At 35.1% G+C, this 57671-nt stretch carries 47 protein-coding genes, 7 pseudogenes, 1 riboswitch and 2 other annotated features (1 of these 57 running past the window's edge); of the genes and pseudogenes, 9 read left to right on the forward strand and 45 right to left on the reverse strand.

Annotated features, from left to right (window positions below; translation table 11 throughout):
• Positions 1 to 110: 110 nt before the first annotated feature.
• The 8 genes and pseudogenes from ACQKMD_RS13660 to ACQKMD_RS13695 all read right to left on the reverse strand — a co-directional run bounded on the left by ACQKMD_RS13660 (position 111) and on the right by ACQKMD_RS13695 (position 8539).
• Positions 111 to 1247, reverse strand: coding sequence for a DHHW family protein (locus ACQKMD_RS13660; protein WP_427752686.1), 1137 nt, complete (start codon positions 1245 to 1247; stop codon positions 111 to 113).
• 49 nt (positions 1248 to 1296) lie between these two features.
• Complete coding sequence (locus tag ACQKMD_RS13665; RefSeq protein WP_427752687.1) at positions 1297 to 2703, reverse strand: MBOAT family O-acyltransferase; 1407 nt, start codon at positions 2701 to 2703, stop codon at positions 1297 to 1299.
• A gap of 91 nt (positions 2704 to 2794) precedes the next feature.
• The gene (locus ACQKMD_RS13670) at positions 2795 to 3484 is read right to left on the reverse strand and encodes a GDSL-type esterase/lipase family protein (RefSeq protein ID WP_427752688.1); all 690 of its coding nucleotides are present in this window, start codon (positions 3482 to 3484) and stop codon (positions 2795 to 2797) included.
• A gap of 429 nt (positions 3485 to 3913) precedes the next feature.
• Positions 3914 to 4603, reverse strand: a complete 690-nt coding sequence (locus tag ACQKMD_RS13675) for a GDSL-type esterase/lipase family protein (protein WP_427752689.1) — start codon at positions 4601 to 4603, stop codon at positions 3914 to 3916.
• 71 nt (positions 4604 to 4674) lie between these two features.
• Positions 4675 to 4878, reverse strand: a pseudogene (locus ACQKMD_RS13680) (polysaccharide deacetylase family protein); the annotation flags it as partial.
• A gap of 380 nt (positions 4879 to 5258) precedes the next feature.
• Entirely contained in the window at positions 5259 to 5936 is a 678-nt protein-coding gene (locus ACQKMD_RS13685; RefSeq protein ID WP_427752690.1) for an N-acetylmuramoyl-L-alanine amidase family protein, read from the reverse strand.
• Positions 5937 to 6062: 126 nt separating this feature from the next.
• Positions 6063 to 7856 (reverse strand): ATP-binding protein, encoded by a 1794-nt coding sequence (locus ACQKMD_RS13690; RefSeq protein ID WP_427752691.1) that lies wholly within the window; start codon positions 7854 to 7856, stop codon positions 6063 to 6065.
• Positions 7853 to 8539, reverse strand: coding sequence for a response regulator transcription factor (locus ACQKMD_RS13695; RefSeq protein ID WP_427752693.1), 687 nt, complete (start codon positions 8537 to 8539; stop codon positions 7853 to 7855). The genes ACQKMD_RS13690 and ACQKMD_RS13695 overlap by 4 nt, the downstream gene beginning before the upstream one ends.
• Before the next feature lie 420 nt (positions 8540 to 8959).
• On the opposite strand from ACQKMD_RS13695, the gene ACQKMD_RS13700 reads away from it, so the two are divergent.
• Together ACQKMD_RS13700 and ACQKMD_RS13705 are read left to right on the forward strand one after the other, a co-directional pair.
• Positions 8960 to 9154: an AbrB family transcriptional regulator gene (locus ACQKMD_RS13700; RefSeq protein WP_427752694.1), complete on the forward strand. Its 195-nt coding sequence runs from the start codon at positions 8960 to 8962 to the stop codon at positions 9152 to 9154.
• A 161-nt stretch (positions 9155 to 9315) separates the two neighbouring features.
• Positions 9316 to 10131, forward strand: a complete 816-nt coding sequence (locus tag ACQKMD_RS13705; protein ID WP_427752695.1) for a carbonic anhydrase — start codon at positions 9316 to 9318, stop codon at positions 10129 to 10131.
• A gap of 89 nt (positions 10132 to 10220) precedes the next feature.
• Here the strand turns inward: ACQKMD_RS13705 and trpA are convergent, their stop codons facing one another.
• The 14 genes and pseudogenes from trpA to ACQKMD_RS13775 all read right to left on the reverse strand — a co-directional run bounded on the left by trpA (position 10221) and on the right by ACQKMD_RS13775 (position 32270).
• Positions 10221 to 10991, reverse strand: coding sequence for a tryptophan synthase subunit alpha (gene trpA, locus ACQKMD_RS13710; RefSeq protein ID WP_427752738.1), 771 nt, complete (start codon positions 10989 to 10991; stop codon positions 10221 to 10223).
• The gene (gene trpB, locus ACQKMD_RS13715) at positions 10987 to 12195 is read right to left on the reverse strand and encodes a tryptophan synthase subunit beta (protein ID WP_427752696.1); all 1209 of its coding nucleotides are present in this window, start codon (positions 12193 to 12195) and stop codon (positions 10987 to 10989) included. The genes trpA and trpB overlap by 5 nt, the downstream gene beginning before the upstream one ends.
• A complete protein-coding gene (locus ACQKMD_RS13720; protein WP_427752697.1) occupies positions 12195 to 12812 on the reverse strand; it encodes a phosphoribosylanthranilate isomerase in 618 nt (205 codons plus the stop codon). Before ACQKMD_RS13720 ends, trpB begins: the two co-directional genes overlap by 1 nt.
• Positions 12809 to 13597, reverse strand: coding sequence for an indole-3-glycerol phosphate synthase TrpC (gene trpC / locus ACQKMD_RS13725; RefSeq protein ID WP_427752698.1), 789 nt, complete (start codon positions 13595 to 13597; stop codon positions 12809 to 12811). Before trpC ends, ACQKMD_RS13720 begins: the two co-directional genes overlap by 4 nt.
• The gene (gene trpD / locus ACQKMD_RS13730) at positions 13594 to 14625 is read right to left on the reverse strand and encodes an anthranilate phosphoribosyltransferase (protein ID WP_427752699.1); all 1032 of its coding nucleotides are present in this window, start codon (positions 14623 to 14625) and stop codon (positions 13594 to 13596) included. Before trpD ends, trpC begins: the two co-directional genes overlap by 4 nt.
• 92 nt (positions 14626 to 14717) lie before the next feature.
• A complete protein-coding gene (locus tag ACQKMD_RS13735; protein ID WP_427752700.1) occupies positions 14718 to 16022 on the reverse strand; it encodes a chorismate-binding protein in 1305 nt (434 codons plus the stop codon).
• 74 nt (positions 16023 to 16096) lie between these two features.
• Positions 16097 to 16341, reverse strand: a binding site (T-box leader).
• Positions 16342 to 16868: 527 nt separating this feature from the next.
• Complete coding sequence (locus ACQKMD_RS13740; protein WP_427752701.1) at positions 16869 to 24473, reverse strand: amino acid adenylation domain-containing protein; 7605 nt, start codon at positions 24471 to 24473, stop codon at positions 16869 to 16871.
• A gap of 707 nt (positions 24474 to 25180) precedes the next feature.
• Positions 25181 to 25447: pseudogene (locus ACQKMD_RS13745) on the reverse strand (MATE family efflux transporter); the annotation flags it as partial.
• A gap of 36 nt (positions 25448 to 25483) precedes the next feature.
• Positions 25484 to 25894, reverse strand: coding sequence for an S-layer homology domain-containing protein (locus ACQKMD_RS13750; protein WP_427752702.1), 411 nt, complete (start codon positions 25892 to 25894; stop codon positions 25484 to 25486).
• 12 nt (positions 25895 to 25906) lie between these two features.
• Positions 25907 to 27991: a serine hydrolase domain-containing protein gene (locus tag ACQKMD_RS13755; protein ID WP_427752703.1), complete on the reverse strand. Its 2085-nt coding sequence runs from the start codon at positions 27989 to 27991 to the stop codon at positions 25907 to 25909.
• A 93-nt stretch (positions 27992 to 28084) separates the two neighbouring features.
• Positions 28085 to 29254: a serine hydrolase domain-containing protein gene (locus ACQKMD_RS13760; protein WP_427752704.1), complete on the reverse strand. Its 1170-nt coding sequence runs from the start codon at positions 29252 to 29254 to the stop codon at positions 28085 to 28087.
• Between the two features lie 706 nt (positions 29255 to 29960).
• Complete coding sequence (locus ACQKMD_RS13765; protein WP_427752705.1) at positions 29961 to 30593, reverse strand: type 1 glutamine amidotransferase family protein; 633 nt, start codon at positions 30591 to 30593, stop codon at positions 29961 to 29963.
• Between the two features lie 72 nt (positions 30594 to 30665).
• Complete coding sequence (locus ACQKMD_RS13770) at positions 30666 to 31631, reverse strand: helix-turn-helix transcriptional regulator (protein ID WP_427752706.1); 966 nt, start codon at positions 31629 to 31631, stop codon at positions 30666 to 30668.
• A gap of 63 nt (positions 31632 to 31694) precedes the next feature.
• Positions 31695 to 32270 carry a recombinase family protein gene (locus tag ACQKMD_RS13775; RefSeq protein ID WP_427752707.1) on the reverse strand — a complete coding sequence of 192 codons (576 nt, stop codon included), beginning with the start codon at positions 32268 to 32270 and terminating at the stop codon, positions 31695 to 31697.
• 201 nt (positions 32271 to 32471) lie between these two features.
• On the opposite strand from ACQKMD_RS13775, the pseudogene ACQKMD_RS13780 reads away from it, so the two are divergent.
• Together ACQKMD_RS13780 and ACQKMD_RS13785 are read left to right on the forward strand one after the other, a co-directional pair.
• Positions 32472 to 32779: pseudogene (locus ACQKMD_RS13780) on the forward strand (DUF4158 domain-containing protein).
• A pseudogene (locus ACQKMD_RS13785) lies at positions 32701 to 34332 on the forward strand (Tn3 family transposase); the annotation flags it as partial. The pseudogenes ACQKMD_RS13780 and ACQKMD_RS13785, both read left to right, overlap by 79 nt.
• 258 nt (positions 34333 to 34590) lie before the next feature.
• On the opposite strand, the gene mgtE reads toward ACQKMD_RS13785, so the two are convergent.
• Entirely contained in the window at positions 34591 to 35919 is a 1329-nt protein-coding gene (gene mgtE / locus ACQKMD_RS13790) for a magnesium transporter (protein WP_427752708.1), read from the reverse strand.
• Between the two features lie 216 nt (positions 35920 to 36135).
• Positions 36136 to 36311: riboswitch (M-box (ykoK) riboswitch) on the reverse strand.
• Positions 36312 to 36461: 150 nt separating this feature from the next.
• Between mgtE and ACQKMD_RS13795 the strand changes: the two genes are divergently transcribed.
• On the forward strand, positions 36462 to 36704 hold the full coding sequence (locus ACQKMD_RS13795; protein ID WP_427752739.1) for an MOSC domain-containing protein: 243 nt from the start codon (positions 36462 to 36464) through the stop codon (positions 36702 to 36704).
• A gap of 55 nt (positions 36705 to 36759) precedes the next feature.
• Here ACQKMD_RS13795 and ACQKMD_RS13800 read toward each other — a convergent pair.
• From ACQKMD_RS13800 to ACQKMD_RS13810, 3 genes and pseudogenes are all read right to left on the reverse strand, one after another.
• Positions 36760 to 36852: pseudogene (locus tag ACQKMD_RS13800) on the reverse strand (bacitracin ABC transporter ATP-binding protein); the annotation flags it as partial.
• Between the two features lie 337 nt (positions 36853 to 37189).
• Complete coding sequence (locus ACQKMD_RS13805) at positions 37190 to 38053, reverse strand: hypothetical protein (protein ID WP_427752709.1); 864 nt, start codon at positions 38051 to 38053, stop codon at positions 37190 to 37192.
• Positions 38054 to 38302: 249 nt separating this feature from the next.
• A pseudogene (locus ACQKMD_RS13810) lies at positions 38303 to 38501 on the reverse strand (IS3 family transposase); the annotation flags it as partial.
• Between the two features lie 124 nt (positions 38502 to 38625).
• Between ACQKMD_RS13810 and ACQKMD_RS13815 the strand changes: the two are divergent.
• Complete coding sequence (locus ACQKMD_RS13815; protein WP_427752740.1) at positions 38626 to 38706, forward strand: aureocin A53 family class IId bacteriocin; 81 nt, start codon at positions 38626 to 38628, stop codon at positions 38704 to 38706.
• Positions 38707 to 39003: 297 nt separating this feature from the next.
• Positions 39004 to 39256 (forward strand) — a binding site (T-box leader).
• Positions 39257 to 39327: 71 nt separating this feature from the next.
• Positions 39328 to 40152: a hypothetical protein gene (locus ACQKMD_RS13820; protein WP_427752711.1), complete on the forward strand. Its 825-nt coding sequence runs from the start codon at positions 39328 to 39330 to the stop codon at positions 40150 to 40152.
• Positions 40153 to 40229: 77 nt separating this feature from the next.
• Here the strand turns inward: ACQKMD_RS13820 and ACQKMD_RS13825 are convergent, their stop codons facing one another.
• From ACQKMD_RS13825 to ACQKMD_RS13840, 4 genes are all read right to left on the reverse strand, one after another.
• Positions 40230 to 40526 carry an MATE family efflux transporter gene (locus ACQKMD_RS13825; protein WP_427752713.1) on the reverse strand — a complete coding sequence of 99 codons (297 nt, stop codon included), beginning with the start codon at positions 40524 to 40526 and terminating at the stop codon, positions 40230 to 40232.
• On the reverse strand, positions 40523 to 40972 hold the full coding sequence (locus tag ACQKMD_RS13830) for an MATE family efflux transporter (RefSeq protein ID WP_427752714.1): 450 nt from the start codon (positions 40970 to 40972) through the stop codon (positions 40523 to 40525). The genes ACQKMD_RS13825 and ACQKMD_RS13830 overlap by 4 nt, the downstream gene beginning before the upstream one ends.
• A 529-nt stretch (positions 40973 to 41501) precedes the next feature.
• On the reverse strand, positions 41502 to 41711 hold the full coding sequence (locus ACQKMD_RS13835) for a DUF6366 family protein (protein ID WP_427752715.1): 210 nt from the start codon (positions 41709 to 41711) through the stop codon (positions 41502 to 41504).
• Between the two features lie 397 nt (positions 41712 to 42108).
• A complete protein-coding gene (locus ACQKMD_RS13840; protein WP_427752716.1) occupies positions 42109 to 42771 on the reverse strand; it encodes a lytic polysaccharide monooxygenase in 663 nt (220 codons plus the stop codon).
• Positions 42772 to 42993: 222 nt separating this feature from the next.
• On the opposite strand from ACQKMD_RS13840, the gene tnpB reads away from it, so the two are divergent.
• Together tnpB and ACQKMD_RS13850 are read left to right on the forward strand one after the other, a co-directional pair.
• Positions 42994 to 43197, forward strand: a complete 204-nt coding sequence (tnpB, locus tag ACQKMD_RS13845; RefSeq protein WP_427752741.1) for an IS66 family insertion sequence element accessory protein TnpB — start codon at positions 42994 to 42996, stop codon at positions 43195 to 43197.
• Between the two features lie 83 nt (positions 43198 to 43280).
• Positions 43281 to 43544: pseudogene (locus tag ACQKMD_RS13850) on the forward strand (transposase domain-containing protein); the annotation flags it as partial.
• A 373-nt stretch (positions 43545 to 43917) separates the two neighbouring features.
• Here the strand turns inward: ACQKMD_RS13850 and ACQKMD_RS13855 are convergent.
• The 15 genes from ACQKMD_RS13855 to cobJ form a co-directional block, all read right to left on the reverse strand.
• Positions 43918 to 45429: a cobyric acid synthase gene (locus ACQKMD_RS13855; RefSeq protein ID WP_427752717.1), complete on the reverse strand. Its 1512-nt coding sequence runs from the start codon at positions 45427 to 45429 to the stop codon at positions 43918 to 43920.
• A 17-nt stretch (positions 45430 to 45446) separates the two neighbouring features.
• A complete protein-coding gene (locus ACQKMD_RS13860; protein ID WP_427752718.1) occupies positions 45447 to 45983 on the reverse strand; it encodes a cob(I)yrinic acid a,c-diamide adenosyltransferase in 537 nt (178 codons plus the stop codon).
• Between the two features lie 21 nt (positions 45984 to 46004).
• The gene (locus ACQKMD_RS13865) at positions 46005 to 46568 is read right to left on the reverse strand and encodes a nitroreductase family protein (protein WP_427752719.1); all 564 of its coding nucleotides are present in this window, start codon (positions 46566 to 46568) and stop codon (positions 46005 to 46007) included.
• A gap of 38 nt (positions 46569 to 46606) precedes the next feature.
• Positions 46607 to 47377 (reverse strand): uroporphyrinogen-III C-methyltransferase, encoded by a 771-nt coding sequence (gene cobA / locus ACQKMD_RS13870; protein WP_427752720.1) that lies wholly within the window; start codon positions 47375 to 47377, stop codon positions 46607 to 46609.
• The gene (locus ACQKMD_RS13875; protein WP_427752721.1) at positions 47368 to 48036 is read right to left on the reverse strand and encodes a precorrin-2 dehydrogenase/sirohydrochlorin ferrochelatase family protein; all 669 of its coding nucleotides are present in this window, start codon (positions 48034 to 48036) and stop codon (positions 47368 to 47370) included. The genes cobA and ACQKMD_RS13875 overlap by 10 nt, the downstream gene beginning before the upstream one ends.
• A complete protein-coding gene (locus tag ACQKMD_RS13880; protein WP_427752722.1) occupies positions 48012 to 49382 on the reverse strand; it encodes a cobyrinate a,c-diamide synthase in 1371 nt (456 codons plus the stop codon). Before ACQKMD_RS13880 ends, ACQKMD_RS13875 begins: the two co-directional genes overlap by 25 nt.
• A gap of 62 nt (positions 49383 to 49444) precedes the next feature.
• Positions 49445 to 50572 carry a cobalt-precorrin 5A hydrolase gene (locus ACQKMD_RS13885; RefSeq protein WP_427752723.1) on the reverse strand — a complete coding sequence of 376 codons (1128 nt, stop codon included), beginning with the start codon at positions 50570 to 50572 and terminating at the stop codon, positions 49445 to 49447.
• On the reverse strand, positions 50569 to 51351 hold the full coding sequence (cobM, locus tag ACQKMD_RS13890; RefSeq protein ID WP_427752724.1) for a precorrin-4 C(11)-methyltransferase: 783 nt from the start codon (positions 51349 to 51351) through the stop codon (positions 50569 to 50571). The genes ACQKMD_RS13885 and cobM overlap by 4 nt, the downstream gene beginning before the upstream one ends.
• Positions 51351 to 52058 (reverse strand): precorrin-2 C(20)-methyltransferase, encoded by a 708-nt coding sequence (gene cobI, locus ACQKMD_RS13895; RefSeq protein ID WP_427752725.1) that lies wholly within the window; start codon positions 52056 to 52058, stop codon positions 51351 to 51353. Before cobI ends, cobM begins: the two co-directional genes overlap by 1 nt.
• Positions 52051 to 53271, reverse strand: coding sequence for a precorrin-6y C5,15-methyltransferase (decarboxylating) subunit CbiE (cbiE, locus tag ACQKMD_RS13900; protein ID WP_427752727.1), 1221 nt, complete (start codon positions 53269 to 53271; stop codon positions 52051 to 52053). Before cbiE ends, cobI begins: the two co-directional genes overlap by 8 nt.
• On the reverse strand, positions 53249 to 54361 hold the full coding sequence (locus ACQKMD_RS13905; RefSeq protein ID WP_427752742.1) for a cobalt-precorrin-5B (C(1))-methyltransferase: 1113 nt from the start codon (positions 54359 to 54361) through the stop codon (positions 53249 to 53251). Before ACQKMD_RS13905 ends, cbiE begins: the two co-directional genes overlap by 23 nt.
• 2 nt (positions 54362 to 54363) lie before the next feature.
• Positions 54364 to 55014, reverse strand: a complete 651-nt coding sequence (locus ACQKMD_RS13910) for a precorrin-8X methylmutase (RefSeq protein ID WP_427752728.1) — start codon at positions 55012 to 55014, stop codon at positions 54364 to 54366.
• A 12-nt stretch (positions 55015 to 55026) separates the two neighbouring features.
• On the reverse strand, positions 55027 to 55803 hold the full coding sequence (gene cobK, locus ACQKMD_RS13915) for a precorrin-6A reductase (RefSeq protein ID WP_427752729.1): 777 nt from the start codon (positions 55801 to 55803) through the stop codon (positions 55027 to 55029).
• On the reverse strand, positions 55800 to 56690 hold the full coding sequence (locus ACQKMD_RS13920; RefSeq protein ID WP_427752730.1) for a sirohydrochlorin chelatase: 891 nt from the start codon (positions 56688 to 56690) through the stop codon (positions 55800 to 55802). Before ACQKMD_RS13920 ends, cobK begins: the two co-directional genes overlap by 4 nt.
• 21 nt (positions 56691 to 56711) lie before the next feature.
• Positions 56712 to 57671, reverse strand: partial view of a precorrin-3B C(17)-methyltransferase gene (cobJ, locus tag ACQKMD_RS13925; RefSeq protein ID WP_427752731.1) — the 3' portion only. It continues 714 nt past the right edge of the window; 960 of the gene's 1674 nt are visible here — the last part of the coding sequence; its start codon lies beyond the right edge, outside the window — the gene reads right to left on this strand; it ends in the stop codon at positions 56712 to 56714.

Consider the following 57671-nt stretch of genomic DNA (forward strand, 5'->3'; position numbering starts at 1 on the left):
CGACGTTGACGTGACATAGTAGCACGCTCCTTTAAGTTGGTAGTCTAAGTGTACAAGCCCTTATTTTTTATGTCCAACTTAGTGTAGCCGATTCAATATATAAATTTCTCTTATTCGGATAAAGCATTTATAGATGAGTCTTCAAAGAAAGTATTTGTGTTGTAAAGTAGTAGCATGTCATTTATCTTATTTTTTTGCATTAACATATTTAGGCTCTCATTATAGTATCTAAGATCAACTACATGAATTTCACTAAAATGTGATAGTAAAAAAGGAAGAAAGGAATTTGCATAAGAATCTTTTACTATTAATAATTTTTTTTCATTTTTATTATCAGTTGTTATCTTCATTAACGGATGATTTCCATTAAGGAATACAGTATATTTATCCTTTTTCTTAATGTTGTTCATCTCATAAAGAGAGGTAGACGTTTTATTTTCATCAATATACTCTACTTTATATTTGTCTTTCTTAGATTGGTACAATTCAATGCTATCAGGATCTATATTCCTAAAACCTGCTTTTGAATATAGTGATCCATAAAAGCTATTTGTAATTTTTTTAATATTAAATGACTCATTTTTAGTAGAAGTAAATTTCATATTTTTACTTAACTCTTGGTAAGCATAATATGCGCCTTTAGTGGTCCAATGATGATCGGTTTTATAATATATATATTCATCTTTTTTGGAACTCAATACAGGATATATATTAATAAAGTTTATATCCTTATCTAAAGATTTCTTTACTTTATTAATATACGTAAGCTCATCACCACGAGAAACATAATTAGGTAGCTTATTTTCTAAAATACTAATTGCCGTAGGTACTAACATTACGTGCTTTTTCACATTTGGATTTGCAAGATGAAAATTATTTATTGCTTCTATTTTGCTTTTTACATCTTGTTCTTCAGGTTTACTAAATTTTTGAAGTAAAAAACCATCTTTACCTATATACACACCATTATTCTCTTTCTTTCCTATTGTTCGTTCCATATCAGACTTCACGCTTATCCAAAAGTCCCTGAATGCGAACTGATCAGAAATATATTTTTCGTAGTTAGAAGTAAACTTTTTTTCTGTAAGATTTCGGAAAGAGAATTCTGGAAACTGTTCTAGTTTTCTATTCTCTGCATATGAAAATGTTTTATTGGGAGTTAGTATATTTACGCTGAACATTCCCCCTATAAATAGTGACAATAATCCTACCATTGTGCATTTGTATATTTTTTCATACTGACTCAAGTAACTCACCTCTTTCAAACTAAATACAACATCATTCTATAGGCTATCATTAAAACCTAAAATATAAGAATGGATTATATGTGTCATTCACTAAATAAGCAGTTGAAAGAACCACTAGTACTACATAAAAGACTGGAATGCCAATAGCACCCGGTAACTTCAACTTTTCTTTAAAATATACAAACGCTCTTTTTGGGAATGGTGTTGAACAAATTGCTAGGACAATAAACAGCATAAAATTAGTTGTTAGATAATATAGAGTTTTATTATCCAAGAAAACGGATTGATTAAAGCCAAACATTGTTCCTATGAAATTCATTGCTACTGATAAGTTTTCAAATTCAAAAAATACCCATCCAATTAAAACGATAATAAGTGTATACATATGTCCGATAAAGCTCATTCTATTTTTAAGCCACTTTAAAAGAAATAGCTTTTCTAGTGTTACAAATAATCCAAAATATAGTCCCCAAATAATAAAATTCCAGTTCGCTCCATGCCATAATCCTGTAAAGAACCAAACTACAAACAAATTTCTAAGTTGTTTAAGTAATCCGGTTCGATTTCCGCCAAGAGGGATGTATACATACTCCCTAAACCATGAACCTAGTGATATGTGCCATCTACGCCAAAACTCAGTTACACTTTTTGATATATAGGGATAGTTAAAGTTTTCCGGAAAATCAAACCCAAACATCTTTCCCAGCCCTTGAGCCATAGCTGAATATCCTCTAAAATCAAAATAAATTTGGAAAGCAAAAGCAATAATCCCGATCCATGCTGTAAGGATTGTAAGTTCTGATATAGAAGTTGTTTTTACACTTGTCCAAAGAAGTCCTATATTATTAGCTAAAAGGACCTTTAACGCGAGTCCTCTAATAAATAATTCCATTCCTTCACCAAAACGATCTAATGTTACTTTTCTTTCTTGTAATTGTTTATCAATATCACTGTATTTTATAATAGGCCCTGCAACAAGCTGAGGAAACATAGTAACATAAGTACCAAAAGAAATAATATTTTTTTGCGCTTGCACTTTCCCTAAATAAACATCAATTACATAAGACATAGTTTGGAAAGTATAAAATGAGATTCCCACTGGAAGAGGGAGCGTCTCGACCTGAATATTTAAGTTAAAAAGGGTATTGATATTATCTACCACGAAACCGTAATATTTGAAGAAGCCAAGTATTCCTAAATTTATTATGATGGAGTTAATAAATATTGCTTTTGTAATACCTTTGCGATCTCTATATTTATCTATAAGTACACCATTAGCATAGTCAAATATGGTGGAGAATATCATAATGACTATATACACAGGCTCACCCCATGCATAAAAAATGAGACTGACGATAAATAATATAAAATTTCGAAGAACTTTAGGTGATACGTAATAAATAATAAGTGCTAATGGTAAAAATAAGAAAAGAAAAATTAAACTACTGAACACCATTGTTCTTTCACCTCCTACAATAGTTTTGTTTGTGTTTTTTATTTGAAATTTACAGTCTTCACATAAAAATCGTAAATTTTAAGTATAAGTATTACTTAACGAAACTTTTTAATTGTTCAAGTAGTAACTTGTAATAATTAGCTTTAAAATGTACACCATCTTGATCATGTAAATCTTTGTTTTTTTCAAAGATTGGAGATAAATCAATGTACTCTACTTTTTCAACGTTTGCTAATTCTTTAAGGTTCACGTTATATTCATCAATATGTTTATATTGTGGGTATTCCTTTAATACCTTATCTATAACTGGTGTAACAGATAAAAGGTGTATGCTTACATTTGGAAGTTTCTCCTTTATTTTTTGTATTAGTTTGGAATAGTTATCTATTGAAAACTTGACTGGATTTTCGATAGGTTTTCCTTCGAGATCCATAGGCATCAGTAAATCATTTGTTCCAAAGCTCAAAAAAATATGTTCAGGTTTTTTTTCTACTACTTTGTTAACATCTTCCTCTATAGCGATTGCTGTAACTTTACCTTTGTCAGCAATAATATTTTTATCATGGATTAATTCTTGATCAATCATTCCTTCGGTAATGGAATCTCCGAAGAATAAACTATTTTTAAAAATAGATTTATACACACTATCTTCCGATTTTTTTTCATACGCAGCATTTTGAGTAACCTTATCTGATGTTTTTTCAGTCCCGTTATTTACACAGGCTGCGGAGGACAATGCAATGGTCCCCGTAAGTAGACAAACACATACTTTCTTTAACATTTTTATCTTCCTCTCAAGTCATTATTTCGTAAGCGATGGTCTATGGTAATGCTATTTTTGTTTTCAATGCGCACCTTTCGTTTACAAAATTTAGATTAATCCTTATGGATAAAGATAAGATGCAGATAAGATGGAAATAATTTAAAGAATAAACAGTTTAAAAATTAGTTATTGAATAACTTAACAAGAAGAATAATTAGATACTTATATTTCTGAGATTGGATGTAAGATTTGATTGAAGAAAATGTGCTTAATAATCAATGAAGTGGTTTGGTAATGGTGGATTTCAAGAAGGGAATATGAGTTGAGTTAAATAAAAAGGAAGCGAATTGTTGCTAGTTGCAATAGTTCACTTCCTTTTTATATTAGCTTTATATAAACATTACACACATTAAAAGTAGTAATTTAATAATACAAATATGTTTTTGTTTATTTTAATTGATTTTTTAAATATTCCAACCAAATTGGGTAAAATTCAGGCTTAAAATGTATGCCGTCCTTAACATAGAGATCTGGATTATCTTTAAATATCGGCGACAAGTCGATAAAATTCACTTGTTCTTTTTTTGCTAACATTTTAAACCCTTCGTTAAAATCATTAATATTTTTATAACGCTCTTCTTTTTGTGTACGTTCTGGTGTAACTGGTGTAATTGACAGGATATTTATTTTTGTATCAGGTAATTTTTCTTTTATTTTTTGAATCAGTTGAGAATATTGGGTTACTGCAGATTCTTTTGTTTCACTAAGATTACATAAGCCAAGTAGAATAAATATATTTTTCGGTATTTGATCGGCTACTTGCTCTATATTTTTTTGAGCATCTCCAATCGATTTCCCTATACCGCTTACAATATTTTCTTCGTCTAATACATCAAGATCATGAAGTCCATCTGTAATGGAATCCCCTAAAAATACACTTGTTTTAAAAATAGATTTAAATGTCGAAGTATCTATATTAGACGAAGAGAGGGGCTCTTTTTCAAAGGTGATAGAAGAAGAGTCTATTTTTGAGACTGGACTAGTAATGTCTTTCTTACTATCTGGACTATCTGGATTTCCGCAAGCTGATAGGGCAATGATACCTATCAATGGGATTGTAATTATTTTTTTAATCATATACAGATTCCTTTCTTACAGTGCTTTTATATTTTAAGATAAGCATTTATATACTATAGACGTTGATCTTTCTAGAAATTCAGGTGAAAATGATCTGCTTCATTGTATACTCGAAATTCATATCCTTTTTCCTTATAAAACTTAAAAATTTCTAGAAGTGCCTGTAATGTCTTTGATTTTTCATGCATGAGAACAACTTCCCCAACGACCGTCGTCGCCTTTTCAACATTTTCTATAATCTGGTTTGGATTATCTTTTAATTTCCAATCATTAGATTTCTTCATTATTTATCTATCCTTTCTCATTTGATTTTTATTTTCATTGTTTATAAATTCGAACTTTTATTTGGTTGACTCATTATTTTCAGCCAATTCTTATAATAAATAGATTAATAGAGAAAGATAAAGATAAAATGCAAATAATGTAGAAATCAGTTAAAGAATAATCCATTTTCTTCACTTTTTATAACGCATGAAATAATTACGCTATTCCCCAGTTCGGAAACTGTTTATACACTAGAGAAATAGCAAACAAACTATTCAATTGTCGATAAATGATTTTGTATTATATTAAAATTACTAGATTTATTCAGCCAAAATAAAAAATCCTGTTCTTTCTGATTAAGATATAGAAAGAATAGGATTTTTCTATTTTGTTAAAGAGTAAAATAATTAATAATGCCATCAACAATACCTTTTTTCGACTTCGCTTGAAATTCTTCTGAATTCATTCTTTCTTCATCACTCTCGTTAGATGTAAACCCTAATTCAATTAAGATAGCCGGTGAAGAATTTTCTCTTAAAACAAGGAAATCACTTGCATGAACGCCTCTATCGCGAGTATCTATATTTTGATCAAAAATACCCTGTTGTACTATTTTAGCTAGCTGTTTATCTCTTCTTTTATTAGCTCCATAATGAGTTGTTATTCCTTTTACATTTGTATCATCAAAAGCATCATGATGAATACTGATATAAAGGTCAGCAGAATGGTCTTTTGCTACTTTGACACGTGCTTGTAATTCCTCTTTTTGCTTCGTCTCTGGTAGTAAGCTAGTATCATCTTCACGTGTCAAAATAACTTTTGCATCAGTTCTTTCTTCTAACTCTTTTTTTATATTTTGGGCCACTTTTAAATTAAGTTCTTTTTCAATTGTTCCATGCTTCTTTCCTTCTGTCCCTCTATCTTCTCCACCATGCCCTGGGTCAATTACAATTGTTTTTCCTCTCAATCGTAAATCTTCTTCTGCTACATTTTTATTTCCTGTAGCATTTATTAAACTAAAGCCTGTACCCAGTACTATTAATATAAGCAATGTCGCTATTTTTTTCATTTCATCAATCTCCTTATCTGCTTTTAATTCTGTTTCTAATGAAAATATTAAAGAAGACTGATGAAGATAAGATGCAGATAAGGTCAATTTTGTTTGAAAATAATAAAAACGTGTAGAACTGAAATTCTATTCGCTTTTATTTAAATAGAAGAAAAATAATACACCATCTTCAGTATTTGATACTCCATATTGTACATCATGCAATTCTAAAATATTCTTTGAAATAGCAAGACCTAACCCTGTTCCACCTTTGGAGCGTTGACGAGATGTATTTCCTCGATAAAAACGATTCCATATTTTCTCTAAATGTTCTGGCTCTATATGTGCTCCTTTATTTTCTATACATACTTTCGCACGTTCATTTTCTTCTATAACTGAGACAATAATATTTTCATTTTCTGGCGTGTACCGAATCGCGTTGGTAATAAAGTTAGTAATAACTTGCTCAATTCGAAATTGATTTGCAACTACTTTAATTTTAGAAAGTTGTTTATGGACATGTAGTTGCTTCTTTGTCATGTCTGAAGCTAATTGCTCACATATATACTCAATAATTTCATCAATATAGAAAACATCCATCTCCATCTTGTAGGTACCAGACTCGAATTTTGCTAACTCCAGCATATCAATAATGAGCATATCCATTTTATCCACTTCTTTTGACATTGCTTTAAAGTAGTACTCTTTTTTATTACTAGCAACACCGTCTTCCAAAATTGAAATACAGCTCTTCATAATACTTAAAGGCGTCTTTAACTCATGTGATACACCAGAGATAAATTCTTTACGTGTATTTTCTAATTGTTTTTCTTTCTCGATGTCTTGCTGCAGTTGGTTAATATGCGAATGCAAAGTCATAGAAAGTGTGTTAATACTGTTTGATAAATCACCTATTTCATCTTTTGTAGTAATTGGTATCTTCTCTGAAAAATCCAAATCCGCAATTCTTTTTGTAGTATCATTTATTTGTAACAATGGTTTAGCGATTTTTTTTGAGTAATAGAACGATACTAAAACAATAAGAAGCAATACTAATATAATTAAGTAAATATAATAATCTTTTATCATTTGTACAGCTTCATCCACTGGTTGTAATGATGTCATAGCAAAAATATAATTTATTTTACCATTTACATCTTTTATTGGTTTAATTAACATTTTATATTTAATATCATTTTGCTCATAATCCATTATTTCCAAAGAAGCTAAATTTTTATCTTTTTCATTTAACATTAGCTCTACCTGAAATTGTTTTATCCTGTCTATTAATACACGATTTGCATAAATAAAGTTTGGCCCTATAGCACCCTCTGGTAATTTTACTTTCTTAATGTTTCCTGATAAGTATAACTTTGAGTATTCTTTTGGTAAAGGTTCCGTTATGTCTTTTTTTCCATATAATCTTTCTGAAAGTTGTTTATTCTCCAATGTAAAATTCTCATTTTCTACTGTTAAAATCGCAGGTATTACCGTATCACCTTGTTGTAATCCATCAATAATAATACGATTTCCCTGTTCTAAACGAAACTGTATCCTTTGCACATCCTCTAAATCGATAAAACTATACAATGGAATATGAATTACACGATTAGAAAAAACCTTATTTTCATTAGGATTTAATTGAATTTCTAAAGAAAAATCATTTGTATGCTTGATATTACCTACACTATCTAAGGTTGTAATCCATGTCGTATTCTCTTGGTAGAATTTTTGTTCCAATTTTTGAATTGTTTTCGCGTTATCTTTAGCTTTTACATATGCTTTTTCAAAAGATTGAATATTTATTTTAATATCATTGATTTTTCGATTTGCATAGTATTGCTTAAAAAATAGGGTTTGTCCGATAAAAATAGTTGCTAAAATAAGTGTGCATAATGCCGTTGTTAATATAAATAATTTTAATACAATTCCTTTTTTCATATCTGATCCTCAAATTTATAACCAGCTCGGACAACTGTTACAATACAAGTTGCTCTATTTCCTAATTTATGACGCAAATTACGGATATGACTATTGACTGTACGATCATCACCAGCAAATTCATAACCCCATATTTTAATGATTAATTGTTCTCTAGAAATAATTATCCCTTGATTTTGCATTAAATATGTTAGTATTTCAAATTCTGTGTGCGTCAAACTTATATCTTCTTCATCGACAGTTACTGTACGGGAGGGATAATGTACATGGATGCTACTGCTAGTTAATGTTTCCTCAATTGATATATTAACTTTCGAAGAATGTCGACTTTCAATTAATCGTTTGGCTCTCGCTAATAAAATAGCGGGACTGTATGGTTTTGCAACATAATCATCTGCTCCTAGTTCAAATCCAAGTAAGGTATCATCCTCATCAACCCGAGCCGTTAGCATAATAATAGGCACATTAGATGTTTTACGAATTCGTCGACAGACCGTCCAACCATCTAATTCTGGTAACATAATGTCTAGAATAATTAAATGTACCTCATGTTCTTCAAATGTAGACAATGCTTCTTTCCCATCAACCGCCTCCAGCACCTTATATCCTTCGTTTAGTAGATAATCTTTCATAATTTCACGTAAAATATCTTCATCTTCCACAATTAAAATTGTTCTTTCCATTTTCATCTTCCCCACGATTTATTTTTACGAAAAAATATTTTTCTTTTATAGTTTAACCAATAAAAAGCTTTCACTATTTCCATTATAAATAAATGTAACATGCTGATGTAAAGATAAAATGCAGAGATATTAAAATGGAAAATCTATTTTGAAATTGTAGTTGTAGTTGATGGACTTGTTCAGATTTTTCACTGGTAAATTGATAAAGATATTTTTAGATTGAAAAGCCATTTTTCATCACCTCCAAATCGACATTATCACAGGAAATAAAGCCATGTCCAATTTACATTTTTACTAACCTCACCCTTTATCTGTTTGCCACTGTTCTCCTGCTTTAGTTCAATAAGAAAGAACGAAATTTTCATAATTCTAGTTGATCTTTTCTATAAACGGTTAAACTTTTTTCAAAACAGTATAAATTTGTTTCAAACCGACAATTATGATTGGATTTTATGTCTAGCAACTGGTGGTATGGATCTAATTAGGATAATCGCACATGAAGTTGGAGCGGGTATATCTACGATTACTATATACCAAGTATTTCGGGTGCTTTATATCTATTTACTTATTAAACCGTTTTTGACGTTTGTATTAAAACTATATCAAAACAAATAACTTCTTAGTTGCTAACTTTTCCACTTTTCCAAATGCCTGTTTTAAAATTTTTTTCTAATTTTATCAAACAATTAATTAATAACTACACTTTATGGTTACCTTATTTGTAAGAAGCAACTTTAGTTAAAATAACAGCTTCTGCAAAAAAGGAGTGAAATTTCATGGAAATCAAGAAAATTATCGGCATATTCGTCGCATCTGCTTGTCTCTCGATAGCTGCATACGGTTCTCTAACCTATGCACCAGAAAAAACGCTCGAAAAAAAAGTGACAACGTCAGCAAAGTCCATTGAATGGTCTTATGAAGAAGATATTGGTCCAAATAACTGGGCAAATCTAGACCCATCATTTTCAATGTGCGGCAAAGGAATGGAGCAATCTCCTATCAATATTGACCTTGAAGATGTAGTGTTGGACAAAAACTTAGGAGATATCAAATTTGACTACCAGCCTACAAAATTTACGATTATGAATAATGGACATACTATACAAGCAAATGATGCTTCCCGAAAAAACTCAATAGTAATTAACGGTGAGAAATACACATTTTTAAGAATGCACTTCCATAATCCGAGTGAGCACCAAATTAATGGACACCATTTTGCTATGGAAGCGCACCTTGTTCATGAAAATAGTAAAGGACAGAAGGCCGTTCTCGGTATCCTCATCAATCCAGGTAAAGAAAACAAGTTATTAACTGAGTTTTGGTCAAAATTACCACCAAAAGTTACAGAAGCAGACATTCCCTTAAACAATGCCATAGACCTTACTAACTTTTTACCTATTGATAAGAAAGTATATCGATACAGTGGTTCCTTAACTACGCCACCTTGTTCAGAAGGTATTATATGGTCTGTTATGGAACAACCCATTGAAATGTCGGAAGCACAAATTGACGCTTTTAGTTCTATAATTTCAAATAACAATAGACCAGTTCAACCTCTAAATAATAGAAAAGTATTTAAAATGCAGGAATAAGATAAACCTATTTATTTTTAATTTTGTTCCTGATTCATGAACGTAAAAAACCACTTACATCTCTCTATATGATGTAAGTGGTTTTACTTTTATACAGGTTGTTTATTTAACAGCTCTGTTATTTGTTCTCTATGACCATCATGAAAAGCTTTAACAATGGCACTACCAACAATGACACCATCTGCCATAGAACCAATCTCTTTCACTTGCTGTGCATTTGAAATACCAAACCCTGCAAGTACAGGTACTTGGCTCACTTTTTTTAAGTTGGTTAAATGTTTTTCAAGCTGTTTCGTAAATCCTTGTCTCACTCCAGTGATACCATTAACAGTGACAGCATAGATAAATCCTTCAGCAACATTGGCAATTTTTTCGATACGCTGTTGCGGACTTGTTAATGAAACGAGTTGAACAAGCGCAACATCTGTATCTTTTAATTCATTTGAAATTATTGTAGATTCTTCTAACGGTAAATCTGGAATGATTAGACCACTAATACCGCTTTGCTCACATGATTTGATGAAATCTTGAATGCCATATGCAATTATTGGGTTTAAGTAAGTCATGACCACTAGTGGTATGTGAACTTCTTCTTTAAATTTTGCAATTGTTTGTAAAATATTACGTAGGTTAGCGCCGGCATCTAGTGCACGAAGACCGGCATCTTGAATGACAGGTCCATCAGCTACAGGATCTGTAAACGGAATCCCAAGCTCAATCGCAGTAACACCACTGTCTTGCAAAAATAAAATTTGTTCGCGAAGGGAATCTAGACCCCCATCTCCTGCCATAATGTATGCAACAAAGGCTTTTTCACCTTGTGCTATTTTTGATTCCAACACTTTTTGTAATGTTTTAATTACCATTATTATTCCCTCCCAATGCATCTCGAACAGTCTGTACGTCTTTATCTCCTCGACCTGATAAACAGATGACTAAAATCTCATCTCTGCTCATTTCTTTTGCAAGGTTAGCTGCATAGTAAATTGCATGTGAACTTTCAAGAGCTGGAATAATTCCTTCTGTCCGGGATAGTAATTGCAAACCTTCTAGTGCTTCTTGATCTGTCACTGCTTCGTACTTTACCCTACCTATATCATGTAAATGACAATGCTCAGGTCCTACTGCTGGATAATCTAAACCTGCAGAAATAGAATGCGCTTCTTGGATAAAGCCATTATTATCTTGTAAGACATACATATATGCTCCGTGTAATACACCCTCTTTTTGATCTGTAATTGCTGCTGCATGTAAGCCTGTTTCAAGACCACTTCCTGCCGCCTCTACTCCGTAAAGTTTTACTTCTTCATCTTCGACAAATGGATGGAACATACCGATCGCGTTACTACCGCCACCTATACAAGCGACGATAGCATCTGGTAATCGCCCTTCTTTTCCAACAATTTGTTTACGCGTTTCAAGACCAATAATACGTTGGAAATCACGAACAATTTGTGGGAATGGATGAGGTCCAAGAGCTGAACCTAAGATGTAATGGGTATCTTCTACATTTGCGACCCAGTAACGAAGAGCTTCATTCACTGCATCTTTTAACGTACCAGCCCCTTGCTCTACAGAAACTACTTTTGCACCAAGTAGTTCCATACGGAAAACATTTAACTCTTGTCGTCTGACATCTTCTTTCCCCATAAAAATGATACAGTCTAAGTCAAATAGGGCACATACAGTTGCAGTTGCAACACCGTGTTGACCGGCACCTGTTTCAGCAACAATTTTCTTTTTCCCCATACGCATAGCAAGTAGCGCTTGACCTAATGCGTTATTAATTTTATGAGCACCTGTATGGTTAAGGTCTTCACGTTTTAAATAGATTTTCGCACCGCCAAGTTTCTTAGTTAAACGTTCAGCATAGTAGAGTGGATTTTCACGTCCTACATAGTCTTTTAAGTAGTAATTTAATTCTTCATAAAAAGTTAAATCTTGTTGTGCTTCCTTATAGGCATCCTCTAATTCTATTAATGCAGCCATTAATGTTTCGGGAACATATTGACCACCGAATTTACCATAACGACCTGCTTGCTTCTGATTGCTTAATTTTTCCATTAAGATCTCTCCTCATCTTTTACAGCTTGTATAAATGCTTTGATTAACTCATTACTTTTACGTCCATCTTTTTCTACACCACTTGAGACATCTACCATATATGGCTTAACACGATTTATGGCTTCTCCAACATTTGTAGGATTAAGACCCCCTGCTAATATCAGTCTATTTTCTGAAATGCCATGTCCTTGTAGTAGCTGCCAATTAAATGGTACACCGCTCCCCCCCTGAAAATCAGTTCCTGGAGCATCGAATAATACATAGTCGCTTGTATAAGTAGAGCCGTTTTCTACATCTTCAATAGACTTAACTGCTAATGCTTTTATAGAAGGAAACTGACATGTTGTGATATATTCCGGTGTTTCATGTCCGTGAAACTGTACATAATCTAGTGGCACTGTGTGGACAGTTTCTTCTAACTCCTCATACGTCGGATTTACAAAAACGCCGATTTTCAGCACACCTTCTGGAACGAGATGAGCGAGCTCCTTTGCTTGGTCGATTGAAATTTGACGTTTACTAGGTGCAAACACAAAGCCAATGGCATCAGCCCCTGCTGCAACAGCTGCTCTAATATGTTCTGGCTCTTGTAAACCACAAATTTTAACCTTAGTCATCGCGGTTTCACACCTTTCTTCACTTTGAAATCAGCAATTGTTTGTGCTACTTCCCCGCTACGCATCAATGTTTCACCGACTAAAATGGCACTGGCACCAAGCTTTGTCACAACTTCTGCATCCTCAGCTGTTTGCATGCCACTTTCACTTATTAAGACGCGTTCTTCATAAAACGGGAAGTTAGCTGAGATTTCAGCAGTGCGTGCTAAATCCACTTCGAATGTTTTTAAATCGCGATTATTAACACCGATTAATTTGGCATCTAGCTTTAGTGCCTGTTGAAGCTCATCGACATTATGTACTTCAACAAGTATCTCTAGCTTTGACTCTATTGCATATTTGTACAGCACTTGTAATCTCTCTTCTGGTAAAGCAGCAACGATTAATAAAATGACAGATGCGCCTGATGCTTTTGCTTGATCAATTTGCACTTCATGAATGATAAAGTCTTTACATAAAAGTGGAATTTGAACGGCTTCTGCCACTGCTTTCAAATCGGCAAACGTACCTTTAAAAAATGGTGTGTCAGTTAAGACAGATACACAAGCTGCACCAACTTGCTCATATATTCTTGCTTGCTCTACTGGATTGGCGCCTTCATTTATTAACCCTTTTGAAGGAGAAGCACGTTTCATCTCAGCAATTACTTGTAATCGTTTATTTTGATAAAGAGCATCAAACAGAGAAGGTCTATTTGTTAGTACTTTAATTTTTTTAGGAGGGTTTTGTAATAATATTTGTACCTCATTCTCTTTCTCTTTTATTATCCGATCTAAAATCGTCATTTTATAACCTCCTGTTTTTTTCGAGCTTCACTAAAGGCAACAACAGCATTTAACTTCTCGAGAGCTTTCCCTGATAAAATGGTGTCTATGGCAAGATCTACTCCATCTTTAATCCGATTCACTAATCCATATGCGAACAGGCCGATAGCTGCATTGAATACAACGGTATCAAAATAAGCATCTCTTTTGCCACCTAGTAAGATGCGCATAATAACCGCATTTTCATCCGCATTACCCCCACGAATGGATTCAAGAGGTGCTGATTTTAAACCTATATCTTCAGGTGTTAATGAAAATGGGATTAAATCTTCATGATCTACTAATACAAATTCATTTTGGCCAGCAAGTGATGCTTCGTCCATCCCCCCAGCCCCAGATACAACAATTCCGCGTTTTCGACCAAGCATCTTCATAACAGCTGCATATTCCATTGTGAATTCAGGTCGATTAATTCCTGTAAACTGTGTATCTAGCGTAATTGGATTTGTTAATGGACCGACTAAGTTAAAGATTGTTGGTTTCCCAATTTGTCGTCTCACTTGACCGATACGTTTTAGTTTCGGATGAACATTTGGCGCATATATGAAAGTTATTCCATGTGTGTTTAATAGCTCAACCGTCTCATCCATTGTTAAATCCGTATGAATACCTAGTGCTTCAAGGACATCTGAACTTCCTGCAGTACTGGAGATTTTACGATTACCATGTTTTGCAATTTTCGCCCCTGCACCAGCCATTACAAATGCTGCAGCTGTACTTATGTTGAAACTATTTACACCATCTCCACCTGTTCCACAATTATCCATGTATCGTGCAGTCGGAGCAGGTACCTCTAATGCAAAAGATTTCATAACGGTCGTAAGTGCAGCTACTTCATGAGCAGTCTCGCCTTTATTGGCTAATGCGATCAAAAATGTCTCAATTTCATGTAATGGTGTTTCTTCATGAAATATCAGCTTTGATGCTTCACGCATTTCATCAAATAATAGATGCTGATTATTTTTTAGCATTGATATATATTGTTTCATCGTACACACTCCTCATTTAAGCTCATTCTCATTGGAAAGATATAAAAAAAATTTTGTCTTTACTTCTGTTTCTTCAAATTACTTCTAAGGAATCAAACCTTTACAATTTCTGCACCAGCTTGAATATAAGCTATACTGTTTTTCATAAGCATAGACCGAATCGTAATAGCAAAATCAAGATTTCCGTTAAACCCGATATAGCCAATTGCCCCACCATATGTACTTCTATGGGTTGTTTCAATTTCATCAATAATAGCCATTGCCATGTATTTTGGTTTACCCGTTACTGTACCTGTTGGAAAAATCTTTGCAAGTGCATCTAATGGATGAAGTACTGGTGATAATTCCCCTTCGATATTCGACATAAGATGTATGACGTGTTCGAACCGAACAACTTCCATATAGTTTTTCACATGTACTGTAGCTGGTGTGCATACGAGGTTTAATTCTTGCTTAGCTTGATGAAGCAGCGTATTGTGCTCTGTTACTTCTTTTGGATCATTTAGTAACTTTTTCGCTTGTTCTTCATCTTCATCAATTGTTTGCCCACGACGAATAGTTCCAGCAATTGAATTTACTTTAACAACTTGATTCTTTACGCTTACTACACTTTCTGGTGAAGCGCCGATTACAATATATTGATCAAACTCCATATAGTACATATAAGGAGAGGGGTTTTGTTTACGCAATTTTCGGTAAATTGAAAATGGATTTCCTGTAAAATTGGCTGTTAGTCTACGTGAAAGAACTACTTGCTCTGCCTCACCATTTTGAATATGTTGCAACGCCTGTTGGACCTGGCTCTCAAATTTTTCTCTTGTCACATTGCTTTTGAATTTACTTAAAATAAAGTTTTCATCGACTGTTTCATTGTCTGTCATAATTTCCGTTGCAATTGTTTCTAAATCTGGTTTCTCTTGTTCCGCGTTTACAGCTGTATGCAAAATGGTAACGACATCTTCCATGTGATCGAAAATGATTATTGTTTCATAGATTTGAAAGTTTATATCTGGTAGATTCAATTCATCTTCTAAAATAAAATTAGCCTTTTCTGCACCATATCTGATATATCCAACAGCTCCCCCAGTAAAAGGAAAGGCAGATTGCTCTGTAATTCTTGGCATTAATCGTTTTAATTGTCTTAATAAATCGCCCGTATACTCGTAACGTTTACCTGTTGTAAATTGCTGTTCAACTAGTTGTTCCCCTCTGCCACTATAGGATTTTAATGGATTCGATCCAATAAACGAATAGCGTCCTAACTCTTCAATATTTACCGAGCTTTCCAGCAAAAATTTGCGCTTTCCCTTCAATCGATTGAATATTAATATTGGTGTTAATGTATCGCCCGCTAATTTCTTCACTGTCGTTCTATAGCTCAATTTCTCTCTGCTCATAACTATTTCTCCCTTCTACTACTCAATATGAAAATTTTGCATAAAAAAAGTCCTCTCAAAAGGAAAATTCCTTTCAAGAGGACGATATTCACCGCGTTGCCACCTCAAGTTGAAGCATTATAAAATGCTTCCACTTAGCGTATCAAAAAGATACTACCCGTAACGTAGGTTAGACGTCTATTAATAGTTAGAAGCATAGACACTTCTGTTCTTAATAGCTCTCATAAGCCCATTCATATAGGGAATAGATCAGTTTTCACCATCCACTGACTCTCTACACTAAAACACCTATACTACTACTCTTACTCTTCAATTTCTCTACTATGCTCTACTCAACTGTTCTCTAGGTGGTCTCGCTCCCGAAACCTGCTACCTATCCCGAACAAAATTGTTATTATACATATTAAACTTTGATTTCTAAGTTGTCAAATGTTATTTCACACAATAAATCCAATATTTATTGTGTGATTCTTATTAAACTATGAAATTCTTTTTTGTTGACACGCCGTTCCACAATTGAACGGAGAAAGAACTACATAGCTATCAATTCGCTTGATATCGGGGGCTGAAGTCTGTTCAAATGTAGATCTATCTCACAGCAGCTTTCCTAAATATGAAAAAATTACCCTTCATCTAACCAAAAGGGGACAGATGAAGGGCGATTTTCGTTGTTTCCTATCGTATTTTTCAAATTTATTCATAAAATTCAATTGAAGATCCATACATTCACTAGGTTTATCCACAGGCTGAAAGAAATAATATTACAAGTTATTTTTTCAATGATATTAATACACACACATGAATTAACAAGAATGTTCATAATTTTTCTAAACATAATACAACTACCTATTGCATTATAGGTTTTCTAGCTTTCGGAAGGAAGTCTATATCCATAGCATAATTTAATAATAGATCTATATATTCTTGAGTAGGTTCTAAACAATGTATATTTACATTATTTAAATACCTTTGCGTATATTCACAAGATGGAATAGACACTGACTTCTCTTCTACTGATTCAAGCAAAGGCATTATCAATTCTAGTGCTTTCTGGTCTTGTATAGTCAAATTCGCATTAAAGAATTTATCCATATACTCTTGTTCATTCATTAGCAATATATCATAGCCAACACATTTTAGATTATTAATAAATTGCTCCCAATCGAGTTGAACTGGATTACAAATATGCATGGTTTGACCTATGGTGTTTCCTATATAAGATAGTTCAGTTATAGCTAAGCTACAATAATCCACAGGGGTTAAGTCTATATACGTTTCAATTTTTGGGGCTGCTTTTGACAAGCATATCCCTTTCAATAACCGATAAAAAGCATTTTCATTTATATTATATTGAAATTTCCCTGTACGAGAGTGTCCTACTAGATTTCCAACTCGATAAATAGTAGCACGCACTCCTTTTTTTATTGCGTCCCGAACCAGTTTTTCCGCCTGAAACTTACTTTCAAGATACACATTATCTAAAACTTGTCCTCTCTCAAAGTCTGATTCAAAAAATAGAAATTTATTTGGATCACTTTCAGCGTGACCAGCCACACTTAAAGTAGATACATAGTGAAAACGTGCGTCTGCACTTTTGGCTAAGTGTAATAAATATTTTGTGGACTGAACATTTACTTTTTGAAAATGTTCACGTTCTCCATAGTGTCTAACATCTCCACCACAATGAATAATAGAATCTACTGTATCCTTTAGGTACTTACTGCTTTGTGGATTGAGACCAAGGTCTGTTAAAGATAAATCTCCTTCTAAAAATTCAACTCTCCCTTTCATCTTTTGAAGAATCTCAATACCAAAGTAAAATACCATTTTCTCTTTTAAATTTGCATCAAGCACTTGATCCTTATCTTTTCGTAGCAAACAGTAAATAACCGTTGAGGGCAAATTTAATAACCTTTCTAAAATATGAGCTCCTAAATATCCAGTTGCCCCTGTAAGAAGTACGATTTTTGGATGATCTACTACATCTATCTGAAATTCTTCTAATTTAGTCTTATTATATACATTGGTATCTCTTATTTCTGTCTCAATACATGGAGTATTATATTCTTTTTCATCCTTTATTGGTAAGTTATTCATACCTTCAATATGATGGGCTAATTTTTCTAGTGTTCTATACTTAAAGAAATCTTGAATTTTCAAGTTGGGATAAAGTGGTTTTAGTTTTACTAAGACCGGCATAATTTTTAAAGAATGCCCACCCAAATCAAAGAAATCATCCTGAAGGCTTATAGATTTGATGTTTAATACTTCAGACCATACTTGTGCAATATTTTTTTGCACTGTGGTTTGAGGATGGATTATAGAACCATTTTTATTTTCGCTTTCAAAATCCATTTCTGGTAGTTCCTTGAAATCAATTTTCCCATTTGCAGTGATTGGTATTTCTAACAAATGAAAATACTTTTTAGGCAACATATATTCAGGTAAAAAATCCGATAAATATAAAGTTAATTGATTGCTTTCTATCTCTTTACCGTCCACTGTTTTATAATACGCTTGCAATAACATTCCGTCTTTTGTTGGTGTTACAACGGCTTGTTTTATCCCCTGAAATTGTAACATTGCATCTTCTATTTCTCCTAATTCAATTCGATGCCCCCTTATTTTAACCTGTTTATCTCGTCTCCCCATAAATTCTACATTTCCATTTGGTAACCATTTCGCTAAATCTCCTGTTCGATATAGTTTCCTGTTAGTATCCAATGAAAATGGATTTGATATAAACGCATGTTTTGTTTTTTCTTCCTGCTTCCAATACCCTTTCGCTAGTCCAATACTATCAATATATAATTCACCTAGAACACCGATTGGACAAGGTTGCATATGCGAATTTAAGATATAAATTTTTGTATTAGAAATAGGTACTCCAATCGGAACATTCTTAGAGTAGTCACTTATACTTTTTGGTACCTTATAATACATCGCAGAAACAGTAGATTCTGTAGGACCGTATTCATTTACAATTTGTACCTGATCTTGAAAAGTATTCTGCCAGCCTCTAATAGCACTTGCTGATGCAGCCTCCCCTCCCATAATCATAAGCCTTAAAGACTGTATCTTTTTACGATCTAACTTAGTTAGTGATATAGACAATTCATTAAAAAACACCGTTGGTACATCAGATATAGTGGCTTTAATCTCTTGAACAACCTCAGTGTACGCAACAGTTGAATAACGCTGTTCATCACTTAATAGGTACAATTGTGCTCCATTTAGTAAAGTAGAGAAAATCTCTGATACTGAAGAGTCAAAACTATGTGAATAGAATTGAGTCACTTTATCTAGTTCAGATATATGAAACGCTTCTTTTCTCCATTCAACTAAATTTAAAACCCCTTTATGGGTTAACAATGTACCTTTTGGCTTTCCTGTTGATCCTGAAGTATAAATGACATAAGCTATATCATCTGGTTCATTTATAACTTCAATATCATGCTCTGCAGTAGCGCTATATATATCTTCAACTATAGATACCTTTCGATCACCTAAATTCAAATGGTTTCTAAATGCCTGTTTTGTAATAATCCTACAAGCTTCACTATCACTTACTATATATTCAATTCGGTCTTTAGGATATTTTACATCTATTGGTATATAAGCCCCACCAGCTTTTAATATTCCGATCATCGCAATAATACTATCAACACTTCTATCTAAACATATTGCGACTTTATCTCCTCTTTTAACCCCTTGCTCTAACAGATGCTTAGCTACTTGATTGGAGCGCACATTTAACTGTTTATATGTCATGGATTCCCTATTAGTTGCTATTGCAATTTGATTTGGATGTAGATTTACTTGCTTATAAAACTGCTCCTGTATGTTTTTAAGATGTGGATATGATTTTTCTGTAAGATTTACCTTAGTAAATAAAGCTTCTTCATTTTCTGATAAAAACGTCAAATTTTCATATGGCACCTCACGTTGTTTAATAAATGCTTGAAGGATGTTTGAAAAATTTTGAGTAAATCTTATAATTGTTTCTTTCTTAAAAAGATCAGTATCATACTCAAATGATACGTCTATGTAATCTATACAGTCTTCGACAGACACAGAAAGATCAAATTTACTAATCGCCTGGTTCATAGGTAATAATTCAAGGCTATATTGATCATTACTTTGCAATATTTCCTTCTGATAACTAAACATTGTAGAGAAAACTGGATTATTGCTAAAATCTCTATCTGGATTTATTGCCTCAATTACTTTATCAAATGGATAAGATTGATTTTGAAAAGCGTTTAAACATTTTTCTTTAACCACTTGTAATAAATGCTGTAAATTTTTTATATCATGAAATTGAGTTCTTATTGCTAAAGTATTCACAAAAAATCCTTGTATTTGTTCAAACACCTCATGATTTCTTCCTGCAACCGGTGTACCTACTATAATATCTTTTTGATCAGTTAAGTAATGTAACAGCTGTATATAAGTAGCTAAAAATAACATATACATTGAAACATTCTCTTGTTCACATACTCTTTTTAAAGATTCCTTTATTTCATCATTTAATTTTATCCGGAAAACATCTCCATTGTTTGCTTTTTCATTGGGACGATTGAAATCCAACGAAAGATTTAATATAGGGAGAGGTGTCTTCATTTCAGAAATCCAATAGGATTTCTCTTTATCCCAATGCCCTGTATTTAACTGATTCTGTTCCCACTCAACATAGTCAATATAACGATTTGGAATTACAGATAATTTTGGAGTTTCTCTCTTACAGAAAGCTTGATACACTTTCATTAATTCATCTAATAAATACTTTACACTCCATTCATCTGTAATAATATGATGTAAATTTATATATAAATATGAACTCTCCGGATCAATATTAAACACTTGAATACGAAATAATGGCCCTTTTTCCAAATCAAATGGCGTATTATCAATGTCCTTTATTTTTCTATTTATATATACTTTTTGTTCTTCTTGAGTAATGTGCTGGATATTTTCATAATGAAAATCAGTAGACATTGATTTTAATATTCTTTGCTTTGGTTCCCCATTCTTTTCAATGAAAACAGTTCGTAGCATCTCATGTCTTTGGACTAGATAAACTAAGGTATCTTGCAAAATATTTTTCTGTAAGCTTGGCTTTATACATATGTGTAGTGGTGTATCGTACACTCTATTTATAGAATTTAATTTATTCAAAAACCATAGTCGTTTCTGAGCATTCGAAAGATTATAACATTGTTTAGCTTTTGTATTTAAGACTTTTACATCATAACCACTATTTCCATCTTTTTTCTTCTTTAACTTATCAATGTAAGCGGAAAATCCAGAAATTGTTCTATACTTAAAGATATCTTTAATTTCTAATTTCAATTGAAGTGTTTTTTGGATTTGATTTAGCACTTGTACAGCAATTAATGAATGCCCACCCAGTCCAAAAAAGTCATCCTCTATACTAATTGTATGTTTTTCTAGGTTTAAAATATTTGACCAAATTTCCACTAATTTTTTCTCAGTAATACTTGTAGGAGGTACATATTGATTAGCTTTTTTTTCGAATAAGTATGGGATTTGTAGCTCTAATTGCTTTCTATCAATTTTCCCACTTGGTGATAATGGAAATTTTTCGAGCTGAAATAAATAATTTGGCACCATAAAATCAGGTAATTGTTTATTCAGGAATGCTTTTAATTCTTTCTCTTTTATAACTGTATTGCCCTCTGTTAAATAAAAAGTAACAATTTCATCGTTTTTATTTTTGTAAATAAGGGCTACAGCATCTTTTATTTCTGAATGTTTTAATAACACTTCTTCGATTTCATCGAGTTCAATTCGATATCCTCGTAATTTCACTTGCTTGTCTTTTCTTCCCCAAAACTCTAGATTTCCATTGGGCAACAGGCGTACCAAATCACCAGTACGATACATCCTTTTGTAAGAATTTACAAATAAGTCTATAGAAATAAACGCTGTCGTCGTTTTTTTATCTTGGTTTATATACTCTCTTGCAACGCCCTCTCCTCCAATGTATAATTCCCCAATCACATTTGGTGGACATAAAGTATTAGAGGGGCTAACAACATACACTTCACTATTATCAATTGGTTTCCCAATAGGAATAATAGACTGTTCTTCTACTATCTCCTGTTTAACTTCATGAAGTGTCGTACATACAGTTGCTTCTGTAGGTCCATAGGCATTAATTATTGGGATATCTAATCCCGTTTTTCTTTGCCACTTACGAACTACTTCAGCAGGCAGTGTTTCTCCTCCTACAAAAATATGTTTTAAAGAACTCAATTCAACTAACATTTCTTTCGGCATATTAGCTAACAGTTTAAAAAACACCGTCGGTAAAAGACAATACTTTATATCATTAATTTTAATTTCATTTATAAACTCTTCAGCAGAACGCTTTTGTGTTTCAGAAATGATATGTGTTTTCCCTCCAAACAATAGAATCGGAAATATTTCCATTATAGATGCATCAAAAATAATAGATGCAAATTGTAAAAACACATCATTTTTTGTGAATGAAAATCTATTTTTTAATGAATATGATAAATTAATTACCCCTTTATGTGGTATTACTACTCCTTTTGGTAAACCTGTTGAACCAGAAGTATAAATAATATAAGCAGCATCTTCTATAGTGTGTTGGTGCTTAATAAGTTCCGACGAACCGGAATAACTAAATTCATCAAGACAGAGAGTATGAATTTTAAAATTCGCTATTAAATCTCTATATTGAATTCTTGTAATAATAAAACGACACTCACTATCCTGTAACATGTAATGTATTCTAGAGTCAGGAAAATTCGGATCGATTGGAACATACACTCCACCTGATTTTAATACACCAATGATAGATACAATTGTGTCTATCTCTCTTTCCATAATAATACCAACGCGCTGTCCTTTTTCAATATTATTTTGATGCAAATAATTGGCAATTTGATTAGAGCGCTGTTGTAGCTCATTATAAGTAATTTGTTTATCTCCCATTGATATTGCTATTTGATTTGGTGACTCAAGAGCTTGGATATCAATTAATTGGTCTAGTGTTTTAGAATTAGGATATTTCTGGGCGTTTGAATTCATGTTACTATACAAATTATGATCCGTTTCTAAAAGTAAATCCAATGAATGGATAGGCTCATTCACATGTAGCATAAGTTTTTGTAGTAAATGTTCAAATCTTTCAATTAAATTATATATAGTTTCAGATTTATATAAATCTGAATTATAGTCAACTTCAATTTTATATTCATTATTTTCTGCATATCTAATAATTCTCCACACCATATCGAAGACATTCACTCTTTTACTGTCTGTTAATACCTTTACTTCGACATTAGGTAAGCTCATTTCTGGTAATTTCACCATATTAAATACTGTTGAATATAAAAAGTTTTGATTTATATCTCGATTTGAATTTAAACTTTCTACTAAATGAGAGACAGGATAATTTTGATACATAATAGCTTCATTAATACGTTCATTCACCTTGCTAAGTAATCCCTGAAAGGTATCCCCTTCTGAAATTGATACAATTATTGGTAATGTATTTACAAAATAACCAAAAATATCTCCTTCTTTAGATCTTGGTCTCGTATTAATTGGTACACCAACAATCATTTCTTTTGTATTTGTCATTTGATGAAGTAAACTAAAATAGGCACTTAGCATGACTCGATATATACTTACTTTATTTTTTTCAGCAAAAGATTTTATTTGAAGATATATGTTTGGCTCTATGCTTTTACTTATACAATCTCCAGAATATTTTCTTTCATTATTTCTATTAAAATCAGAAGGGAATTCCGTATACGGTAATTCATGTTGCAAGGATTGTTTCCAATACAAGTCTCCATCTTTATATAGGGTACTATGGATGTATTTATTTTCATATTCGATAAGATTTTCATAGGATGTTTCTTGGTCGATGCTTATTTTTTTAGAGACTAGTTCTGAGTAGTTTTCAGAGAGCTGCCGAATCATTATCCCCAAGCTCCATCCATCATAAATAATATGATGAATAACCATATGTAAAATATATTCATTTTGATTTAATTTAGCGATCTGGAATCTAAATAAAGGTCCCTTTTCCAAATTAAACTTTTTATATAAATTCGCTTCCAGATATTCTTTTAAAACTGTTTCTTTCTCCTCTTCCTTAAAATCCACTAAATTATGGATAGGTATATCAAACTCTATATTCTTTTGAATGAGTTGTTTTATTTTTGAATCCTTTTTTATAAATACGGCACGTAACGCTGGATGAGATTGAATTACTTTACTAAGTGATTCTTTTAAAATTTCTATTTTAAGATCTCCTTTTAACTTCATTACAATAGGTTCATTGTAGATGCCTTCCCTTAAATCCATTTGATGAGCTAACCATAATGATCTTTGACCCTCAGTTAAATCAAGTTCATCGACTATTTCATAATGTGCTTTTATCTCTTTCATATAAATTCCCCCTTTTCGTTTTCCACATACAAACATAATTAGATAATATTTACACAATAACTATATATGCAAACCGAATGCTTTGTAAATATATAAATTCCCCTTCTAAATTCTGTATTTTTCATTTATTGCATAATTATTAATATTATGGATAACTCCTTTATTTACAATGTGATTTTTGATTTATTTCATTCATTGTAAGCATAAAAAACCGATTTTCTGATAATTTTAATTATTTTTCCGAAATATTAAATCTGCTTAATAGGGCTTCATTAGAAAAATTGTTTAGCGTATAATTTCATGAATATTTTTCACCTAATGCAATAAATTTCCTAACAATTTTGTATGGAACCTATATATTCCCCCTAGAAATTCCTCGCCTTTTTACTCGTTAGCGCTTAAGACAAAACTTGTCGTGCCACTCCGATAGTGAAACAAGAAAATCAACAATATCCTTTAACAGAGCTTAAAATATTTGGCTAACTTATTGGTTTCATTTCTATATCTCACTTATTGTTTAGCTTTTTATTTCTCTTAGTGGCTGGTTTTTGACCTTATATATAGACTAGCGAGGTTTATATTTTATCGATTAATTGTTGCATGTGATTCTCAAGTTAAAGAATCTTATATTATTTATATAGAAATTAAAAAGACCAAGAGAGATTTTTTCCTCTTGGTCTTAGAGACGTTCTTATATTTTTGCAAATTTAATGTAATAGCGTTTTTAATACTTTCTTTTTCCAGAAAAAATGTTGATACATAGATTGAGCTATGAAATTGACGATGAAGGCCACAGGGTAGGCTATCCATATACCATTAATTCCAAGTGTTGTGAAATGTGAAAGGAAATAAGCTACAGGTACCTCAACAATCCATATACTAAAAATTGCAAAAATAGTTGGCCATAATACAGTACCCGTTGCTCTCATTGTGGCTGAGATAGCCTGAGTGTGCCCCAAAATAACATAACTCCAAAATGGGGTAGCATCATGGTTTTACCCTTAGTTGAATTAATATAGAATCTTAACTTTATCTATTTTTTCATCATGGCGTTCCACCAACATTTCGCGCGAAACGTTTTCCGTTTTGCTGGTATGACCCAATTCTAGTGTTCGTACTAACATAAGTGCAGCCTGTTGATGTGTGAGTGTGCCATACGGGTTAAACTTAGTAGCTGAAACACCTCGGATAATTCCTGCATCGTATAGGGCTTGTACATCATAATACCGGCTGCGAACGTATTTACACCGAGAAAATGAGTGGGGCAAAAGATGATCGCCCAGAACTGGTATGCTAGCTGTTCTTGCAGAGTTTGAGCGTGATATTATTCGTGGAAAGCCTCTTTGTAAAGATAATGCGTAAATACAAACAAAACCAGCAAAACACCTTTTCTGTGTCGTACTGGTTTTGTTGAAGTCCATCTTGAATTGTAGCTAGTTCAACGTGATTGCAAATTCTGAGTTCGGCGCTCCGGCAAATACAACCGTTCCGTTCTTCGGCAGTTTTACTTTGTTATTGCCGCTCACAATGGTAAAATCGACGCATACTCCCTTCTCATCATACACCGCGAACGAACCCTTCGATGGCAACGTCACGGTCATCGTTTTCTCGGCTGCCGATTGCGGGATCGTAAACCATTTCGCATGCCCATTTGCTTGCAGCGTAACTTTAGATGATTGCCCTACATCAAGTGGTTTTACGTTGGTTCCACTTACGTATAACAACCCGGCCATCTCCATAAATTCATTGCCGCCTTCTGTATAGAAATGGGTTTCCGTCGTATCACGACCATTCATCACGGGGATCTGGAGCTGATGCGCCGCGGTGTCCGGACCTGTAATTTTTCTGCCATCCCAATAGCCTTCCAGGCCTTCCTTGCGAGTAATCTGTGTGGTAATAAGTTTCGGTTGTACGAGATATTCAATAGAACTAAATTTCTCGTTCACAAGATAGAACTTGACGCCTTCCCGCTTTGCCCATGTAGCAGCGGTTTTCTTCGATAGCACGTTTTCTTCTAGTTTCTCAGCTAAATAGTGAGTCATCACACTTTGCCCTAAGCTTGGCTGCGATTTATATGTGCTCTCCCTCAAATAAGTTCTTCCATTCTTCTCGGTCACGAAGTTGAGCTTGGAAGTACCCTTCTCATTAATAAAGCTTCCATCCGCAGTATATACATATTTTTCTTCTCGATTAGATGGTAAGAACAGTTCTCCATTCTTCGTAATTTCAATTTTGAAATGAGTTTCGCTATTGCCATAAAAGCCCGCTTTCTTTGTCACATCTTGAGGCATCTTGACCTTGACCGGCTTGCCAAAGGATTTGTTCGGCTTGATGTCCTTAATAGTACCGTTCTCTTTAAGCACGGCGAGCAGCAATTCAGTCGCCATCAGTTGATTTGTAGAACTCCGTCCACCGGATGACAACACAACTGCTGCCATTTTCTGTTCCGGAAGCACGACCAGTATAGCATGTTGCAGTGCCGTGTCGCCGCCCTTAGCCAAAGCTTTTATCCCATATTCACTGAATGGGTATAGTTTCACACTATCCCAGCCAAGACCATAGTTAAAAATATTATCTCCATCCCCCGGCCACATCCCTTTTTTATATTCCTCTTGCTCCATTGCCTTGACTACTTTATCAGAGAGGATCCCTTTTCCCTGTCCCATAAATAGTTGTGAGAATCTTACCATATCTTCTGCCGTGGAAGAGATCCCTCCCGTACCAATCACATTCACTGCTTCAATTGGAAGCTGCCCTTGGTACGCCGGAAAATAAAGTTCAGCCCGCTTCTCGTCTCTCCATTTGTCCTGCGGCGTTTTTGTATGATTCATCTTTAAAGGTTCTATAAGCCGTTGATGTAGAAATTCTGTAAAGCTCATACCGCTGACTCTTTCCACTAAAATTTCGGCCAGTGTAAAGCCATCGTTGCAGTATACCGAGAACGAGCCTGGATCCGCTTTCAGGCTCTGGTACGACAATTGCTGCAACAAGGTATCATGGGCATAGGTATCATTATCGTTAAATAAAAATGCATTACTTAACGTGGAACCTTGCAAGCCAGAGGAGTGATTCAACAACATACGCGGCGTAATGCGTTTGTACCGCTCATCTTTCATCTTAAAATCAGGAACATAGTTGACGACAGGAGCATCCAAATCGACTTTTCCTTCGTCGACTAATTTCATTACGGCCGCTGCTGCATACATTTTACTGACTGAACCAATCCCGTATAGAGTATCTTTGGTTAACGGCTGTTCCCCTTCCATATCGTTCTTGCCAGCCTGCCCTGACAAAATAAGTTTGCCATTATCAATTAGCGCATACTGCACGCTAGTCGCCCCATGGGACTTCGTGAGTAGCGCAGCCTTCTCTGCTGCAACCTTCTTCAGTTCTTGGCTAGCTACTTCTTCGATAGTTACAACTGTAGTCTTACTGTCAGAAAATGCTTTCGCCCCTGTTGGTAGGATCATAGTTAGCGCTAATATAGCGGCTAACACACCAGTTAGCTTATTTTTCATGAGGAAATTGCCTCCTTAGATAAGTGATCGATTTCATCATTTATTTGTTTAGCTATGAGAATATGATAAAATTTATCCGTTCTTCCTTTTGACCTACTTGCTAAATTCAGCAAGTAAAATATTTTTAAAAGGATTAGGACTGTCAGCGCTACCCAAACTGTTCCAATTGACAGCCAACGTATGCTTGCCTCCAAGTATACCCCCAACAAGAGTAGTAAACCCTAGAATGCCACCTGTGTGTCCCCATATCGAGACACCGTTCGGAAGCTTAGTTTCATAGATTCCAAGACCATATCCATCGATTCCTTCTTTTCCTGTAGGGACTGTAGTAAGCATTTGTTTTAGTTGTTGTTCTTTCAGTAATTTGCCACCGAGCAAGTAAGAGAAGAATTTGTTTAAGTCGTCAGCAGTAGAAATCATATCTCCAGCAGAGCTACCTGCACTTGGGTTATAATAAGTAACGTCTTTTAACTCACTTGTTCCGTCTAGTTGGACATATCCACGGGCATGGTTGGTGCCTGGAATAACGCTTGAATTGCCAGGTAGGAATGTATTCGACAATTCAAGTGGTTCTATAATCCGATTTTCAATCTCTTCCGCATAGCTGTTTCTAGTTACTTTTTCAATAAGAATACCCAGTAATACGTATCCTGTGTTTGAATAAGACCACCCCTCTCCTGGGTCAAAGTCTGGAGGCAGAGAAACCCCCATCTTCACTAAATCTTCAGCCGTATACGATTTTTTTGTATCCGTAAAATCAGCGTCTTTTGACCTTGAGTATTCAGCGATACCACTTGTATGGTTCAATATCTGCCGGATGGTAATCTGGTTACCATCATATCCATTTCCTTGAATGGCACCAGGCAACCATTTTTCAATGGAGTCGTCTAGATTCAGGCGGTTCTCTCCAGCTAGTTGAAGTACAACTGTTGCGGTGAACGTCTTCGTCACACTACCAATGCGAAAGCGAAAATCTGTTTTCATTGGTTTTTTGGTTCTCAGATCCGCTATCCCAGCGGCATAACCCCACGTTTTTCCACGCTCGGAAGTTTTAGCAAGTATCCCCGGGTATCCAAGTTGCAATGTATCCCGCATTGCTTCCTTGACGGAATTACGATCTCGTTGGTTGCTTGTTTGTAATGAACTAGATACATTTTGAGTGGGCTCTGCTTTTACAATTGAGGTTGGCGTTGTATATAACAGGGAACTTCCAGCTATTAAAAGGGCCAGACTTGCAAATGTAATTTGTCTACGTATTTTCATAAGGCATTCCTCTCCTCTATTAATATTGTATAGGTGGTTGCTTACTGTTCCTTACCTCCTGACAAGGCTTAGGGAAAAGGCCCTTATTCATATAGATTAAAGCCCCAGTACAAAGGTATTTATCAATATCAACAATTTGAGCCATTTAAATCTACACCCCTTCTATAACAAAATTATTTAAAGGTATGAAAGCATATTATGTATCCTTAGTTATTGCTAGATTAACGCAACATGAGACATACCCCTAACCCATATTTTACCTTATTTATACATAATATGCATTAAGAAAGAATGTAAATTCGAATCATTTCCGTACCCAAACTATTGATCGTCTTTTTCACCAATTATAATTAGATATTTAGAATTTCATTATAAAAAACTGTAAAAAAAATAACCAATCCCTTAACATATAGGAAGCGGTTGAAAAATGTGTCTAAACGTACAATTTTCTTTTTTTGATATGGTGACCCTATCGCCAGCAAGCTAAGGTTTTGAAGTACCCCCTAAATGAAAATTTTCTTTCTCTACAGTTAGTTATTTTGAGAAGTAAGCTCATTTTTTTGTTTTGGGGGTGTTTACTTTTCTTAAGTTGATGGGCATGGGGTAGCATCAAGAAAGTGCGGATTTACAACGTTAAGGAAATTCCAAATTAAAAAGCCCAACTTCTCTACAAATCAAAATAGAGAAATTGAGCTTTTCAGTTACTTCATTTATTTATTGAATTCATTAACTGGAAGAAGTATTCAGGTTTATGAGTCTTATTTAGGTTATACCATGAATGTAATGCATCTGGTGTAAATACATCTATCTTTTTCAGTACCTCCATTGCAAATTCCAGAGGAGCTATTCCTGATGCAGTAACTAAATTCGCATCAGATACCGCAGATCCCAACTCATAGAACTTTTCTCCTTTATAGTTAGGACATACCATTTTAGTATATTCTAAATTATTACTTGTATGCTTTCTAGTATCTAAGTATCCCATATTCGCAAGGGCCTCAGTTGCACCACAAATTGCAGCAACAATAGTGCCAAGCTTTAAAGCTTGGCCAATTCTTTCCAAGATAGGTTGATGAATTTCTTCACTCCAAGTAGTCCCTCCTGGTAAAATTAAAAGATCTTTACTCTCAAGAGTACATTCATCAAGGGAAATATCTGGTTTTATGCTCAGTCCTCCCATAGTAGTAATCATTTCTTTATTAGCTCCTACTGTAATTACTTTTAAAGGTGCTAAATCTTTTTTGAAATATCTTCCTGAGTTTAGTTCAGCAATTAAATATCCATATTCCCAGTCCGACATTGTATTAAATACATATAGAAAAACTTTTTTTGTTTGCATCCAATAACACTCCCAATCACAATTTATATAGCAATTATAATATAACTTCCCTGACAGTTAACGTCAGGGAAGTTATATTACTTGATGAAATTGTATTAATTCCGACAGAACTTCAATAAGTCTTTTCTTAAGACTTATTGGCTCAATAACTTTAATAGATTTATTGTACGGTAAAAGTAAATAAGGTATATATGTATGTACTATATCTTTTTCAAGAAGGAAAACTGCTTGATTTGAATTCCGTTCATGTAAATAATGTCCTAAAAACCAATGTTGGCAAACATCATTCAGCGTACTTTCATTTCCATTAATAACTAAAGAAGTAATCCCTTCCTTATCTTCTATAGTAGGAAGGAGGTTTTTCATAAAAAAGTCACGTGCTGAAAAATTTTCTGGCCGGTTAAACTTATTTTCGGTTAGCATTTGGCTTTCAATTCGATCTACTCTAAAACTACGGATATCATTCCTAAGATGACAAAATCCAATCACATACCACTTATTATTCCAATAGATAATTCTGTACGGATTGACCAATCTATAATTTAATTGCTTTTCGCCACTTTTATGGTAAAGAATTTTTACTGAGTACCCGTCAGCTGTGGCCTGCTCCAACTCCTTCAAAAAAGGTTCCATAGAAAGTGAACTTAATCGACTTATTACTTCAAGACTAGTTAAATGTTGGTTTATCTTTGTTTCCTGCTCTTGATTTGAGTATTTACTTAGTTTTGAAATTGCCCTATTTAGTGCTTCACCTCCATAATATCCGGCTTCTTCTGCAAAAATAGCAGCGTGAAATAGTGAAGTTTGCTCCTCAAAATCAAAAAAAAGAGGAGCCTCAATAAAATTGTTCAATAAAGTGTATCCACCGTTATGTCCTGGTTCTGAAATTATAGGTACGCCACTTGTTGAAATTGTATCAATATAACGATACACAGTCCTTATATTCATCTCTAACTTTTCTGAAATTTGTTTTGCAGTAATTTTTTCACCTGAACGAAGCATCCATAGAATTGCTAACATATTGTCAATTTTAGGCATATAATTCCACCTCTATATGAAATTTATTTTCTATTATATATTTCCGATTTTTGGTATAACTCATCAACTGTTCCTTTCCGATAGCTTTCTATATAATGAGGCCCTAGACACATTTGTAATTTCACAAATGTGATTTACAGTCATATCTCCCTCTTTATAAAGCTTTACTGCATAATTCATTCCTGCATGTTTTTTATGGTACTTCTTTAACCGACCTTTAAACTTTCCTTCTTTCTTAGCCAGTTCAATCCCTTCACGCTGCCGCATACGGATAAGATCACGTTCTAATTGGTTTACACCCGCCATAACCGTAATTAAGAATTGGCTGTAGGGATTATCTTCTGATAAATCTAGCCATGTATCTTTTAAGGATTTTAAATTTGCCTTTTTACTCCGTATGTTATCGATTAATTTAAATAAATCTTGTGTACTACGAGTAATCCGAGTTAAGTCCGTAACATAAATGATGTCACCTTCTTGTATATCCTCTAACATTTTTTGAAGTTGCTCACGATCTTTTGTTGCTCCGGAAACTTTTTCTTCAAAAATAATATCCATTCCGATTTCGTTCAGTTGCTGAAATTGCCTTGAAGGATTCTGGCTAGTTGAACTGACACGTATATAACCGATTTTTCGCAAAATATCACCTCATTTTTGAGACAAGTCTTATGAGACGCTCTTAATTATGATTTTATCAGTCTCCTACACTTGTATCAATAGAGTGTACTCTATTGATATATAATTGAACTAATTAACTGAATAATTACAGAAATTAGATGATACTGTATGAAAATTGCGAGAGGTAGAGAATTGCTTACACCAGAACAGCGGCAGGCCCTTATGCAAATTCCTGAAGATGAGTGGGTGCTAGGAACCTACTACACTTTTTCCAAACGAGATTTAGAAATTATAAATAAACGAAGGAGAGAAGAAAACCGTTTAGGGTTCGCCGTTCAATTACCGTTCTTCGGTATCCCGGTTGGCCATACACTCATATCAAAAGCATCCCGGATTCATTCATACATTATATATCGAAACAAATCGGTTCCAGTTCATCTTCGCTTAGTCTTTATCCTCAAAGAGAAAAAAACACTTATATGAGGATGACGGTACAATCAATCGTCATTATTATGAAATGGCCGTCTTAACAGAACTAAGGGAACATGTTCGGACTGGTAATGTATCCATTGTGGGCAGTAGACAATATAGAGATTTTGAGGAATATTTGTTTTCAGAGGATACATGGAATCAAACGAAGGGAAATACGAGGTTATCAGTTAGTTTATCATTCGAAGACTATATGACAGAAGAAACAGCAGCCTTAATGAAAGATTAAAGTGGTTATCTGCAAATTCCAACAAGTTAGATGGAGTTTCTCTTGAAAAAGGAAAGTTATCAATTTCACGCTTAGAAAAAGATGTTCCAGAAGAAGCAAAGAAATTTAGTGCAAGTCTTTATCAGATGCTCCCAAGAATAAAATTAACCGATTTACTCATGGATATTGCTTATTTAACAGGATGAGCAATTCACTCATGCTTCCAATAATCGAAAGCCAGATAAAGAAGAAACGACCATTATCATGGCTGCCCTTTTAGGAATGGGGCTGAATATTGGATTGAGTAAGATGGCTGAAGCAACACCCGGACTGACATATAAGCAACTAGCCAATGTGTCTCAATGGCGCATGTATGAAGACGCAATGAATAAAGCCCAAGCTGTATTAGTAAATTTTCATCACAAATTACAATTGTCTTCCTATTGGGGAGACGGCACAACATCTTCGTCAGATGGAATGAGAATGCAGTTAGGGGTTTCATCTCTACATGCAGATGCAAACCCACATTACGGAACTGGAAAAGGAGCCACTATCTATCGATTTACGAGTGATCAATTCTCTTCTTACTACACAAAGATTATTCATACTAATTCAAGGGATGCCATTCATGTATTGGATGGTTTATTACACCATGAGATGGATCTAAACATAGAAGAACATTATACAGACACAGCTGGTTATACAGACCAAATTTTCGGATTGACCCATTTATTAGGATTTAAATTTGCTCCAAGAATAAGGGATCTATCGGACTCAAAATTATTTACAATAGATAATGCGAGTGAGGCTCCAAAACTTGAAGCTATTTTACGTGGACAAATAAATACAAAAGTCATTGAAGAAAATTATGAGGATATTTTGCGATTAGCCCATTCAATAAGAGAAGGAACAGTCTCGGCATCCCTTATTATGGGGAAATTAGGTTCTTACTCTAGACAAAACAGCTTAGCTACAGCCTTACGCGAAATGGGGAGAATAGAAAAAACGATTTTTATTCTTAATTACATTTCGGATGAATCTCTAAGAAGAAAAATACAAAGAGGATTGAATAAAGGAGAAGCCATGAAAGGACTGGCAAGAGCTATTTTCTTCGGAAAACAAGGAGAGCTTTGGGAACGAACCATACAGCATCAGCTTCAAAGAGCTAGTGCTTTAGATATAATTATAAATGCCATCAGTATCTGGAATACTCTACATCTAACAAAAGCAGTTGAATATCAAAAGCGGACAGGTAGTTTTAATGAAGACTTATTGCACCATATGTCACCTTTAGGCTAGGAACATATTAATTTGCTAGGAGAATACCATTTTAATTCGGAGAAAGTGATCTCATTAGATTCTTTAAGACCACTGAAACTTTCTTAACGTTGTTAAAAACGGGAGAATCGTCAGGAAAATAGGCTTAGCGTTGTAAACCCGCATTTTCCTGACGGTACCCCTATCCTGGTTGAGAGAAAACGAAATTTAAAAATTGTTTTCGAATAAAAAATCCCTGTTCGCAAAAGTGTACTTTTACGAACGGGATGGTGGTGAAAATAATGTAAATTATAACGGTGTCACAAACAAATATTTTAGAAACGTTTGACAATAACTGTAAGGCGTACGTGATTTATTAATTATTTTTTAAATATTCAGTAACATTTTGGCAATAGTGAAGTATAAAATCAATCCAGTGCCATCAACTAACGTTGTAATAAATGGACCAGAAACTACTGCAGGATCTAGTTTTAGTTTATTCAATATTAAAGGTAAGACGGATGCCACAATAGAGGACCAAATAACGATGCATATACCAGTGATGGCAACGACTTGTGCTATTTCTGTACCAACGCCTAATGTATAGGCTCGGATTAATGCAGCTATCCCTAATGTTAATCCAAGTAAAGTCCCTGCTAATACTTCTTTTTTCATAACACGGAATATATCGGTGAATTTTAACTCCTTAAGAGCTAAGGAACGTACCAGTGTAGTTACTACCTGTGTTCCCGTATTGCCCCCCGTTCCAATTAACAATGGGATAAAGAAGGCCAGTGCAATGACATGTTCAAGGGTTTCTTCATAATGCCGGAGTACGGTGCCAGTATAAGCTTCTGCTATGAAAAGAAGTAAAAGCCACCCTATACGCTTTCGGTATAAATGCCAGATGGAATTTTCCAAATAGGGTTTATCTAATGGTGTACTACCACCTAGTTTGTGAATATCTTCGGTTGCTTCTTCTTCAAAAACATCCATGGCATCATCAAAAGTAATAATCCCAATCATTCGATCATCCATCGTTGTTACAGGTATGGCAGATAAATCATAATTCGTTAGCTGTTGAACGGCTTCTTGTTGATCTAATTCCACATGTACCGAGATAACATCTTGAGTCATGATGGTAGATAAGGTTTTGTCATCTTCTGCTAACAATAGTTCACGAATAGACACAATTCCATTGAGTCGGCCAAAACTATCTAAAGCATAGATATAAGAGATAGATTCTACCCCAGAGCCAATTTTTCTTATGTGTAAAATAGTGTCTTTTACAAGCCAACTTTCCCTCGCTGCAATGTAATCACTTGTCATCAGACTGCCAGCCGTTTCGGGAGGAAAAATCATCAGGTCCCTGATTTTTTGTTGGCAATCTTCCGATAAGATTTTCATTAATTTTTCAGCTTGATGCGGATGAATGGCAAGTACAATATCTACAAGATCATCGATGGATTGGTCAGTTAATATCAGTTTGGCTTTTTCGGCAGATAAGTTTACGAAAATCCGGTATTGTTCTTCGGGAGTAAGATAACTAAAAACTTTTGCCCCTTTTTCAACAGGAAGGTATTCAATCAGGTTTATCTGATTCTCATGAGAAATATTTTTCATTTCTTTTGCAATATCGTAAGGTTGATAATATAAAAGCTCTTTCGCTTGTGAAATATCTTTTGTAAGTAGTAATTGATTTAAATGCTTTTTCATTGTAATTTCCTCCAAAGGTATTAGGTAAATTCAAATTCCTATTGGGGAGCGGGGAATTTAAATTTTTAAATTGAATATGATATTGAATCCAAATCATCAGTCATTAATATCCTCTCCTCCTTTTGTTTTATTTATGCAATTTGTCATACTAAAAAACCCCTCTAATTAGTCAATTAGAGGGGTTGTCATTGAAAAAATGCATAACCAAATAAAGCATAATATACCCTCTAGTTGAGTTTTGGCACTATACAACGTAAAGGATGAACATTCATCACTTAGCTATCTTAAGAAGAGCCTTAATCCGACAATTCCTGTTCTACCCATTGGCATCTTTCGATGTTTTTGGGCAATAGCCTGTGTTTGTATAGGAGCCTCACCTAACAGGTTTAATAATTAAATTTTGTTCTTTCTTTCTTGTAACACTATATCTGCTAGTTTTATACTTGTCAAGTATATTTTTTTGGTTATCGGAAACGATGACTAATTGTTTGCTTTTGTTTTTTTGAAGCAAGGGAGGTTTTTAAAGTTGTGTCAAGTAGCATATTAAAGCGTTTAAACTAAATCCTGGGGATCTAAGGGGAAACCTAGTGATTATCAACATAGACCTGAAGTCTTTAACATCTGGAGACGTATTACAAATAGGTTCCACAGCTAAAATGCGTTTAACGTTTAATTGTGAAGCTTGTAAATTTGTAGAAAATCTTTCAATATCACCTTCTAAGATTTACGGTAAAAGAGGCATTCTAGCTGTTATCATTCAGGGTTGGGGAGTGCTGAATATATAAAAAATATTTATATAATTTTTTATAGGCTCAACACAAAATCTGTTCTTGATTAAAAAAATGAAACACCTTTTAATGCGTGTGATTGATTCTCACCTTTTTTACCGTACACTTTTTGAACGTTTTTCACGTCTACAACTGGTTTCGTCATATATATCCTCCTACGCTTGTTTTTCCACTACCTATTTTGCGCCTTTTAGGGGTAGAAGGAGCATCTGTGCCATGAAGTGCAAAATAGATTCCAAATAAAGGATAAAACATTACTACACAAACCCCGTCTACAGCAAGAACCTTGTGACTAAGGCTTATTAGGGTGTATGATAATAAGTTCAAAAATAATAGAGAAACCCTGATTTTAATTAGGTTTGGAAATAAAAGTAAGTCTGTGACTCAAAATTACATGTATCTCGGCTGTACCCCTTGAAAGAACTATTCAGACTCATAATACCCTTCCAATTTTGACTTTAGGTGTTCATATAAGTTGTCATTTATATAACCTGTAATGAATTGTTCTTTTTCTCTTTCAATTTCTGCAGTTTTAAAAAGTTTTTGAATATCCCAATGGTTTTTTGGCTGTTAAATATAACTAGTGCTTCATCCCGTAATTGTGAAACGACAGCGTTCTCGATATGACGTTCGCGCATTTTAACAGCTATATCCTTCACCTTAAAATCGTTAAGTTCCCTTATTTGATTATGCAATTTCTCATTGTCTTTTATTAGCTGCTCTGTTTTTTCTTCTATTACTTTTATTTGTTTACTAGATTCAGTAATATTTAATTTTTGTGAGGAGAAATCATTATTCAGTGAAATTTTAGGTTCACCATCCTCTTGTTGTAATTCAAAAATGCCTGTTTGTAATATCTGATTTAACACGTTACTAAGTATTTCTACCTTTTGGGCTAGATTATCATGAACAATTACATCTGTTCCTGTAGTGTGGTGTGGTTGTGGATTTATACGACCTTCTTCATCTATACCGAGCAGTCGTTTTAATCCTTTTACTCTATATTCATCTTTTAACAACAAGATCATTCTTAGTTTTAATACCCCTAAGAACGATAACCGAATGAATGAAGCTGTGGAAGGTGTATCTTCTTGGTGGGGAAAGATATATTCTTGAAATGGTTTGATATAGTAGCGTAGCTGGGCGTCGGATATACCAAACCAGCCAGCAACTTCAGCTGTTGAGTAAAACCTTTTTTCAAAGATTTCAGCTAAATAAGAATCATTGTACAACGCTAATTCCATAGGTGTATCACGTATTACCTCAAATAAAGGTTCACCAATTAATAAATCAGTTATCTGCGATTCTATCTGCATCTTTTGTTTCATTTCAGCTGTTATGCTCAATCCACTCTCCTCTACATTGTTAGTTTCAATAAGAGTTCAACACATTAAAATAAAAAAATTTTTCCTTTTCTATTCTTCGCTGTGTCTATTCTATTTATTTGAGTTCTTTTCCTTCTAAATATTAGAAAATTAATATAATTGTAAGTGTGTTCGATGCAAATTCTTTTATGTAAAATCTAAAGTAGAAACATGTCTCTAAAAAATAGGATATTGCTATTAAATTAATGGCTTTTCATGGGTACAAAAATCACCTCTACCAAAGGAATATTGTTTACCTACAGGTTGTTCAAACCGATGTATTTATCCATTTTAATACCCTCCACGTTTTAACTTGTGTTTTATGGCATATATTTAATCCATTTAAAACGTATTTCATTGATTTACCAGCTAATCGCATCTCAATCGCTTTCATTTTCGCATCACACAGATAATTCACTCTTGTTCCTATTCTTTTTCGCGAATCCCACTATTGTATGAAAAAATATTGATTAAAACTTTTCATAAAAATCGTAACTCTTTTTCAGAACTACAATTCCTCAAAAAATATTCATCAATAACCAAAGGGGTAAAGCATTGGGAAGGTTTGGGAGTGGATTAAAAATGGCGCTACTTTCGAATGGATTAGCGACAAAAATGACGAAATTATAGGTTAAGTGGAACTGGAATTCAAACAATCGAAGGGATAAAGTCGTAACCTTTATTTGCTTGTTTTAATGTTGAGTATTTAATTTAGTAGTAATGGATTCAAGCAAAGGATGAGATCGTAACCTTTGTTTGAATCATACATTATAATAAATTTTTTCTGTATTATACATAAAGTTGTAAAAAACCTACTTTAAATTCATTGGAGGGATGTTAAAGTGTTAAAACAAATAGTTATTTTAAAAGATTAAATAACTGTTTGCATTTTTTTCTGATTATATATATAATAATATTTAATCAAATTTTCAAAAAATTCCATGAAGAGAAAGAGTACGTTATTGTTTCTGCTCTAAAGAGAGCTGGTGTTTTGCTGAAAACCAGTGTTCAGATGATAACCGAAAATCATCTCTGAGAAGTAAAGCCGAATATTTAGTAAACTTTATCGGTTTCCTCCGTTACAAGGGACAACGTATGATTGTACGTTTGTAAAGGGTAGTAAAGTGTTATTTAAGCATTTTATTAAACAAGAGTGGTACCGCGAGTTTCAATCTCGTCTCTTACTGAGACGGGTTTTTTGTTTTTGGAGAAGATATTTTTACAATGAAAATTTAAGAAAAGCAGGTGAAGGCGGAATGAAGACGCTACTATTTGTAACAGATTTATATTATGAAGCAAAACAAAGAAATTATTATGAAGAAGATTTATTTTTAACTTCTAAACTTAGAGAAGATTTTAATTTGGTTATCTGTCATCCTGAGGATGTTGAAGCGTTTGAAGATAATGCTGATTTAATTGTTTTCCGAAATGCAGGTCCAGTCGCAAATTTCAAAGAAAAATATGAAGATTTCCGTAAACGAATTGCTTCTAAACATTTAAATACATATAATACGTTTAATGGAAAGGCTGATATGAATGGAAAAGAATATTTAATTGAACTAACAACTGCTCATTTCCCTGTTATTCCAACAATTGATACCCTTAATTCCCTAAATAAACTTCCTAGTGTAGACAGGTATATCGTGAAGCCCAAAAATGGAGCAGACTCTATCGGGATGGAATTTGTTACAAAAGATGAATTGAATGACAAAGTTAATTCAGAGTCAAAAGATACATTGATACAACCATTTATCAATTTTGAATATGAAGTCTCATTTTATTTCATTGACAAAGAATTCCAGTATGCTCTTTATGCACCAAATAAAGATAAAAGATGGGAATTAAAAGAGTATGTACCTACGGAAGAAGATTTAGCTTTTGCTAAACGCTTCATCGACTGGAATAATCTTGGCTGGGGGATTCAACGAGTTGATGCTTGCCGTAGCAAACAAGGGAGGCTTTTATTAGTCGAGTTAGAAGATTTAAATCCCTATCTTTCCTTATTAGAATTACCTGAAGAAACACGGCAGAATTTTATAGAAGCAATGAAAAAATCATTACAAAATGCTCTTCAGATTTAAATTTGTACGGTTCTTATATAATATAAGTATTTTAGTTATTCCATTAAAGGTCGCTTTAACGGAGCAACGAAAAAAGCCTAATTTCTCAAATATAAATGTTGAGAAATTGGGCCTTTTACGTTGTAAATCCGCACTTTCCTGATGCTACCCCAAAATGAGATAAGAATTAGAGTATGTGCAACTCGAATCGTTTCACCATTATCTAAAAACATTTCTAAAATTGGATTTGAAAGCAAGTAAATCATTAATACTAGAGCTCCTCCAAGGATATAATTCAGTTTAATTCCTATAATTTTGATATGTCTTATTTTAGTTATATCCTCTGCTCCAACAGAATGTGCTACGAATACTGAAATCGCAATTGAAATACTCATTGCATTAAAGTAATAGGCAATGTAATAAATAGAATTCGAGCATAGTCTACATTTTCTTCAAGTATATTCTTAGGAGTTCCCATCCATTTAAGAATATTATCAGTAAATATGCTTCCTAAAATGGCACACACAACAGAGATAAGAATCGTAAAAGCAAGCGTAACTCCAACGACTTCCTTCATTTTCGTGACATTTCCGCCACCGTAAGATTGCCCAATTAATATCGAGCTTCCAGAGCCAATGCCAATCGCAAAGGCAATAAGTAAAAATAAGAGTGGAAAGAATGCAGAGAGCGCAGCGAGAGAATCCACTCCAAGTGAGTGGCCAACGACAATAATCCCAAAAACTTGACCTAATGATTGTATGTTACTAGCAAAAATCACTTGAATCAGAAAAGCAATCATTGACTTAGATATTGTTTTATTTTCATTTCTAAGTTTCTTCATAGAAACATAACTCCTCATTTAGGTAGAACGCTTTTAATGAAATTCTTTTATAAAAAAGTTGAAAAGTTCAAATTTTTTCCATCAAGATATTCTTCAATAATCTTATTAAATCTTTTAACACTTCAAAATCAAAGACTCTCTCTCGAAAATTAAATTCCTTTACTAGAGTTCCGATCAATACAGAAGTTTTATTGTTTGATAATTTTATATCTAAGACCTCCTTTTGATGTTCCATAAAATAAATCAATATCTCCCTCCAAAACGTTTAGATGTCATTTGTTTTTTTATAAACTAATTCAAGGTTTGTTTATTTTATTACAAACAAAATAATATAAAGTTTGTAATTAATCAATATCTCTTAGTGACATTTTCTGTATTTTTTTTATTCTAGCCTAGTGAGTGACTATTCTTTTAATTCCTGAATATAATAAGTACTAAGGAGATGTTTGAGTTATCATTTAAATAGAAATAATTTAGATTTTTATTAAATTTAGGATCTGTTTAACTTGATTGTTGTTTTTTATCCAAATTAAAATATAAGGTTGTATAAAATGTAACCGAAAAATAATACTAAAATTAATATCCCTGTACCTTTCCAACCCATACCACCTGATAAATCAGTTAAATTTCCATTACTTCCTCTATTTAATGTATCGTGTAAAGAACCAGTGGGATTATTTTTAAATTCACTTTGTCTTAATCGTTCTCTTTTTTCCTCAGGTGTTTCTTTTAGACTCATAATACCCCTCATTTCAACTGTCTTTTTTCATAACTAAAGCAATTTCTTTTCTTTCATTATAAATTATGTTTCTACAAATATTCCCAAAATCCCTTTTATACTATGATTTTTCATAGTGGAATTGTTGCGTTGGTTTCGTAAATTGGATGTACGTAGCAGTTGATTCAGTAAACGTTTTTTGACAACTCTTACATTTTGATTTCTCGTCAAAATTGGATATTTCGGGGATGGGGGTAACACCTCTTCCCCTCCGCACTTTTAGTTTGATTCTTAGCTCCAATTCTCGCAAACATAAAAAGGCTGCACGTTGCAGCCTTTATCTCGAAGTCTTTATTCTTCATTTCGATAGATATCATTCAAAACTGCAAGAATCCACACCTACTGTTTTTCTACTAGACTAAAAGGTTGGGATGGACGAGTGATAATTCGTGGCCGAAATGGACGTTCCGCCTGCATTGACTTCACTAAACTGAACATCTATCGCATTGTAGAAGGCATTGACTGTATCCGCGACATCCCATACAGCGAAGATGACATGATATCCAGTCCGCTGAGGCACGACGACTTGATGGCTTACTTTATTGGACGGTCTTGCACCATTATCATTCTTTTCATAAAATGGGACCAATTCCAATTGATCTCTTGTAAGTGGTTTGTTCGGATCCCAATTTTGCTTCGTTATATAATAATGCCATTTCGCTGTAGAATGCATCGCGGTTAAATTCCATGTGAAGGTTTGGGGACCGCTTTGAATGGCGTTTTTGCTCCAGCGTGTTGCTGTTTGTTCATCAAGGACGCCGCCAAATAAGCCACCCGCTGACGCAAGCTTGCCATCCGGAATGCTCGTGCCCGGAAATCCTTTGTGGCCCTCCAAGCTTTGCGGTTCATACATAATCAATCCACAATTCTTATTCACCTGCTCTTTACAAAGCAACGACCGTGATTTTGGCGATTCAACATACCCATGTGCAGAGGCAAACCCGTTTGTACCTAAGAAGGATAACCCAAGAACTAACGAAGTACTGAAAAGAAAGCGCTTTAAACCTTTCGAACATTTCATTCTTTCAACATCTCCTTCATCATTTTCCTACATGAAATGTAGTATATAAACATTATAATGTTTAAACTGACATTTTAGCTCTATTATTACAGATAATTTAAAAAATTCAATTAATTACATGTGTTCAGGGGATATAAGTGAACCAAATAGCCCCAAAATACTACATGAGTGGTGTATTTCGGGACTATGTTTTGTTTGCTTCACTTTTTATCGGTACTCTGCATGCCAGGGTCTTGTTTATTTGTCTTTTGCAATCGCTCACGCGATAAACTAAAGATTCTCGTGTGGGAACATAATGGTTTTTGGTTGCATTATCGCAGATTGGAAAAAGGAAAGTTTGACTGGCCAACTCAACATCCCAATGTGCCACTTTCCATATCAAGAAGGCAACTGAGATGGCTTCTTGATGGATTTTCATTTGAATAAAAACAAGGGCATCAAGCCGTATATGCGAGAACAATCCTGTGAAAAATTCATTTATTTAGAAGGGATTTGATTCATTTTGTCGAATGGATTCATCTATGAAAACAACATCCTCTCATCAAAATCAACCTACAATTGAATCTCTTCAAGCTCAAGTAGAAGAACTCACGGCATAAGTGAGATGGTATGAAGAACAATTTCGTCTTAGCCAACAAAAACGGTTTGGTACGTCTAGCGAAAAAACAACGGGAAATCAACTCGCTCTAGAACTGTCTAATGAGGCTGAGAAAGAAAGTGACACCGAAGTACCCGAACCAGTTGTTGAAACCATCACCTATCGTCGTAAAAAAGCGAGCGGTAAGCTTCGGAAAACCTGATCTCTCCTATATATAAATAAAAAGACTGTAGATAAACCCAAATTTCTTCGCAGTTTGTCTACAGTCTAACGTCTATTACAATGAATGAGTCAATGGAAGATTAGAAGGTAGCATTTTATTGGTTTGAAGAAGGTCCACTCGACTCCTGCGGGAAAAGCGAGACAGTCGAGACCCTTCAGGAGCATAGCGACGAAGCGGCTCGGCACTCGCCCGTGGAAAGCGAGCGGTAAGCTTCGGAAAACCTGATCTATCCTATATATAAATAAAAAGACTGTAGAAAACTCGTTTTTTCGAGTTTGTCTACAGCCTGACATCTCCCTACAGAAAGGGAATGTTGCATTTTATACTAAACGTTAGAAACATTTTCAAGTTCCATAATTTCATATACCTTTTCCATATTAGTATGCTTCTTAACATGCTCTGCAAGTAGCTGATAAGCCTCTTCACGGCGTTGTGCATCGGATTTTACAAAATCGGAGATAACCGGTAAACCTTTTTCGACTCTTAAAATATTTACTAGTTCACGAGTATATTCTCTGTTATTAAATATCCCGTGGAAATAAGTACCGATGACATGTCCATCAGAAGATACAGCGCCATCCATGCGTCCATCTTGTAGATTTAAAAAGGCCTTAGTATTCGCATCGTGTATTTCAGTTCGACCTAGATGGATTTCAAACCCAGTAAGTTCTTGACCATTTGACAGTAAGCGACCTGTCATTTGTTTTGTTTTCTTTGAAGTATTGAAAATAGTTGTGACAGGTAATAGGCCTAAACCTTCAGAGCTACGACCATCACCCTCGACTGCTTCAGGATCTAGCAAATGATCGCCCAGTATTTGGAATCCTCCACAAATACCAAAAATACGTGTCCCTTTTTCACGAAGCTTATTTATAGCTTGCACAAAACCTTCATCTCGAAGCCATTGTAAATCATCCATACTGTTTTTTGTACCAGGTAAAATAAGTAAATCCGGTGTGCCAAGTTCACTTAACAAACGAACTAATCGAACACCTACTTCAGGTTCATCAAAAAATGGATCAATATCTGTGAAATTCGAAATTCTTGGTAACCGAATCATCGCTACATCAATGGCAAACTCTTGTTGCTTTGGTTTTTTAAACCGTAGTGATGATAAAGCCAATGAATCCTCTGCTTCAATGTTAATTTCTATATATGGTATTACTGCTAATACTGGAATACCAGTTGCTTTTTCTACCCATTCAATGCCATCATCTAATAGTTCACGCATACCTCTGAATTTATTAATAATGATACCCTTTACACGCTTGAGCTCATCTTCATCTAATAATGTGAGTGTGCCAATGATGGATGCAAATACACCACCCCGATCAATATCTGCCACAAGAATGACAGCAGCATCTGCTAAATGTGCCATTCGCATATTAGCAATATCACGATCTTTTAGATTAATCTCAGCTGGGCTACCCGCCCCCTCTAAAACGATTATGTTGTATTCGTTTTGAAGCTTTCTTACTGATTTTTCAACGATCGGCATTGCTTGCTGTACAAAGTCGTTCCGATATGCCTTGGCAGACATGTCCATGAAGTGTTTACCATGAACAATCACTTCAGATACCATGTCTTGTTTTGGCTTTAAAAGGATGGGATTCATGTCTGTCGTCGCTATAACTCTTGCTGCCTCAGCCTGTACCCCTTGTGCGCGGCCAATTTCTCCCCCATCAACTGTAACGAAAGAATTCAGCGCCATATTCTGTGATTTAAATGGAACGACTTTGAATCCTTCGTCTGAAAAAATACGACAAAAAGCAGTACAAATCATACTTTTTCCGACATCAGAAGCTGTTCCTTGGACCATTAACGCTTTTGCGATCAAATTCATTCCCTCTTTCTTTAGAATTCTAAACCTTTTACTGCAGGTATACCTTCTTCGTAATAATGCTTAGTAGCATCAATTGTAGATACTAAATCTGCTAGTTGGGTTAGTTCTTCTTTTGCACTACGTCCTGTAATTACAAGATGCATTGACTTAGGTCGATTTTGAATCGCTTCGATTACTTCTTGAAGAGGTAACACATCAACGATTGGAAACTTCGTAATAGCTAATGCGTTATTGAGCTCATCTAATACGAGTAAATCAATTGTTGGATCTGCAAGTGCTTCCTTTGCTTTTGCCCACGCTAATTGTAACGCATTTCTGTGCTCTTCAGGTGTTTTTGTCCAAGTAAAACCAATACCCATTTGTTCCATCTCAACACCTAATTTTCGAAGTGCTAGTGCTTCCCCATATGTACGTTCGGGAGATTTTATAAATTGCATGTACCGAACTTTTAGTCCACGTCCTACTGCTCTTAGCGTCACACCAAGTGATGCAGTTGTTTTTCCTTTTCCATCACCTGTATAAACCAAAAATAAACCTTGACGTGCCATTTTAATCCCTCCCTAATTTATTTATAACCAAGTCGTTTTTTCTTCAAAATAAGTACGTTTTGTCGATGGGACCTCACGTCCTTCTTCTGGGTAACCAATGAAAACTGTACCGATGACCTTCTCATTTTCAGGTGAACCGATAAATTTAAACATGCGTTCGTCATGTACTAAACCGACACCTCGTGTGCGCCACACAAATCCTAATCCTAATTCTTTTGCGGCTAACCACATCGAATGAATCGCACAACATACGGCAAAAACATTATCTTCTGAATCATCAGGTTTGTCCGGAATTTGATCTGCTGTTACAACAATGGCAACAGGTGTTGTTTTTACAACTTGTAAAGAGCTTTCGACTAAATGTGGTTTTGTTGGGAAACGTTCTTGTAAGTAGGATTCTGCCATTTCTTCATAGCGATTCATTGCCTCGTCTTGAATGACATAAAAGTTCCAAGGTTCACGTAAGCGGTCATTTGGAGCAAATGTTGCAGCTTCTAGTAGTTGTTCAATTTTCTCTTTTTCAACAGGCTTATCCTCATAATTACGAACAGCACGGCGCTCTTTTAATTGTTCTAAAATAGACATTATTAATCCCCTTTTCCTTTTCTTTCATCACATAGATCTTATTGCATGACAGTAGAAAGTTGTTTTTCATACCATTTGATTTTGTCGCGCATTTGAACGACCTCACCCACTAAAACCATCGATGGATTATGGTACCCTTCACTAGCGACTAATTCATGAATATTTTCTAATGTCCCTGTTAATGTTCTTTGATGTGCTGTCGTTCCCCATTCAATAACTGCCACTGGTGTTTTTACATCTTTACCATGGGCAATTAATTGGGCGCTTATATAAGCCAAATTACCAACACTCATATAGAAGGCAATAGTATCAATACCCTTAGCCAAAGCATCCCAGTTTAAATGGTCTTGCCCTTTATCTTCTCTCCCATGACCTGTGACAATTGCAAAGCTTGATGCATATTCACGATGAGTAACCGGAATCCCTGCATAAGCAGGAGCTGCTATTCCTGCGGTAATACCCGGGATAAGCTCATATTCAATACCGTGTTCAGCTAGCACTTCTGCTTCTTCCGCTCCCCGGCCAAAGACACATGGATCCCCACCTTTTAATCTCGTGACTGTTTTTCCTTCTAAAGCTTTTGAAACCAATAAGTCATGAATTTGATCTTGAATAAGATGATGCTTGCCTGGAGACTTCCCGCAGAATATCAGCTCAGCATCCTTTTTTGCATATTCCAATAATTTCGAATTAACGAGTCTATCGTATGCAATAACATCCGCCTTTTGAATACATTCCAATCCATAGACTGTTATTAGTCTTGGATCACCTGGACCTGCACCGACTAAATAAACTTTTCCTACTGCCATGGCGCAATCCCCCTTTTTAAATAATGTTGAAGTAGCTCTTCACGTTCGGTTATTTTACCTTCTTTCGTTAAGGTCAAAAATTCCGGTTGTAATAAAGCATCTAATAATGTTTTCTTTTCTTTAACATCTGACACATTAGCTAATACATCTGTTCGAGCTTTTTGTAAAAACGCAACGTACTCTCCGTAGTAATCATCAAATTGATGAGTTAAATCATCCTTCACTTTCTTGGCTAAGCCCGGATTGGCACCCGCCGTTGAAACAGCAATCGTTAAGTCTCCACGTCTCAATGATGCAGGTACAATAAAATTGCTTTCACTTGCCTCGTCAACTATATTTACAAGCTGATGTGGCAAAGCACATTCCTTTACTTTTGCATTAACTGATGGACAATTGGTCGCAGCAATAATACAAAAAGCATTTTGTAAATCCGACGCTTCAAAAAACTTATCATGCCATGTAATTAAATGATTCTGCCATTTTTCACGTAGTTTCTCATCAAGCACTGGACTAATTACAGTGACATTAGCACCCGCTACTAATAGTGACGTTACTTTTCTATTTGCTACTTTACCGCCACCAATAACGACACAACGTTTATCCTTTATCTGTAGCATGATTGGATAATATGTTGTCATTGGTGTTGATGTCTCACACAAGCATTAACCCACTGGTTTACTAATCCAGGGTTTGATGCGAAATGGAAATGTGTATAACCAGCTACTAAATTCTCTTTTAAATATCCTTCAAGCTTTTTGCCAAAACGACCTGTTGTTTCATACGCAGGTTGAATGTCTCCTGAAGCCGTAAAAGTGGAGTAATGAAATTCATGTCCTTTTGCTGATTGATTTTCACCAATTAAGAAGTTATCTTGTGTGCCAAAAATATCACGATATCCTAGAGCCGCAAGCTTTTGTTGCATTTGCACAGTACCTGGAACGATACCAGCCATTGGATATGTATTACCTTTTGTATCTGTAATAGAATCAGTTAAATACATGAATCCACCGCATTCTGCTAAGGTTGGCATACCACTTTTCACTGCTTGTCGAATTGATTTTTTGACCTCTTCCTTTTTTGAAAGCTCAAGCGCAAATTCTTCTGGGAATCCCCCACCAATGTATAGTCCATCTATATTTTCTGGCACCACTTCACCATTTAAAGGTGAGAAGAAAACTAATGAAGCACCATATGCCCTTAATAACTCTAAATTCTCTTCATAGTAGAAATTAAAAGCAGCATCTTTTGCGACAGCAATCGTTACACCACGATCAGGTCTTTGGTCAAATAACCCACTAGCAATAGGTGCTATTTCTGAAGTCTTTGCTAATTCATATATTTGTTCTATATCGACCGTCTCTGAAATGAGTGAGGCAAGTTGGTCGAAGAATGGCTTCAATTCACCTCGTTCAATAGCAGGAATTAAACCTAATTGGCGACTGGGGATATCAATTCCATTTTCTCGCTTTAAATATCCTAATACTGGAATGCCACATTCTTGTTCGATGGCTGCCTTAACAATTTTATAGTGATTGACACTACCAACCTGATTGGCGATAACTCCGATAATATTCGGTTTATTTGAAAGAGTTTGGAATCCTCTCACAATAGCAGCTACACTTCGCGCCATGCTAGAACAATTGACAATGAGTAATACTGGGCTATCCGTAATGGTACTAATTTCAGCGGTGGAGCCAGCATCATTTAGTGGACTTTTACCATCATAAAATCCCATTACGCCTTCAATAATCGAAATATCTGCACCAGCACTTGCTCGAACTAACAATTCCTTCACCGTTTCATGATCAAACATCCAACTGTCTAAGTTACGAGATATCCGACCGGTTACGGCCGTGTGATAGGAGGGATCTATATAATCTGGACCACACTTGAATCCTTGCACTTGATAACCCTTCTTTTGCAATGCTGCCATTATCCCGATTGTAAAAGTCGTTTTACCAACGCCACTTCCCGTTCCTGCAATTACTAATCTTCTTAAACTCATCACTTATCCCCCCTAAATGCAAGTAAAACCGGCATAAACGACCGGTTTTCTTGGCAATTATTCTAATCATCATGTGAAATAACGGCAACTGAAATGGTTGTGTTACCTGATTTTTTCTTAACTAAAGCTAAATCATCCATTCCAGTATATAAACGAACTGCAGGTTCACTGACACCATAAGCACCTGTATATTTGAAAACAGTCTCAGATGGTGCTTCAATTGTGGCAACATTCAATTCGGCTGGTGTGTAGTACTTAAAATCCCAGCCAAATTTTGCAACAATATCAAGGAATCCTTGCTCATCCTTTTTTAAATCAATTGTACATAGTGCTTTGACACTTTTAATCGAAATTTGAAGTTCTTGTAAAGTATCCAGTATAACTTGTTCAATTTCTTCGGCAGATGTACCACGATTACAGCCCATGCCAATTACGACAGTTTGCGGACGATACACAACACCGTTCTCCAATATTGCTTCTTCAGCTTCTGTCAGTAGACGATGGGTGATGATTAATGCACCTTTTGGCTTTGCTTCTAGAGCTTTTAAAATGCTCGGATATTGTGTGATATTTTCTGGCAGTGGTGTTTGTAGATGCCACCAGTTTTTTTCACCTGACTCTTGTACGATGGCAACAGGCTCTTCGTTAACGACAGACGCACTGACAGGTGTTAACTTATCATCAGCATCCCAAACCCAGCCAAACCGTGAACCAAAAAGGTCTACAGGAATTGTTTTTTGAACATCTGATGCAGTTGTAATAATCGCACGGGCATTTAAAGCAGAAGCAACTTCGTGCGTTAATTCGTTAGCTCCGCCTAAATGACCTGACAGAACACTGATGACATTTTCTGCACGGTCATCAATGACAACAACCGCAGGATCTGTCTTTTTATCTTTTAAAATAGGTGCAATCATACGGACTACAGCACCAAGTGAAATAATCATAATGATACCTTTATATTGTTTGAACAATGTTGGTAACAGCATGCGTACACTTCCTGAAAACAGTTGTATATGCTTTTGCTGTTCATCACCTTGTTCAAATTTACTCATATAGTAAACGTCTGAGTGTACAAATGAACGATGTAGATTACGTGCTGTTTGTACACCATGCTTCGTTATAGCAACTATGGCATATTGGTTATGTTGTTCTACAACCGGTTCTATACCTTCTTGTAACTCGATCATTGAGGTTTCACACCTTTTCTGAATCCGTGAGTGAAAGTTGCATCATATAGTTTTGAACGATATTCATCTTTATCATGAATATTAGGGTCAAGCGCCCAACCAGCTAGTATCATCGCATGCTTTCTGATACCATTTTTTCGCATATCCTCATCTAGATTAATAAGCGTAGTACGAACAATTTTTTGATCAGGCCATGATGCTCTTTGGATAACAGCAATTGGCGTATCATCGCTCCATCCTGCAGTTTGTAACTCTTTAACGATTTTCTTCGTTAAAGTAGCACTTAAAAATAATGCAATTGTACAATGATGACTCGCTAAATCACGAAGCTTTTCAAATTCAGGTACAGGTGTACGACCTTCAGCACGAGTTAAAATTAGTGTTTGCGTTAGATCTGGAATCGTTAGTTCGGCCCCAATTGCTGCAGCTGAAGCGAATACCGAACTGACACCTGGAATCACTTCTGCATATATATCTTCTTTTTTCAGTAATGCCAGTTGCTCCATTGTCGCCCCATACATTGCAGGGTCCCCTGTATGAATACGTGCTACTGTTTTGCCAGCATTTACACGGTCCACAATTACACCAACCATTTCTTCTAAATGCATCCCTGCTGTTTTAATTACTTCTGCTTCTGGTTTTGCTTTAGCAATAAGTTCATCATTTACTAGTGAATCTGTATACATAACAACGTCAGCTGTTTGTAAAATATTTAACCCTTTTACTGTGATTAGATCTGGATCTCCAGGTCCTGCCCCAACTATGTATATTTTTTTCATTATTTACGCACCACCATTAATGTTAAATATTCTAGCTCTGCATCTTCTAATTCATCCATTGACCAAATTACTTCCTCATCAGAGGTAACTTTTGTTACGACAGATGCTTTGTCATATAGATTTAACTCTTTTAATACTTGAATCATTAGATCCATTACTTTTGCAACTTTAATAAACACAACAGCATCATGGTCTTCAAGTGCTTTTTTCATAGCATCATAATCGTCAGTAGCTGGAATAATAGCAACATGATCATCCCCATCAGCAAGAGCAATACCTAAGCGTGAAGCTGACCCATTGAATGAGGAAATACCAGGAACCGTTTTTATCTCTATTTCTGGGTGCAATTCTTGCATCAATTTCATCATGTGAATGAATGTACTATAGAGTAGTGGATCTCCTTCTGTCACAAAAGCAACGTCTTTACCCTCTTGTAATTTTCCGTATACAAGTTCAACTGCTTTGTTCCACTCTCTATCAAGAATCTCTTGATCCTTCGTCATTGGAAAAACAAGTCCAAGCATATCTTTTTCACCCGGACGAATATATACATCAACTATACGTTGTGCATAGCTCTTACTTCCTTTGCGTTTTCGCGGATAAGCGATGACTGGTGATTCTTGAATCACACGAAATGCTTTAACTGTTATAAGTTCAGGATCTCCTGGACCTACTCCTAGGCCGTATAATGTACCGAAATTACTCATTGGTGTCTTCCTTTCGCTTTGCTGTAATAATATAAATTGGATTTAATGGCACAAATCGTTTCATACCTAAGATTGGTTTACTTCTAGAAATTTGAGCGTGCATAATAGATGTTTCAAACCCAAATTCTTCAAATGCCTCATTTGCACGGTATAAATTTTCTATGGTTGCTGCATTTAAAACAATTCTTCCACCTTCGTTTAAACGCTCACAGCATACTTGAAGAAGATTCTTCATGTTACCACCAGTACCACCAATGAAAATGGCATCTGGATTCGGGAAAGTATCAAGACCTTCTGGTGCTTTGCCGTGAATTGCTGTTAAATCAGTTCGGAATTTACGTTGATTTTGTAGGCAGTTTTCAAGATCACCTTCATTTTTTTCAATCGCAAATACTTTTCCTTCTGGTGCAAGCTTCGCAGACTCAATCGCCATTGAACCTGTACAAGTACCGATATCCCATACCGTGCTATTACTTGATAATTCCATAGCATATAAGCTTAGTACTCTAATTTCTTTCTTCGTAATAAGCCCTTTGTCGGGTTTACGTTGTGAAAATTCTTCATCATCAATACCTAAAGTCCATTTCGGGCTCTTACCTACTTTTTTGAGAATGACAACATTTAAAGGAGAGAACTCATGATTTTGCATATCCTCTAATTCATACCAACCGTATTTTTCATCTTCGCCTTGCATATTTTCTGCAACAAACGCACGATATTCCTTCATACCAAAAGATAATAAATATTCAGCAATTTTACTCGGGCTATTATCAGCATCTGTTAACAATGCGATTTTCGATTTACCATCAATTTTCTGCGCTAAACCTTTCATACTACGTCCATGAACGCTTATTAAATAAGAGTCCTGCCAGCTTTCACCCATTTTTGAAAAAGCTAATTGGATGGAACTAAAGTACGGATAAACTTCGATATCTATTTTGCTCGCTAAATAGCCACCAAGACCGTAAAACAATGGATCTCCTGATGCTAAGATGACTGTTTTACGCGTTTCATTTTTCAATAGTTCTACTAGCGGTTTTAAGCCGCCTTTTACGACAATTTTTTCTCCTGTATAGTGAGGAAAGAATGCAAGAAGTCTTTCTCCACCTACTAATACTTCACTATCTTCAATCCATGATAAATATTGAGGTAATAAACTCTCTTGACCGTTATCACCGATACCAATCAGTTTAATCGATTGAGTCAATGCCATCAGCCCTCCCTAATAATTGTCCCTTCATTGAATAAATAGCGGTATCCATGATGAGACCACCACGCACATGATTAAGTGACGATGTACAACAAGCTTCACATAAATGATTGAAGAATTGATTGTAACCAGCTTCCATCATCATTTCACCAACTTGAGAAGCTGTATTCGCACCGCATACTTCCTGTACAAGCTTATCTGATGCTCCGACGTCTTTTGCAAGTTCTGCCATAAACTCAAAGTTAATAGCTGCACTTTTTGAATGCACCATCATAACACCTTGGGCCACTTTCGAAAATTTCCCCATCATCCCTACTAATGACACTCTTTTAATACCTAGTCGTTTACAGTGCTTGAGTGCAAAACCGACAAAATCGCCCATCTCAATGAAAGCTTCTTCCGAAAGTCCTTCATATTGTTGCATGCCATATTTTTCACTACGTCCCCCTGTTGTCAATACAACATGATCGCAGCCCATGGCAACGGCTACACTGATCGCCTGCACAATACTTGCCATATATGCTGAACTAGAAAACGGTACAACCGTTCCTCTAGTGCCTAAGATGGAAATACCTCCGATAATCCCCAATCTTCCGTTTAACGTTTTTTTTGCAATTTCTTCTCCATCAGGAACAGAAATAACAACCTTAACGCCACGGTCAATTTGAAATTCATCTAGCGTTTCTTGAACTGTAGAATTTAACATTTTTCTAGGTACTGGATTGATAGCCGCTTCTCCAACAGGAACAGGAAGACCCGGCTTGGTCACTCTCCCCACACCGACTCCTCCATCTAAAATTATTCCTGGATGTTCTCCCCAACTGACAGTAGAAATGATTAATGCTTTATGCGTTGCATCTGGGTCATCTCCAGCATCCTTTATCGTTTCACAACTCACGGAATCTCCTTCAAAGACATTTTTTTCGATAGTAAATGTTGCATCTCGGCCCACCGGCAAATGGATCGTAGCTGTTTCTTGTGCTTCACCTGTAATAAGTGCCGTTAAAGCTGCTTTCGTTACGGCTGTTGCGCAAGCGCCTGTTGTATAGCCATGACGCATTTGCGATGGATCTTTTTTCTCTTTCTTTTGCATCATTAAGCTTGGTCTGCTAATAGTGAGATAGCATTTAGTGCCGCAACAGTTACAGTACTACCACCTTTACGTCCAAGATTTGTAATAAACGGCACTTCCGTTATTTTAGCTAGTTCTTCTTTTGACTCTGCAGCAGATACAAAACCAACAGGCATTCCGATAATTAAATCAGGCTTTACTACCCCCTCTTTTATTAATCGAATCAATTCAAGTAATGCAGTTGGCGCATTACCTATCGCATAAATTCCACCTTCATGTAAATGTGCAGCTTTTTGCATAGACATAATGGCACGCGTAGCACCGGCTTCTTTAGCTGCTTTCGAAACATCATCATCAGAAATATAGCAATATACATCTCCACCATGTTTTTGGAAACGTTTATGTCCAGTACCACTTTCAATCATTTGCACATCAGCGATTACTGCTTTACCAGAACGAATTGCTCGAATACCTGCTTCAATCGCATCTGGATGAATGATTACTGAGCGACCTAAATCAAAATCGGCTGAAGCATGAATAATACGACGAATAATTTTCCATTCATCTTCTGTAAAATCATGTGGACCATATTCTTCTAGAATAGTGGCAAAGCTATGTTCGTAAATTTTATCTGGGTCAACTGTTAAAGGTTTAAAATCTGTTCTGAAATCCATTTGGATTGCCTCCTATATTTGGGAAAGTTGAAGTTGAGTTTGTAATGCTTGAATCACATCATCAAAAGTAGAATGAACATTTTCGTAAGCTACTTTTGGTCTTGCAATCATAATTGTTTCAATGCCACATTCAAGAGCTGCTGTTAGTTTTTCGTCGACTGAACCGACTTTTCCACTTTCTTTTGTAATCATTAAAGTGACACCATATTGCTTATAAAGTGCGATATTTAGTTCCTTTGAAAAAGGTCCTTGAATAGCAACAATATTCTTTTGTTCTACACCAAGTTCTGCACATTTTTCCATATTGTCTAAACGTGGTAACATACGGGCAATGACTCTTGTATCCTCTAAACCTATTAGCTTCTCAGTAAATGTACCTAGTGTTTTACTGCCCGTGGTAAGCATAATAACGCCACGTTTTTTTGCTGCTAAATTCGCTGCCTCTTCATAGTCTTTTACTAGGATTAATTTTTCATCTCCAAATCGCTGACTTTCACGTTCATATCGAATGTATGGAACATTTGCTAGTTTTGCTCCTGCTAGCGCATTTTTTGATGCTTCTTCAGCAAATGGATGAGATGCATCAACAACAGCCTGTAAATTTTTTGATTGAATAAATTGAGCCATATCTTCCGCTGTTAGACGACCAATATGCGTTTCTATATTTGCTTCAACTAAACTTTTTGCAGCTGATTCAGTGACAACAGTTGCTAAAACTGAGTATCCAGTTTGTTGTAACTCTATCGCCAATGCTCTGGCATCGCTCGTACCTGCTAAAAACAAAATCATTTCGCAGTACCAGCATGTTCGTGTTCATGATCGTGATGATGATGGTGGTCGTGATCATGGTCGTGATGGTGATGATGTTCTACAAACTCCATTGCATTGATACGGTATTGGCAAGTATCACAGTTCATTTTCACATCACCTTGAAGCGATTCTTCCACACGGTCTGTTAAAACTGTTTTTAGTTCAGGATGGTACCCAAAGTAAGCTGCTAGTTTTACATCCAATTCAGGATACATAGTTTGATAGCTTAAGACCATTTGTTCCATACGTTCCATTAAAATACCCGTGAATAGGAAGTAAGGAAGCATAATTACTTTTTTCGCTCCTAGCTGCTGGCATCTTTCAATACCTTCCTCAACTGTTGGATAAGTAACCCCCATAAAAGCACATTCTACTGTATGAACATTTAATTGTTCCCAAAGCATACGAGCAATTTTATAAAAGTCGCTATTAGCATCTGGGTCACTACCACCACGTGCGATTAATAAAATAGCTGTATCTTTATTTTCCGATTCATGATTGAAACCGGCTTCTGTTAAACGCTCTTTTAATATTGAGAAAATGGATTCATGTACACCTAGTGGACGACCATATGTAATTTGTACAGTAGGATATTTTTCTTTCCCTTCATCAATCGCTGCTGGAATATGAATTTTCGAATGTCCTGCTTGTAATAAAATAATCGGAATAACATGGATATCCGTAGCACCTTTAGCGACACAGTTATCAATCCCCTGTGCAATGTTTGGTGATGCAAATTCTAAAAAACAAGATTCCACTAGTAATTGACTATCTAATGTTGGCTTTAATTGCTCTACAAATTTATTAACCTCAGCATTACCCTCTGCTAAACGACTACCATGACCGACGAATAATATAGCTTGCATAAATACAATTCCCCCTAATTTTTAATCCCCGCAAGGAGCAGGTTCAATTTCAATTTTCGGTGACATATCTTGATAGTTAAATCCTTGAATTCGCTTCACACGTTTGAAGTACTTGAACAAGCGCTCGTTCGGATGCGCATTTTGACGATATTCTTCAACGATGTTACTGACAACTTCTACTATCTTTTCAGGATCAATACCTTCTGCTACTGGTTGCCCTGGATGAGCTGTTCTACCAACTGGTTTCGCACCTACGAAAAGATCAAATTTACCTTTTCTATAGACGATTCCAACGTCCTCCATCACGGCTTTGTAACAAGCCATTCCACATCCATTAAAGCCGATATTAAATTCTTTTGGCATGTGTAGGCCCCCTAATATCTCTTGAAGTTCCTCTGCATAAGGAATACCGCCTGTTTTTTCACCATCACAGAAATCACATGCTTTTATTGTTACAACATCACCAACAGGGGACAAAATAAAGTTTGCATCTCGCAATTTAGCTGTGATGATATCTGGAGTTGTCGTTGGTATTCTCAATAGAATATTATGATTTGGTGTATACTCCATCGTCCCTTTTTCTCCAACTACTTCTGCTAAAGTCATCATTTGTTTTGGTGTAAATCGTTTATTCGCAACACCGGGGCTGACTGCTAATTCGAATATAGATTCCATTTCTTGTTGTACATAAGTAGCCTGTGTTGCCACTTGCTGATCAGTTACACGTGATAATGCATCCAACGCCATTTCAAAAGAGCCAATAGTAGGTTTTGATTCAACTTTTACAACTGACAATTGCTGAGCTTTTACTAAAGCAGGTACGCTATCAATATTTTGACTTCGCTGAATGCCAGTTTCTTGGTCCATTGCCCAAGGCTCAGCTTCTTCTTTCAATCGTTGATGTGGTTTTAATGGTTGTTGTTCAGCATTCAATGTGTACTTCCTTTGATAACCACGGGGTGTAATCATTTTATTGTCATA

Source organism: Viridibacillus sp. NPDC096237 (assembly GCF_050278625.1).
Classification (GTDB): domain Bacteria; phylum Bacillota; class Bacilli; order Bacillales_A; family Planococcaceae; genus Viridibacillus.

What these genes read in the sequence shown, in the direction of transcription:
- ACQKMD_RS13880 (WP_427752722.1), bottom strand. Translation starts at nt 49,382, where the DNA reads ATGAGTTTAAGAAGATTAGTAATTGCAGGAACGGGAAGTGGCGTTGGT.
- ACQKMD_RS13755 (WP_427752703.1), bottom strand. Translation starts at nt 27,991, where the DNA reads ATGAAAAATAAGCTAACTGGTGTGTTAGCCGCTATATTAGCGCTAACT.
- ACQKMD_RS13685 (WP_427752690.1), bottom strand. Translation starts at nt 5,936, where the DNA reads ATGAAAAAAATAGCGACATTGCTTATATTAATAGTACTGGGTACAGGC.
- ACQKMD_RS13885 (WP_427752723.1), bottom strand. Translation starts at nt 50,572, where the DNA reads ATGATCGAGTTACAAGAAGGTATAGAACCGGTTGTAGAACAACATAAC.
- ACQKMD_RS13905 (WP_427752742.1), bottom strand. Translation starts at nt 54,361, where the DNA reads ATGCAAAAGAAAGAGAAAAAAGATCCATCGCAAATGCGTCATGGCTAT.
- cobA (WP_427752720.1), bottom strand. Translation starts at nt 47,377, where the DNA reads ATGGCAGTAGGAAAAGTTTATTTAGTCGGTGCAGGTCCAGGTGATCCA.
- ACQKMD_RS13830 (WP_427752714.1), bottom strand. Translation starts at nt 40,972, where the DNA reads ATGAAGAAACTTAGAAATGAAAATAAAACAATATCTAAGTCAATGATT.
- ACQKMD_RS13690 (WP_427752691.1), bottom strand. Translation starts at nt 7,856, where the DNA reads ATGAAAAAAGGAATTGTATTAAAATTATTTATATTAACAACGGCATTA.
- ACQKMD_RS13695 (WP_427752693.1), bottom strand. Translation starts at nt 8,539, where the DNA reads ATGGAAAGAACAATTTTAATTGTGGAAGATGAAGATATTTTACGTGAA.
- ACQKMD_RS13750 (WP_427752702.1), bottom strand. Translation starts at nt 25,894, where the DNA reads ATGGACTTCAACAAAACCAGTACGACACAGAAAAGGTGTTTTGCTGGT.
- trpD (WP_427752699.1), bottom strand. Translation starts at nt 14,625, where the DNA reads ATGAAACAATATATATCAATGCTAAAAAATAATCAGCATCTATTATTT.
- ACQKMD_RS13840 (WP_427752716.1), bottom strand. Translation starts at nt 42,771, where the DNA reads ATGAAATGTTCGAAAGGTTTAAAGCGCTTTCTTTTCAGTACTTCGTTA.
- ACQKMD_RS13740 (WP_427752701.1), bottom strand. Translation starts at nt 24,473, where the DNA reads ATGAAAGAGATAAAAGCACATTATGAAATAGTCGATGAACTTGATTTA.
- ACQKMD_RS13760 (WP_427752704.1), bottom strand. Translation starts at nt 29,254, where the DNA reads ATGAAAATACGTAGACAAATTACATTTGCAAGTCTGGCCCTTTTAATA.
- ACQKMD_RS13705 (WP_427752695.1), top strand. Translation starts at nt 9,316, where the DNA reads ATGGAAATCAAGAAAATTATCGGCATATTCGTCGCATCTGCTTGTCTC.
- ACQKMD_RS13735 (WP_427752700.1), bottom strand. Translation starts at nt 16,022, where the DNA reads ATGAGCAGAGAGAAATTGAGCTATAGAACGACAGTGAAGAAATTAGCG.
- cobI (WP_427752725.1), bottom strand. Translation starts at nt 52,058, where the DNA reads ATGAGTAATTTCGGTACATTATACGGCCTAGGAGTAGGTCCAGGAGAT.
- ACQKMD_RS13920 (WP_427752730.1), bottom strand. Translation starts at nt 56,690, where the DNA reads ATGCAAGCTATATTATTCGTCGGTCATGGTAGTCGTTTAGCAGAGGGT.
- ACQKMD_RS13675 (WP_427752689.1), bottom strand. Translation starts at nt 4,603, where the DNA reads ATGATTAAAAAAATAATTACAATCCCATTGATAGGTATCATTGCCCTA.
- tnpB (WP_427752741.1), top strand. Translation starts at nt 42,994, where the DNA reads ATGCCAGGGTCTTGTTTATTTGTCTTTTGCAATCGCTCACGCGATAAA.
- cobM (WP_427752724.1), bottom strand. Translation starts at nt 51,351, where the DNA reads ATGAAAAAAATATACATAGTTGGGGCAGGACCTGGAGATCCAGATCTA.
- ACQKMD_RS13770 (WP_427752706.1), bottom strand. Translation starts at nt 31,631, where the DNA reads ATGCCTAAAATTGACAATATGTTAGCAATTCTATGGATGCTTCGTTCA.
- trpC (WP_427752698.1), bottom strand. Translation starts at nt 13,597, where the DNA reads ATGACGATTTTAGATCGGATAATAAAAGAGAAAGAGAATGAGGTACAA.
- ACQKMD_RS13670 (WP_427752688.1), bottom strand. Translation starts at nt 3,484, where the DNA reads ATGTTAAAGAAAGTATGTGTTTGTCTACTTACGGGGACCATTGCATTG.
- ACQKMD_RS13835 (WP_427752715.1), bottom strand. Translation starts at nt 41,711, where the DNA reads ATGAGTCTAAAAGAAACACCTGAGGAAAAAAGAGAACGATTAAGACAA.
- ACQKMD_RS13910 (WP_427752728.1), bottom strand. Translation starts at nt 55,014, where the DNA reads ATGGATTTCAGAACAGATTTTAAACCTTTAACAGTTGACCCAGATAAA.
- ACQKMD_RS13665 (WP_427752687.1), bottom strand. Translation starts at nt 2,703, where the DNA reads ATGGTGTTCAGTAGTTTAATTTTTCTTTTCTTATTTTTACCATTAGCA.
- ACQKMD_RS13820 (WP_427752711.1), top strand. Translation starts at nt 39,328, where the DNA reads ATGAAGACGCTACTATTTGTAACAGATTTATATTATGAAGCAAAACAA.
- cbiE (WP_427752727.1), bottom strand. Translation starts at nt 53,271, where the DNA reads ATGGCATTGACTCAATCGATTAAACTGATTGGTATCGGTGATAACGGT.
- cobK (WP_427752729.1), bottom strand. Translation starts at nt 55,803, where the DNA reads ATGATTTTGTTTTTAGCAGGTACGAGCGATGCCAGAGCATTGGCGATA.
- ACQKMD_RS13765 (WP_427752705.1), bottom strand. Translation starts at nt 30,593, where the DNA reads ATGCAAACAAAAAAAGTTTTTCTATATGTATTTAATACAATGTCGGAC.
- ACQKMD_RS13860 (WP_427752718.1), bottom strand. Translation starts at nt 45,983, where the DNA reads ATGGCACGTCAAGGTTTATTTTTGGTTTATACAGGTGATGGAAAAGGA.
- ACQKMD_RS13865 (WP_427752719.1), bottom strand. Translation starts at nt 46,568, where the DNA reads ATGTCTATTTTAGAACAATTAAAAGAGCGCCGTGCTGTTCGTAATTAT.
- trpB (WP_427752696.1), bottom strand. Translation starts at nt 12,195, where the DNA reads ATGGAAAAATTAAGCAATCAGAAGCAAGCAGGTCGTTATGGTAAATTC.
- ACQKMD_RS13825 (WP_427752713.1), bottom strand. Translation starts at nt 40,526, where the DNA reads ATGAGTATTTCAATTGCGATTTCAGTATTCGTAGCACATTCTGTTGGA.
- ACQKMD_RS13720 (WP_427752697.1), bottom strand. Translation starts at nt 12,812, where the DNA reads ATGACTAAGGTTAAAATTTGTGGTTTACAAGAGCCAGAACATATTAGA.
- mgtE (WP_427752708.1), bottom strand. Translation starts at nt 35,919, where the DNA reads ATGAAAAAGCATTTAAATCAATTACTACTTACAAAAGATATTTCACAA.